Origin of the sequence: Nocardia africana NBRC 100379 (assembly GCF_001612635.1) — a bacterium.
GTDB classification, from domain to species: domain Bacteria; phylum Actinomycetota; class Actinomycetes; order Mycobacteriales; family Mycobacteriaceae; genus Nocardia; species Nocardia africana.
In genome coordinates, this window is the sequence record NZ_BDAV01000020.1 from 1 (window position 1) to 56,428 (window position 56,428).

Here is a 56,428-nt window from a genome sequence, read left to right on the forward strand (position 1 = left end):
TCGTCGTCGCGCTCGACAATCCGGGCGCCCTCTATCCCAACGACGACGAGGTCCATGCCGTGCATTTCGTGCGGCTCGACCGGCTCGCGGCCGACGATGTGCCGCACTGGGTCGACCGGCCGGACGGCTCCCGGCTGCTGCAGCTCAGGATCGGGGACTCGATGACCATCCACGCACCGACCGGCGCCATGTTGCTGCAATTCCGCGAGGTCGTGCTCGTCGGCCGCGAAACCCGGGTGGCGGATCTGCTGCAACCCGACTGGACGCACACGTAGGGCGGAGCGCCGCGTTCACGACACCGCGTGTGGCGTGGGCGCACGGTCCAGCCAGGCCGCGAACGCGTCGAAGGTGAACGGGCGGCCGAGGAAGTCCGCCACCGAGTCGGCGGCATCGCGGGAACCACCCGGCGCGATGATACTGTCGCGATACCGTTGCGCCACAACGGGATCGAACAGATCGCCGGCGTCGAACGCGGAGAACAGATCCTTCGCGATCACCAGACTCCACAGATAGGTGTAATACGCCGAGGTGTAGCCGGCCAGATGCCCGAACGACGCTTGGAAATGGGTCTGCGGCACCTCGGCTATCCCGCTGTGCCGCGTCACGGCATCGACGACCACCGGGTCGTGGTCGGCGGGCCGGTCCTGGTGCAGTAGATAGGACACCTCGGTGTAGCCGACCTGCGTGAGGACCGAGATGCCCTTGCCGAAATCCTTCGCCGCCCGCATACGCTCGACCAATTCGGCCGGGATGGGCGCGCCGGTCTCGTCGACGGCGAAGGTCGCGAGAATGGCGGCGTCCCAGGCCCATTCCTCGAGCATCTGCGACGGCGCCTCGACGAAGTCCCATTCCGTGGCGACGCCGGAGAAGCGCGCCCAGTCCTGGTGCCCGCCGACGACGTGGTGGATCAGGTGCCCGAATTCGTGGAACAGCGTGACGACGTGCTGATGTTCCATCAGTCCGCGCGAGAAGTTGCACACCAGCACGCCCTCGGGCAGGAGTTTTCCGGCGACGCCGCCGACGAGGTCGAATTGTGCGGCGTGCTTGTATTTGCCTTCGCGGGGATGCAGGTCCAGATAGATCCGTCCGCGTCGTTCACCGTCGGTGTAGACGTCGTAGACGGTGACGTCCTCGTGCCAGCGCGGTACGTCGACGGCTCGATACTCCAGCCCGAACAGGCGGCCGGTGACCTCGAGCAGACCGGCTCGCACGCGCGGGAAATCGAAGTAGCGGCGCACTTCCCGGGCATCGACGTCGTACTGTTCGCGGCGCACGAGTTCGGTGTAGTAGCCGACTTCGGAGCGGTCGATGGTCGTGGCTGTGGGCTCGTCCTCACGACGGCGCGCCAGCAGTGTCTCGAGGTCACGCCGGCCCGCGGCGTCGGCGGCACTCGCGATGCGCTCGATGAATTCGGCGATGGCGTGGCCGCTGCCGATCATCTTCACGTCGGCGTCGTAATCGGGCCAGCTGTCGAAGCCGAGCAGCGCGGCTTTCTCGGCACGAAGATCCAGGATCTCGTGCAGCACAGCGTCATTGGCCGGCCAGCCACGGCTTTCGAACTCCATGGTGAGGGCGCGGCGGGCGTCCGCGTCCCGGGCGTAGGTGCGAAACGGCAGATAGTCCGGATAGTCGGTGGTCACCGTGACGAGCCCGTCCGCCGCGGGCGGATGGGCGGTGACGAAGTCCGCGGGCAGTCCTTCGAGTTTGTCGGGTGAGACCCGGATCGATCGGACGTCTTCGCGGATGGCCCGGCCGAATTCCTGTTCGAGCAGGGTGAGCCGCTCGGAGATCTCCCGCAGCCGGTCTCGGGTTCCCTCGTCGCGGTCCACTCCGCTGCGCCGGAAATCGCGCAGGACGTGCTCGCGCATGCGCGCCGGCACCTCGTCCAGGTTCGACGGGTCGGTTGCGGCGACGATGTCGTACAGAGCGCGGTCGAGATCTCTGTCGGTCCTGGCTCGATCGACCTCTTGCACCAGTTCCTCGGCCAGCCCGCGCACCTCGGGGTCGGGGTGGACTTCGGCGAACAGGTGCGCGGCGGAATCGGCCCCGCGCAGCGCGATATCGGCGTCGTTCCACAGTCCGAGCACACCGGCGGTGTCGCCGGGCGTGGCGGCTTTCAGCTGCTCCATCGTGTCCGCCGCCGTCCTCAGCCGGCCGCGGACGTAATCGCCGAGCCAGTCCGGCCACTCGGCCGCGGGCAGTGCAAGCGGTTCACTACTCATGCTCCGACTCTAACCGCGGCCGTCGCGGCGGCCGGGATTCCTCGGCGAAGCGCGACGTGGGCGAACCGTATTCAGCGATTACGTGAAGTAGGAGGCATACTCGCCGAACGGAACCTGACCGGTGGGGCTGGCCTCGATGGCGTCGACCACGGGGCCCGGAATGGGAGCCCAGTAGGCGGGCATCGCGGCCGCCAGTGCGGGTTTCAAGATGTAGATCAGGGCGAAGTTGACGATCCACAGCGGCGGCGCCATCGACATGCCGACCACGGTGCTCACATTTCCCTTGGTATTCGTGACCAGCTGCGCCGCACCCGAAATCTGTTGCGCCACAAACCCGTATGCCGCTTGCACGGTATAGGCGGACCGGTACAGCGCGACCAGACTCCGAGTCGCACCGTTGTCCCGCAACCAGTTACCCACGTATCCGCCGGGCGCGATCAACGTATTCACCTGCCGGGTCGGCGCGTCCGCGTTGGCGGGGCTCTCCAGCATGCCGCTCGGATTCACATAGAGCCCGTAACTGGCCAGCGTCGAGGGCGTGCGTTGCCCGCCGACATCGGAATAGATCGGGCGGCCGGCCGTATTGGTGAGGATGTCGACGCACGCGGTGATCACAGTCGCCGCGTCACGGTTACCGCCGACTCCCCCACCGGTGCTCAGATCCTGATACTGCTGATCGGTCAACGCGTCGGCGCGGTCCAGCCCGATCTGCGCGGCGATCCGATCCGCCGCCGCCTCACCGAGCGGCTGATCGAGCTGATCCGGACTCGCCATCTGCGTCGGCGCCACCTGCTCGTATCCGGGCGCCCCGGAGAAGGGGACAGCGAACCCGGTGTCGACAGTATTTGCCACTGGTTCGCCAGCAGCCGTCTGAGCCGCCCCCAGTGAGACGACGCAGAGCCCGATCAGTACCGCCGCAACGCCGGTTCCGCGGCAGCTCGATCCGCGCCGACGAGCGAGACCTGCCATCCCGATGCGCTGCATACGTCAACCTCTCCGAATCATCGTTCGAGGTAACACACGATAGTTCACTAGTCAAACGCCACGCCCGACGCCGTGTCAAGGGCCCGGCGTCCCGTTACCTGCGCCCGTCTGGGACGACGCGACTCATCGGCGCCCAGCGAGAATGGCCGGCGTCATCATCCGAACGCTGTCAGATTGCCGAGGCCCACCCTTGGGCCGCACGTGCCCTTTCGGCGACGACGACCCCGAGCCCGGCTGTCGCGACGAGGTGCGTCCCTCCAGCGGTCTCGACGCCCAGTTCACCGATGGGCGGCCAGTACTGCGGCGAGACCCTCTCGCAGATCGTCGACGAAATACTCGGGAACTTCCAGCGACGGGAAATGTCCACCGGATTCGGGTGCATTCCATCGGACGATCTGCCGGTACCGCTGCTGCGCCCAGGGGCGTGGGCATTTCTCGATGTTGCGGGGATACATGGTGATCGCCGAGGGGACGTCGACGCGGAGGTCGGGGTCGAGCGAGTTGTGGCTTTCGTAGTAGATGCGGGCCGCGGATGCGCCGCTGCGGGTCAGCCAATAGAGGGTGACGTCGTCGAGAATGCGGTCTCTGGAGATCGTTTCGAACGGGCTGTCTTCGGTATCGCTCCACTCGGCGAACTTGTCGAGAAGCCAGGCGAGGAGCCCGACCGGTGAGTCGACGAGCGAATAGCCGATGGTCTGCGGCCGGGTCGCCTGCTGCTTCGCGTATGCGGCCCGGTGGCGCCAGAAATGACGGGTTTCCTCGGCCCACTCGCGTTCGGTCGCGGTCAGCCCGTCCGTTGTCACCCCGGGCGGCGCCTCCGCGAACAGCGAGTGGACGCCGAGAACATGCTCCCCGAACCTGCCGCCGAGAACCGTCGTGATAGTGCCTCCCCAGTCTCCGCCGTGCGCCAGGAACTTCCGGTAGCCGAGCCTGTCCATCAGTTCCACCCATGCGGCCGCGATCTTTTCGGTGCCCCACCCGGTGGTGGCCGGTTTGTCGCTGTAACCGAACCCCGGAAGCGACGGGATCACCACGTGGAACGCCGGCGCGGCCGCGTCTTCCGGATCCGCCAATTCGTCCACCACATCGATGAATTCGGCGATGCTGCCCGGCCAGCCGTGCGTCATGATCAAGGGAGTGGCGTCCGCGCGTGCGGATCGCCGGTGCAGGAAGTGGATTCCCAGGCCGTCGATCCTGGTGCGGTACTGGCCGATTCGATCGAGACGCGCTTCGAACGACCGCCAGTCGTACTCGGTGCGCCAGTAACTCACGACGTCGACGAGGTCGGCGAGAGGAACGCCCTGTGCCCATCGCCCGGGGCCGGGCGCCGCGCGAGAGACGGTCTCGGCTTCGGGGAGCCGCGCGGCGGCCAATCGCGCGCGCAGATCGTCGAGGTCGGCGTCGGTCGCGCGCGCTTCGAACACCTGCACGTCGAGGGGGCTGGGCGCGGAGATCGGATCGAGGTTGCCGAGTGCGGACATGAGACCTCCTGTCATCGCGGAACCGGCTGCACCCTGTCGTGAACCGGCTAAGACGGTTCTAACATGAGGGTAGGACAGCCCGCAACCAGCTAAGCTGGTTCCATGCCTGCTGGGTTTCCTGATTTCCGCCTCGGCGCCGTACTGGCGACCAGCTTCACGGGGACTCTGTCGGAGCGTCACGGCGATCCTGTGGAACGCATCCCCACACCGCAGCGACTCGTCGATTGGCTGGAGGTGAGCGGCCTGGCCGTAAACTCCTGCACCGCAGCCCAACTCGACCTCGCCCGGGAACTGCGAGAAGCCATTCACGCCGCCGCGACCGCGGCCGCGCTCGGCGACGCACTCCCCGCCTCTGCCGTCGAGACCATCAATGAGCGCAGCCTTCAGGGCCGGGCCGCGGCGATCCTGACCCCCGAGGGCAACCGCCGCTGGCGGCTCAGCGCGCCTTCCCGCGTAGAAGACGCCCTGGGCGTCATCGCCGCCGACGCGATCGACCTCATCTCGGGCGAACGAGACGGAAAACTGGCGCTGTGCGCATCACCGACCTGCCGCGCCGCCTTCTTCGACACCAGCCAGAGCCGCACCCGCAAATGGTGCGACATGAACACCTGCGGAAACCGCCAGAAAAAGGCGCGCTTCAACGCCACCCACCGCCGCCGCTAGCCTTGGAGCATGGACCTCGGGGAGCGGCTCCAATCTCTGCGGAAGCGACGTGGGCTCACGCAACGCGAATTCGCGGAACTGTCCGGTATCTCATTGTCCTATATCCGGAAGATCGAGCAGGGTGAGCGGAACGACGCTCGCATCGACACACTGCGGCGGTTCGCCGTCGCCCTCGGTTGTTCTCTCACAGCGCTTCTCGGCCCGACGCCCAGGATTGCAGAATCCGACGGCGACGCTGGGCTATGGGAACCGACGCGGCACGCGCTCGCGACGATGAGGGACTCGTCCGCGCAGGAGCCGATGTCTACCGGAGGCGTGGAAGCCGCACTCGCCGACGGGACGCGGCTGTATCACGACAACCGCTACGAGGCGCTGGCTCGCGTGCTGCCGCGACTGATCGAGGACGTCGAGGCGGCACCACCGTTGGTGCGATCGCGGGTGCTGCAACTCGCGGGTTCCGCGATGGTGCAGACCCGCCAACTGCCGGCCGCGCGTACGGCATTGGATCGGTCGCTGTCCGATGCCGAGTCGACCGGAAACGTCCTCGACGCCGCCTCGGCAGTCATCACGCTGTGCTGGTTGCTGATCGTCGAACGACAATTCGATGCCGTCCGCCGCCTCGCCACCGAATGGGCCGATCGCATCGAGCCGCGCCTCTCGGTCGCGACGACACGTGAAATATCCACGTGGGGTTGGCTTCTGCTGCGCGGCTCCGCCGCCGCCATCCGCGACAATCGCCCGGATGAGGCCGACGACATGATGCGCCTGGCCGCCGCAGGTGCGGTGGCGATCCGACACGAGAAGGCTCCCTACCACCAGTACTGGACGACATTCAATCCACCGACCGTTGCCATGAAGCGGGTCGAGAACGCGGTCGTCGCCGATCGGCCGGACCTCGCACTGCGCCTCGCCCGCGATATCGCTCCCGTCCCGCGGCCCACCTCGGACAACCGCAATCGCCATCTGCTCGATGTCGCCTCGGCGCACCTGGAGTTGCGCCATTACGACACGGCGTTCGAGGTTCTGACAACGCTGTCGCGCGAGGCCCGGCCCTGGCTCGTCGAGCAGAGAATGGCGCGTGACTTACTCGAGCGGATCATCGCGAAGCGACGGACTCTGACCGTGGAGATGCGCGAACTGTCCGGACTTCTGAAGCTGGAATGCTAAGCAGCGCAACGTCTTCGCAGTGTCACTTCCGGTGACCACCCCGGCAAAGTGCCATTGTCGACGCTCTCTGACGATGTGAAGCTCGATGCGGCCTCGCCGCCGGGTGAAAATGCCTCGGCGGTGGGTGCCTACCAGGGCCATTACCGGAGAGGGGAAGCAATTATGCGCGACTCGGACGCCGCAGACTCGGCCAGGCCGTTCGTCACCCCTTGGCGGACAACATGTTCACACCTCCGCACCGAGGACGAGCACCCGTCGGCCGACCTGCCCGAACGGATACCGGGAGCATGCACCCGCTTCCTTCTCGAACGGAACTACCAACTCCAACTGCCGCCCGCTGATCTGCTGTGCCGAGTCATCGCCGGCCTGCTCGGAAGCGAAGACAGGCCACCGATTCCCTGTCCTCCACCACTCGCATACGGGTACCTACGGCTCGATCTCGTCCCCGCAGACGATCTTCGCAGCAGCGAACTTCGCCTGAAAATGGCTGCGAAGATGCTCGGCTGCGAACTCGCCGCGATCTTCCGCGAGCCGACACCACAGACCACCGTCCCACCCGCTTACCTGGAGCTGGTTCGCGAATGCTGCCGCGCCGAGGCGCGCATCGTGATTACGGGCCGAGATCACCTGTCGAATCTCGAGCTCCCGCGCACGTCTTTGCTCGACGTCCTGGCCGGACGCGCCCATGTCCTCGTTCACGAAATATCGCTTTGACGCAGGGCATTGCGACTGCGAACGGCTTCACGGCTATCGGCATCCACCCGGCCGAATCTCACGACGGTGGACAGCTTCGGAGCATCACATCAATTCTGGAGGACGCGTTGAGCTCTTTTCGCCTGGACCGCATCGGCGGATCCGATACTGCGGTATCCGAGCAATCGCGGTCAGGCCGGTGAGAGCCTTGAATTTTCCGCACATCTTCGTGCCGGCTGACGGACACTTGGCCGAGATGCTCTGCAATGTCGAACTGTTGGGCCCGCTATCCGTCGGCCGGGCGCGACAACTCATCGACATCCATGGCGACCACGATTGTCTCGTCGGGCACACCGCTCGAGCACTCGGAGATGAGGATGACGAAACATCACGGTGAGGCGATTGATTCGACCCGAAGCACTCAACCGGCGAGGAGAGCCGGACGTGTGTCGTGTGATGGTCGGGCTGGATAGGCTGGCAACCGTGGTGAGGATTCGGCATCTGGTTCTGGCCGGCGTCGTGGCGGCGAGTATGACCGCGTGCGGCGAGTCGGCACCCGATTCGTCGACAACGTCATCGGCGCCGACGATTCGCACGGCCTGCGACGCCAGTGCGGCGAATGGATCCGTCTTCACCACGACAGTGCGCCCCGATATTCCCTTCGCGCTCCAGCTTCCGCAATTGAGGGCCTGGCAGGTGACGCCGACGGAAGGGAAGGATGTGATATTGCGCCGGTCCGATCGGCACCCGGGACGGATGAGCAGCGCGACCGTCACGCTCGGCGTCTCCCCTCCACGCAAAGCTTCCGGCCACACAGCCGTGATCAGTGCGATGGAAGGCACGTGGCGGCAGTGGCGATCCGAGACCGTCCAGGTGTGCGGCTGGGGCGGAACCCGGTCCACCGGAGTTTTGTCCGCGTCCCGTGCCGAGGAGGTCGACGAGTACCACGAGTTTCTCGGATTCGATTACCTCGCAGGCGACATGCTGTATCCGATTCGCATGTCGGTCGAGGCCACGGCCGCCGATCGGGACATGTACCGACCCGATATCGACACCTTCGTCGACGGACTGCAGATCGTGCCGATACCTCCGGCCGGTTGAGCAGCGTCGTTTCATGCGTGCCGAGTTCGTGAGAATTCGCCACACGAAACAGGTCGCCATCCCGACGGCGACGCCTCGGCGGGCCGGTTCACCCGGCCGGAGACCGGCTGGGTGAAGTACGCGCGGATGCGCTGCCCGGCCGCCGATACGGAGAATCAGTAGGCGAGGAAGAGGATTTCGTCGCGCGAGTAGTCGTGGCCGGGGTGATTCTCGGCCAGATGCTTCTGCGTCTTCTCGACGAGGTCGTCTTCGTCGGTGCCGACGATCTGTTCACCGCAGGGGCAGCCCAGTCTGGTCTTCAACGTCGTTCTCCATCGGTCGGGCTGGTCGTGTCGTTCACCGTCACCTTAGGCACATTCTGTGCCGCCCGTCACCCCGGGTCACCCGCCCGCTCCTCCTCCGCAACCGCCCATCCGGCGCCCACAGCGGCCGTGAGCTCGGCGTATACCTCGGCTATAACGTGTGACAATTCGCGCGTGGAGGAACCGTCGACCCAGCGGTCGAACGCGATCCCGAAGACGGTCACCGCGACCCGGGCACAGAGGGTCGCGACAGCCTCCGAGACGCCCGCGGTTCGCAGCGCGTCGGCGAGTTCGCCACCCACGACGGCCATTTTCCGGAGTTCGCGCTCCTGCAGTGCGGCGTTGGCCGCGATCACCGCCCGCCGCCGCAGCTGCCACTCCGGCAGATCGGGAATCTGCGCACCGGCCGCCTGGATCGCGGTGATCGCCGTCGCCATCGGGTCCGCATCGGTGGGCGCGGTGGCCACCGCTTCCGCGATCGCGCTGCTCAGCAGGTCCTGACCACCGAAGAGTACCTCCCGCTTGTCGGCGAAATGCCGGAAGAAGGTGCGTTCGGTGAGGCCCGCCCGCTCCGCGATCTCGGCCACTGTGGTCTCGTCGAACCCGCGCTCGGAGTACAGCTCGAGGGCCGCCTGGGCGAGGCGGCCGCGCGCATTGGGTTCCCATCGACTCATGATCCGATCCTAGGTGACGACAGTTGCTGACATTCGGTCGCCGGCGGCGGCGCCCGAACCGGTGACCATCCTCCGGATCCGGTCCTATAACGTGTTCTAATTCGAAGGGTCGGGAACGGAAGGGCCGAGGCGATGATGGCATTCTTTAGCCGCGACGAACGGGGATTCGTCGCGGGCGACTTCGCGGTGAGCAAATGGTCGCCCGATCACGTGGCCGGACCCGCGATCTGCGGTCTGCTGGCGCGGGAATTGGAAACGCACTGCCCGGGAGCCGGTTTCGTTCCCGCTCGGCTCACCGCCGACCTGTTCCGCCCGGTGCGGAACGAACCGATCACGGTGCACAGTGCGGTGGTGCGCTCCGGCGCCCGGGTGCGCGTCGCCGACGCGTGGATCACCCAGCAGGACGAGGTGCGCGTGCGGGCGTCGGTGATGTACCTGGCTGTCGCACAGCAACCTCCGGGCCGGATCTGGCAGGCCGACCAGGCCCTGCCGGTGCCCGACCGGCGACTGGACGCGCCGACCGGCCAGCCACCGCTGTTCAAATGCGGCGACGGCGACTGGTCCGGCGACTTCGCCGCCGCGCAGAACGGGGAACGCAAATCGGTCTGGCAGAATCTGCCGCCGCTGGTCGAGGACGAGGCGATCACGCCGTTCCAGCGCGCGGCGTTCCTGGCCGACACCACCAATCTGGTCTGCAACTGGGGCAGCGAGGGCGTCGGCTACATCAACAGCGACGTGACCCTCACCCTGACTCGGCTGCCGGCGGGGCGGGAGCTGGGATTGCATGCGCAGGACCATATTTCGGCCGACGGCATCGCGGTCGGCACCGCCACCCTCTACGACCGGGCCGGACGGATCGGCACCTGCGTCGTCACCGCGCTGGCCAACGCCGCCCGCCAGGTGGACATGGCCGAGACGCGGGTCTAGCGCCGCAAGACCGCGGACCGTCCGTCGCCACGGGTGGGAGCGCCCCCGCGACCGCACTTTTGGCCGAGCGTGTGCTGTCCCGTGAGGATGACCCGATGATCGTGTTGGTTCCCGCAGACGTTCTGCGCCCCGGCCACGCCGACGCCCACTTCGCCGCCGATGCCGAGGCCGCGCGGGCGAGCGGAATGGAGGTGGGCCTGGTCGATCACGACGCGTTGACCCGGACCGGAGCCCCCGACCCCAGGGCAGCGGTGCGGCGGGTGCGCGGCGAAGGACCCGCGATCTACCGGGGCTGGATGCTGCGCAGCGAACAGTACGCCGCCTTCGACGACGCACTGCGCGGCCGCGGCGTGACGTTGTGCACGAACGCTCGGCACTACCGGCGCGCCCACGAATTCCCCGGCTGGTACGACGTCTTCGCGCGGCTCACTCCCGAGTCGAGCTGGACCCGAGGAGTGGGACGCGACGAATTCGACCGCGCGCGAGCCGTTCTGGGGCCCGGACCCGCCGTCGTGCGCGACTACACCAAATCGATGAAGCACCACTGGCACGAGGCGATGTACATTCCGGACCTCGCCGACACGGACGCGGCCTGGCAAGTCGCACGGCGCCTGCGCGAGCTGCGCGGGCCCGACCTGACCGGTGGCTTCGTGCTGCGCCGCTTCGAGGACCTCGCCGCCGAGGAGGTGCGCACCTGGTGGGTCGACGGCAACTGCCGGCTGGTCGGCCCGCACCCCGACACCCCGGACCGGATGCCGGCACCCGGACCCGACCTCACCACGGTCGAACCGCTCGTCCGCGAGCTCGGATGCCCTTTCGTCACGGTCGATTTCGCGTTGCGCTCCGACGGTGTCTGGCGGGTCCTGGAAGTCGGTGACGGGCAGGTCAGCGATCGCCCCGCCACGCTCGCACCGCAGCGGCTCCTCACCGTGCTCGGGAGCCTCGGCGGCCCGGACGCGCCGCCCGAAGACAGAAGTCGGTGACGCGCTGCACGTCCCTCGCGGAGTCCGACGCTGTCGATCGTGGTGGCAGGCGCGGTCCGCTCGACCAACGCGGGCAGCTGGTCGGCCGTATACGGCGGCCTTGCGCGCCTCCACCGGCACAGGCAATTACCGCATTTTCGCAGTCGGCGCACAGGTGCACTCACTGCCAACTCGCATCGACTGCCTCCCCGCCGTCGCAAGGGCCCCGGACAGCCGCCGCGTGCCGAGATGCCGGGGCAGCCGCCCCGCGTCCCTGAACTCGCCCACGGCAGCCGGCACGTGCGCCGCCCGGGAGGCCAGGTCCGACACGGCGCACGGACGCGGATTCAGTCGCGATAGCGCTGCGCGACCGCCGCGAATTCGTCGAGGGCGCGCAGCGATTCCGATTCCGGCAGGGTCGGCAGTGCCAGCGTCACCCGCTGCACACCGGCCTCGGCATAAGCATCCAGCAGTGCGGGATCGGGCGCGACCGGCGTGATCGCGATCGGGATGTCGCTGTCGCCGACGGCGGCCAGTTGGGCCGGCACCTCGGAAGCGTCGGACACGCCGTTGGGCACCCAGCCGATTCCGAGGCGCACCGCACGCCGCGCCGCGGCCTCGCCGCCGCCGACGAAGATCGGCGGATGCGGACGCTGCACCGGCTTCGGCCAGGCGAAGATCGGATCGAAATCGACGAAACGACCGTGGTATTCGGCCAGATCCTGGGTCCAGATCGCCCGGATCGCGGCCAGCTGCTCGTCCAGCAGAGCGCCGCGCGTCCGCGGGTCGGTGCCGTGGTCGGCCATCTCCTCGCGATTCCAGCCGACGCCGACGCCGAAGACCACCCGCCCGCCGGAGAGATGGTCGAGGGTGGCGACCTCCTTGGCGGTGTGGATCGGATCGCGCTGGATCAGCAGGGTGACCCCGGTGCCGAGCACCAGGCGTTCGGTCACGACCGCCACCGCCGCGAGCGCCACGAACGGATCGAAGGTGCGGTAGTACACGCGCGGGAGCTCACCGCCGCCCGGATACGGCGTTTCCCGGCTCGCCGGAATGTGGGAATGTTCGGCGAGGAACAGCGATTCGAATCCGCGCTCCTCGAGCGCCGGTCCGAGAACCCGGGGACCGATGCCCTCATCGGTCAGGAAGGTGTTGACTCCGATCTTCATACGAGGCCGAACCTCGTCCTCGCGTCCGAGTATTCCCGCGGCCCGGCGGGTGTCTCGCCCGGGTGACGCGCACACCCTCGAATTACCCCTGCGCGCAGCGTGCATGCGAAACAATCGTGCATATCCGACGCGGCTCGGCTGGGCCGCGACCGCCGAGAGGAGCGTGACATGCAACCCGAGGCATCTCCCTACCCGGTCCACGTGCGCGGCGACCTGGATCCGGCGCTGTCGCGCTGGCAGTGGATCGTCAAATGGATTCTGGCGATCCCGCACTACATCGTGCTGTTCTTCCTGCATATCGCCTATGCGGTGGTGACGGTCATCGCGTTCTTCGCCATCCTGATCACCGGCCGATATCCGCGCGGCCTCTTCGATTTCAACGTCGGTGTGCTGCGCTGGACGTGGCGGGTGCGGTTCTACGCGCTCTCTGCGCTCGGCACCGATCGGTATCCCCCGTTCAGCCTGCGACCCGACGAGAATTACCCGGCCGACCTCGAGGTCGACTATCCCGAGCGGCTGCACCGGGGTCTGGTCCTGATCAAATGGTGGTTGCTGGCGATCCCGCAGTATCTGATCGTCTGGGCGTTCGTCGGCAGCTCGCGGTACTGGGGCGGAGACGACGAGGGAACCGCCGTCATCTGGATTCCGCTGCTCGGCATTCTGGTCTTCATCGCGGCGATCGCGCTGCTGTTCACCGGCCGGTATCCGAACGGTCTGTTCGCCTTCGTGCTCGGCATGAATCGGTGGACACTGCGGGTCCGGGCCTATGTTTCGCTGATGAGCGACGAGTACCCGCCGTTCCGGCTGGACCAGGGGCCGCGGGAGCCCGAAAATGCCCCGCGCCCACCGGAATCCGGCTACCCCGTCTGATCACTCTCCCGCAGGGTCCGGCCGCGGGCGCGGTGACCGTGAAGACTCGGTACCGAATTCCGACCCGTCCCGATCGCAGTGGGGAGTGAATGTGCTGGGAGACGAGCCCGTCTCGGACGCGTATGCGGCCAACGCCGAGTTCTGGATTCGCATCGTGCGTGAAGATCTCGCCCCTGTGCCGCATTCGTGGCGGCCGCGACGAGCCATCCGGCACACGATCCGGCCCGCGCGCGATTCCGGCATGCCGACGTGGCCGCGCCGCCGTTGCCCGACGACAGCGTCGATCTGGTGGTGGCCAACCGCCTTCCGCACGGATTGTCCGATCCCAGACGGCGATTCGTCGAATTCGCGCGCGTTCTGCGCCCGTCCGGGCGGCTGGTGATGATGACGATGCATCGCGGGGACTCGTTCCCCCGCCGCGTCGGTCCAAGCGCTGTACTCGCTGGAAACGACGATCGGAATGCTCACCACCGCCGGCTTCGCGATCACCGCCCTGCGCGAGCCCCGACCCACCGAGCAGCAACGGCGCGAAAACCCTTGGTGGGACGAGCATTTCACCCGCCCCCTGTTCCTGCTGCTGGAATGCGCGCTGCTATAGGCACAGCCAATCACGAACATCGAAGACAAGTATTGGACGCTATAACCCCAGTTCGTGCAGGCTGAAAGCAGTGGCCATCGCGTCGACTCTCCCGGAGGCCGGCCGACCTCGAACGGCCGCACACGACCGAGAGGAATGCGCCTTGTACAAACTCGCCCCCGCACTCGCGACACTGGCCGCCGTCGGATTGCTCGCTGCCTGTGGCGATCAGAACGGCACCGGCGCGAACCCGCCCGCTCCGGCGCCCTCGTCCGCGCCCGCCTCCGCGAGCGCCGGTTCACCCTCGGCGGTGCTGGCCTCCACCCCGTGGGAGACCACCTCGGCGCGCGATGCCCAGGGCCGCCCGGTCGCACGGACCGACAGCGCTGTCGCGAACTACGTCGGTTTCGCCTACTTCGACCCCGACGGCACCTTCACCATGTACAACCTCGACGACACCCCGAAGATGCACGGCGACTGGTCGATCTCACCCGACGGCCACACCCGCACCGTCGTCGCGAAAAATGCTGCGGGACAAGAACAATTCCGCCGCGTCGTCGATATCGTCACACTCGACGCCGCGACCTTCACCTACCGCGTTTACCCCGACCCCGCCGACCGCACCACCTACTACGACATCGTGCACACCCCGACGAACCACCCGGAACCGGGCGCCTGAACGAGCCCGCCGGCACTACTGCTCGTCCACGACGCGATGGTGCAGCGTCAGCAGAAGATGATCGAGGCGGGTCCGCGTCGGCGCGGGCACCGGGGGCATGCTGTCCAGATCACTGATCAGCTGCGCGGCCAATTCGTGCACTTTGACGTTGGTTTCCTGCGATCGCCACGCCAGCACCCGGAACGCTTGCTCCGCCGAGATCCGGTAGACGAACATCAGAATGCCCTTGGCCTGTTCGATCGCCGCCCGGCGCTCGATCACGGCGGGCAACTCCTCCTCGAGCAGCACCCGGCGCTCCCGGTCGACCGATTCGGTGAGGTCGACGTAGTAGCCCTGGGTGCCGAGCGCCCGGCCCGACGCGTCGAGCATCGGCTCCGACACCACCAGCACATCGCGGACCGTGCCGCCGGTGTCAACGATGCGGTGCCTGCTCGAGAACGGCGCGTGATCTTCGACCGAGGTGACGATGCTGGCTTCGACCCGGTCCCGGTCCTCGGGATGTTTGTGCGAGAGCAGCAGCTCGGTGGTCGGCTCGACCTGCCCCGGGGCGTAACCGTGCATGCGGGCCACCTCGTCCGACCACTCCCACCGTTGTTCGGCGAACCAGAATCGGAACCGGCCGACGCCTTGCGGGTCACCGGCGCCCACCACCCGTTCGACGCCGTCGTCCTGCCCGCTGGCGACCATGGTCGCAGCCTACTCCGCCCGCTCGCAGGCCTCCCACCTGCGCAGATGCCCCACCGACGGCACCGGTGGGGCGGCCGTGCCGAGCCGATGCGCGGTGGCATCCGATCCGTAGCCCAACCGATACCGGATCCTGTCCGGTTCTCGACCGATGGGACCGGACGGTCCGTAGGATCGGTCCGGTACGCGAACGGCGCGCATCCGCCCGCCCCCAGCGTGCGATTGTGCACCAGGCAGATGGGTTGCGCGCCAACCAGTTTCGAAACTCCGGCGCAGGCCGAGGCGAACGATAGCCGAATGCGAACATCCGTGCGCAGGCGCACCGATGAGCTTGCGTGATCGAGGTGCTCGCTCCATGTCGTCGCATACGACGGAAACGGAGTGGCCCGAATGACACATCCCGCACGAACCCACCGGACCGGAGGCGCCCGGTCGCGTAGCGACAGCTACGACAACATCGAACCGTGGTTCGACAAACTTGCCGACCTCGACGCCACCGACCCGCACCGGCGGGCACTGCGCGAACACATCATCGAATTGTGTTTGCCGCTGGCCGAGCACATCGCACGCCGCTACCTCAACCGCGGCGAGGCCTACGACGACCTGTTGCAGACCGCCCGCATGGGCCTGGTCCTCGCGGTCGACCGCTTCGACCCCGGACGGGGCGCGCCGTTCCTCGGCTTCGCCGTCCCCACGATCATGGGCGAGGTGCGCAAGCACTTCCGCGACCACACCTGGGCGGCCCGCGTACCGCGCCGCTACAAGGAACTGCGCCACCGGATCGTGAAGGCCGGCGATCCTCTCACTCAGCGCCTGGGCCGTGCGCCCAACGCCCGGGAGCTGGCCGCCGAACTGGATGTCGACATCATCGACATCACCCAGGCGCTCGTGGCCGCCAACGTCTACCAGTGCGATTCCCTCGACGCCGCGCGCACCGAACGCGACGACACGCCGTCCACGGCGGCCGTCGCGCTGGGTGTCGACGAGCCCTGCTACGAACTGCTCGAACAGGCCGCCGCGGTCCGGCCGCTCATCGCCGAGCTGCCGCAGCGCGACCGCGACATCCTCGTCCTCCGATTCTTCGAATCGAAAACACAATCGGAGATCGCCGAGCACTTCGGGGTATCCCAGATGCACGTGTCACGACTGCTGACCCGCATCCTGGACACGCTGCGCGACGGGGTGTGGCGCACACCCGAGGACGCGGTCACGCAGATGCAGCCCTAGCGCGGCGAATCGGCCGGTGCCGTCTGTGCGCCGCGCTTGTCGGAGGCGACGAACAACAACCCGCCGATCATCGCCATGTTCTTGTGGAACTGCACCTGTTGCGGCTTGCGCGCGGCGGGGTCGTCGATCGCCCAGAACGCATGTCCCGCAATGGTTGTCGGCACCATCGAGGCGACCAGCGCCAGTGCCGACAGGCGCGGTAGTCTGCCCAGCGCCAGCAGGACGCCGGCGGCCACCTGGACGCCCGCGTTGACCTGGACCAGCAGCTTGTCGTCCTCGGGCAGCGGTACGACCGTGCGCACCGCCGCGAGGGTCGGCGCCGCCGCCTCCGGCCGGGCGCCGGGCTCGCGCAACGCGTCCGCGCCGAGCACCGCGTAGGTGGAGCCCATCAGGACGCGCGCCGCCGCACGCATCGGGTCGAAGCGCATATCAACTCCATTCCGGAGGAAGCGTGGTAGTTACCGTCGTGACGGCGACTACCCCGCTTGCCGATCTCCATGCGGGCGTCGTGCCGGCGGGCGCGGTGCACGCTCCGGCGACCCGGCGCCGCCACGAATCAATGGTGCGCCGCCGCGGCGTGCGGTCGCCGATCGCTGACGGCCGTGGTCACCAGCAACCCGGCTGCCGCCAGACCCAGCACGGTGACGATCGCCCCCATCACCACATTGGTCCAGAGCACGCCCGTGGGGCGCTGACCCACGACCCAGGGGCTGATGATCTGCCAGACACCGATCGGGATCAGGACCCAGCTCAGTCCGTAGCCGTTCGTCGGCATCGCCGTGATCACCAGGCCGATGACCGCCACGGCGATACCGAGAATCAGGTTCTGGATGACCAATTTCGGCGCGACGGAGAAATCGTTGATCACCCACGGCGTGATGGCCGTGAACAGTCCCGCCAGCAGGATCAATCCGTCGATCGTCACAACCGACGCATCACCGGGGCCGCCGTGGCGAGCCGCCCGCCCGGTGGGCCGGTCCACTGCGGTGCTCTGTGGATAACCGACCATCTCCAGTCTCCTTCCCAGCGTCGTTCGGTGCCGTCCGATCGGCCGGCACTGTCGGGCTACCCGGTGTCGCCGCGATGAACCCGGGCGTGGAAGAGGGATCAGGAGGTGTGGTCCGGGCGATCCGTCCGGATGGCGGCGGAGGCGGCGGCGCGGGAACGGACGCCGAGCTTGGTGCGGGCGTTCGCGACGTGCCGGTGCACGGTATGCGGACTGAGGCTCAGCCGCTCGCCGATCTGCGCGTCGGTGAGCCCCTCGGCGACCAGGCGCAGAATTTCGCGTTCGCGCTCGGTCACCGCCTCGGGACCCGGCGGTGCCGGCCGAGACCGCACCGGATATCCCAGCCCGCGCAGGATCGCGTCGGCGACCGCGGTGGCATCACCGCGCCACGGGAAATGGTCCTCGCCGTAGAGTTCGACGAAGTTCGCGCGGCGCACGCGACGGGCGACGTCGAGGCCGAGGGCGAAGGGCACCGCGCGATCGTCCCTGCGATGCAGCACGGTGGTCGGAACGGCCACGGCCGCCAGGTACTCGGTGGCGTCGAGTTCGTATGTGGCGGCCAAGGATCGGGCGGCTTGTTCCGCGGTGGCGGACAGCCGCTGGAATCGGGCGAACCGTTCGCGTTCGGCGCTGTCCGCGCCGGGCACGAAGACATCGGCCAGCAATCGGGAACCCAGGCCCCAGTGCGCGGAAATCGCATCCACCAGCGCGCGGCGCGCACTGTCCGGTGCGATGTCCACGCCCCGGGCGAACGATCCGTAGAGGACCAGCCGATGCACCCGGCGAGGCAGCCGGGCCGCGAGTCCGGCGGCGACCGCGGAACCCGACGACGCGCCCAGCACGGCCACCCGCTCGAACCCGAGCGCGTCGACGATATCGGCGGTCACGGCGATTTCACCGTCCGGATCGACCGGCACCCCCGCCTCGGACATTCCTCGCCCCGGCTGGTCGTAGCGGATGACGGTGAACCGCGTCGCCAGCCGGGACACGAAGGCGCGGAACAGCGGATCCTTCCAGTTGAGAATCAGATGGCTGCACCACCACCCGCCGATCAGCAATGCGGGACCGCTGCCGACCACCGAACACGCGACCTCGCCGCCGACGGTCCGCACCCGGTGGATCACCTGATCCTCGGCGCGCACCATGCTGCCACCTCTCGTGCGGCGGCCGTCGAGGCCGGCGCATCATCCGGCATCGATTATGGCCCGAACGGGCCATGACGCGCAGGGCCGCCGCCCGCCACACTCGTTCACATGACCACCGCAACTCTCAGCCAACGCCTTTTCGCCAGCTGGTATCCGGGCTTCATGTCTCGCGTCGAACGTGCCGGACAGGCCGATCTGCGCCGCGCCCAGCTCTCCCACGCGTCCGGTCGCACCCTCGAAATCGGGGCCGGCGACGGACTGTCGGTCTCGCACTACCCCGACGGCCTGGCCGAACTCGTCCTGCTCGAACCGAATCCGGCCCTGCGCGCCCGGCTGACGGCCCGCGCCGGCACCGTCACCGGGCCCGTCACCGTCGTGGACGGCGACGCGCACCGGCTGGATTTCCCGGCGGCCAGTTTCGATACGGTCACCGCGTCGCTGGTGTTCTGCTCGGTGCGCGACCCGGCCCGGGCGCTGCGCGAAGTGCATCGCGTGCTGCGTCCCGGCGGCCGGTTCCTGTTCCACGAACACGTCCGCGGCACCGGCCTGCGCGCCGGCGTACAGGACGTCTTGACGCCGCTGCAACGACGCCTCGCGGACGGCTGCCACGCCAATCGCGACTTCGAAAGCCTGCTCGCGGCAGCGGATTTCGAAGTCGAGGACATCACCCACACCCGGATGCCGACAATGATGCCGACCATCGTGCCCCTGGTCGTCGGCACCGCGCGCCGACGGTGAAAACCTAGCCCTGCTCGTCGAATTCGAAATGCAGGGCCTCGACGCAGCGGTCGTATTTCGCGGCCAGATCCGCTTCGTTGTCGGCGCCGATGAAGATATCCGCCAGTTCGTAGCTGTAGCTGTCCTGCGCGGGCATATCCGACAGCCGGGTTCCCGCACGCGGGACCACTTCGATGGTGACGCCGGGAATGTCGTTCTGGATCCGCTCGATCTCCGCCGCCGTGGGAATTCTGGTCACGATGGCGTCGGAGAAGCGGCGGTAGTAGCACTTGGCGGCGATATCGTAGCGGCCCTGCCCCTTCGGCAGCCGCGGATCGAGGCCGAGTCCCAGCCGCACCATGCAGTGGTGATTCGGCACGCCGTCCACGGCGTAGAACATGTCGGCGTGCGACTGCGAATGGCGGGCGTTGATCTCCAGGACCGACACCCGTCCGGTATCGGGCTCGCAGAAGAATTCGATGCTGAAGGTCGAATTGTCCAGGCCCATCTGCGATATGACGCGCTCGGAGATATCGGTCATCCGCGCCACGATCTCGGGCGGCAACTGAGACGGATATTGATGCCGCAGGAAACAGGGCGTATCCGGATAGTTGATCGAATCCAGGGCGCCGTTCACGGTGACCTGCCCGCGATAGACGTATCCCTCGGTCGCTGCCTGCACACCGGTGAGCGTTTCCTCGGCCAGACAGGCCTGGCCGCCGATCGCGGCGATCTCCGGCGGAAGCTCGACCCGGTCGAGAACGAATTCGAACGGTTTGCCGACGCGGCCGACGCCCTCGCGGATCTGTTCGGTCGCCGCCTCGAACTCGGCGTCGTCGTGCACGTGGAAGGCCAGTTCCGAGGAGAAGGACTTGACGGGCTTGAGCCACACCGGATACGTCATCCCCTCGGGAAGCCTGGCCTCACCGTCGAGGTCGACGATCCCGAACTTCGGGATCTCGTCGATCACCTTGCTCTGCTCGATCCGGCTCCAGTATTTGTGCTCGCACTTGACCACTGCCTCGAGGTCGGCGCTGGGCAATCCGAACTGCTCGCACAACATCGGGACCAGGGCGGTCACCGGAAAATCCCAGTATCCGACGACCGCCGAGATCTCGCCGTCGAAGCCCTTCAGCGCTTCTTGTGCCTTGTGCAACAGGTCTTCGATCGGAATCTCGCCCTCCTGCGTTTCCTCGATTCCGAGCAGTTGGTGGAACCGGAACCGCTCGGCATCCGGAATCTGCTCGAGGGTGCGCAGATTTCCGTCGTCGAGACCGATGACGAAGACGTCGGCAGTGTTCACTACTTTCCTCATTTCGAAACGTCGTCCACGGGCGCGTGCGTCGATTCCCCGGCCCGCGGCGGGGGCGCCGGGCGTTGCACGATCCGCACCAGCTGGCGCATCGCGTGCCGCGCCTCGGGAACATCCGAGAGATGCCACGCGTGGAACATCCCGGGATATTCGAAGTAGGCGAGGTCGACATCCTCACGCACGCACCGTGCCCGGAAGCGGCGGGCATCGGCGAGCAGGATGTCGCGGGTGCCGATGAACAGGCTCAGGCGCCCGGGCGTCGCGGCGGGCGCGTTCAGCGGGCTGATCATCGGATCGCGACGGTCGAGGTCGCCCGCGTACAGGCGACCGGCCTCGGCCAGTCCCCCGACGCCGAGATAGGGATCGCACGGATCGAGGGCCCGGGCCATGGGATCGGTCATGGTGACGTCGAGCCACGGTGAGATCATCACGACCTCCTTGGGCGTGACCGCCTCCGACGCGCCGAGCTCGCGTGCCAGCACCAGCGCCAGCGCGGCACCGGCGGAATCACCCATGAGCACCTTGTTCTCCGATGCGGTGTGCGCGAAGACCTCGTCGTGCACGGCGCGCACCATGGCCACGGTGTCGTCACCGTGGTGGTCGGGGGCCAGCGGGTAGAGCGGCACGGTGACCGTGCATCCGGTCCGGTCGACCAGCCGGGCCAGGAACTTCCAGTGGTCGTGCTGGATCTGGTGCACGTAGGCGCCACCGTGCAGGTAGAGGACGTGGCGCGAGGTGCCGCCCTCGAGGGGCCGGATGGTGTACACCGGCCGGCCGCGCATGGTGCGGCGCGTCACCCAGTAGTGGGTGTGCAGTTCGGCCGGCGGGCGGTCGCGGTCGGGCCGCTGACTCTTCCGGATGCTCTCCCGCAGCGTGTGTGCGTCGGCGAAGGTCTTGTCCGCGTGAGTCATTCGCATTCCGGCGATCAGCATCCGGCTGCGCAGACTCGGTTTCGCGTGCCGCACCGGGGCTACCGGCTCCAGGTCAAACGTGGTCACGGGGGATCACCCTCTTCCAGTTGCGCGAGAACATTCGCTGTTCACCCTCGAATCCGTCGAGTTCGGCGTGGACGAGGAATTCGGCCGGGGTGCAGGTGACGCGGGTCCGGGTCTCGGTGCGGGCCCGCCAGTCGCCGCGGGCGAAACTCATCGACCACGACGTTTCCGCTGTGGCGGAACAGAATTCGTCCGCCTTCCAGCTGTAGCGTTCGTGGACGCGGCGGTCGACGTCGAGATCGTGCTCGTCGAAGTGGACCAGACCGGCGTCCTTGACGATGTCGAGCGCGGACCGATAGTCGATCAGATCGCGCGAGACCGTCCATTTCTGCTCCCCCGGCCTGATCTGCGTCGTGCGCATCGGCTCGGCGCCTTCCGGCTCGCCGAACGGGCGCACCGTGACATCGTCGGATTCGGCGACCGGACGGATCGGCAGAGTCAGCGCGCTGCCTTCGGTGTACACGGTGACGAGCGCGGGTTCCGGCGGCGGCCACGCCAGCGGCCAGTAGGACGTCGACAGCGACAACCGGATCCGATGACCGGGCGGAAAGGCCTGGGCCACGGCGTTGAGTTGCACGGTGACGCGGTAGCGCCGGCCCGGTTCCAGCGGCTCCGGTTCGTCGTGTCCGTCGCGGTGGGTCAGATTGAGCAGGCCGTAGGTGACCCGGGTCGCGCGGCCGTCCGGAGCGACATCCGACAGCCTGGCCGCGACCATCGCCACCGGTTTGTCGGCCGACACCTCCAGCGTCACGGTCGGCGTACCCAAGATCTCGCACCGCTCGGTCAGCTCGTCGGTGTCGAACACCAGCGAGCCACCGTCCTCTTCGCGCTGGTCGTAGGGCAGATCCGGGGGAGCGCTGTAGGACGCCCACTTCCCGGCGAACTGTCCCACCGACAGCGGCGACTCGACCGCGAGCGCCGCCGGGGACACCGGCTCGCCCGGGCGCGCGATCCGGTTGCGGCCCAGCGGGTGCGCCACGGACCGAACGTGCGGCGAGGGCCACACCGGCTCACCGACCCAGCGGCCGGGCCGCTGTTCGTACGAGGTGGACGGCGGCACGCTCTCCTGCATCCAGGTCCGCAGCATCGGGCCGTCCATCACGCCGTTGTCGATATCGCGCAGCCAGTGGTCCCACCAGCGCACCACCTCCTGCAGGTAGCCGATCGCGGGACCGGGTTCGCCGAGATGCGGATATTTGTGCGACCACGGGCCGATCAGGCCCTTGCGCGGCACTTCCAAATTCTCGAGCAACCGTGCGACGGCGTTCGAATAGCCGTCGGCCCAGCCGCTGGAGGCCAGCACCGGGATCTGGACGTCGGCGTAGTTCTCGCAGACCGAGGCTCGCCGCCAGTAGTCGTCGCGGCGCTGGTGCTCGAGCCAGTTCGCGGCCCAGAGGCTGCAGTTCTCGAGTCGTTCCAGCCACATCTTCCGCCACCGGTCGCCGACCAGCGCGGGATCGGGCGGCAGCGTGCTGTAGGCGAACATCGTCGCCGATTCGGCGATGTTGTCCGACAGCAGGGCGCCGCCCATGTAGTGCATGTCGTCGGAATAGCGATCGTCGGTGAACGAGGAGATCACGATCGCCTCGAGACCCGCGGGTTTGCGGGCCGCCACCTGCAGTGAGTTGAAGCCGCCCCAGGAGATGCCCATCATGCCGAGCCGGCCGTTGCACCACGGCTGCGCCGCCATCCAGGCCAGCACCGCTTCGGCGTCGAGATGCTCTCGCTCGAGGTATTCGTCGGCGAGCACGCCCTCGGATTCGCCGGTGCCGCGCAGGTCGACCCGGACACAGCCGTAGCCGTGGCCGGCGAGATACGGGTGGTGAATCGAATCCCGCACCGCGCTCAGATCCCGCTTCCGATACGGGATGTATTCGAGAATGCCGGGCACCGGGGCGTCGTCGGAGGCGATCGGCCGCCACACCTTGGCGGCCAGCCGCACCCCGTCCGGCATCGGAATCCACACCTGTTCGTCCACGGTGATCTGCTGCGGCATGGACGTCACCGTCCGCATCAGTCCTCCTTGATCCACATCGGCGGCCGGTTGCGGACGCGGCGTCTCGCCGCCCGCTGCCACCGCCCCCGTCGATTACGCACTTCCGGCGGCTACCCGCTCACGGCCGCGCTACACCGGCAGCGCACCCGTTCGTGCGATTCGCCACGAAACCACTTCTCGTGCAGCATCTTTCGATGCGAAGCGGGCACGCTGACGGCCACGACACACCAACGATGTGAGCTGGGCTACATCGCGTGCCGAGCTGTGGCCGGTGAGGCGGATGAGTCACAGTTTGAATCCTGAGGACCACGGCTATGACTGCGCCCGCCGGCAATGGTTGCGGACGGGCCCGGGTTCGCTGACGGTGCTCGTCGTGTACGTCCTCGGCGTGGTCGGGCTCGCCCTCATCCCGGCCTGACCGCGATCCGGAGGGCGCGACGGCAGGTTTCCCGGACTACCTAGGATCGAGGTGATCCACGTGCCGAGGATGCGAACAGACAAGGGGTGCCGGTGAGTTCAGCACGCGAGATGTGGGCGTTGTTCGAGCCGATCCACGCGGTGACCTATTTCGCCCCGGAATGCCGGGCCGAATTCGAGCGGGCGGGCCTGCGCGGCTTCTGGCGCGGCTATTTCGGTGGTCGATCGGCGCCCTTCGGGCCGGTCGGCCCCGGCGTGGTGACGGCGGCCTTCTTCGGCTTCTCCCCCGCCATGGTGGCCCGGGCGCTGCCGGGCGTGTGGGAACTGGCGACGCCACAGCAGGTACTCGCGGCCCGCTCCGCCGGTGCCCGCGCCGCCCTGATCCGGCTCGGCGGAACCGACGAAGAGTACGCCGAGGCGGCCGAGCTGGCCCGGCGGGCCGCGAGCGCTGTCGAGCTCGAAGGCAAACCCCTCGCCGCCGCCAATGCCGATCTGCCCTGGCCCGACGACCCGCTGTCGGTGCTGTGGCATGCCTGCACGGTGCTGCGCGAGCACCGAGGTGACGGCCACGTCGCGGCGCTGACCACCGCCGGACTGACCGGATGTCAGAGCCTGGCCTGGCGCGCCGCCACCGATTCCGGGCGCGACGTCCTGCAACCGGCGCGCGGCTGGGACGACGCGCACTGGGATCGCGCGATCGCGGGCCTGACCGAGCGCGGCTGGCTCGACTCCGGCGGACGTCCCACCGCGACCGGTCGTGCCGAATTCGACGAGATCGAAAGGCGCACCGACGATTTGGCCGCGCGGCCGTGGCGCAAGATCGGGTCCGCGCCGACCGAACGCCTCGCCGAACTGGTGCGCCCGCTGGCCCGCGCCGCGCACACCGCGATGCCCGACCGCACCCCCATCGGCACGCTGCCCCGCCCCTGAGCGGCACCGCTCGGGGATCGACCGGCCGGAAGGAAACCGCAACCGACTGGTGGCATTCCTGCACGCCGCGGCAACGCGGACCACTCGGTAGCGAGGAGGATTCGCGTTCATTCGGAAAAATTGACCAACGTCCCACGCATCGGAGCCTTCGGCACGATTCGGCGCGGCGAGCGAGCGCGCATAGTGGCCGTATGAGGACGCCCGCGGGTTTCGCCAGGACCGGGCAGGAGGTATTCGATGGTGTTTCGTGATCGCGTCGACGCGGGCAGCCAGCTCGCGGCACGTCTGATCGCCCTGCGTGATACCGATGTCGTCGTACTGGGTCTGCCGCGCGGCGGGGTACCGGTCGCCTTCGAGGTGGCACGGGCATTGCGCGCACCGCTGGACGTCCTGGTGATCCGCAAGCTGGGCGTCCCCTATCAGCCCGAACTCGCCTTCGGCGCGGTCGGCGAGGACGACACCCACGTACTCAACGCCCTGGTCGTGCGCCGCAGTGGGCTGTCCGAGGACGACATCGAGGCGGTGGAGAGGCACGAACGCGCGGAGCTGGCACGTCGCGTCGAGATGTACCGGCAGGGGCGCGACGGACCATCGCTGCGTGGCCGGACCGTGGTGCTGGTCGACGACGGCATCGCGACGGGGGCCACCGCTCGCGCCGCCTGCCGCCTGGCCCGTGCCCGGGGAGCCACCCGTATCATCCTCGCCACTCCCGTCGCCGCACGCGAGGCACTGGCGTCGCTGCGGCCGGAAGCCGACGACATCGTCTGCCTGAAAACGCCGCTGCTGTTCGACGCGGTCGGCCAGTGGTACCGGCATTTCGGTCAGACGAGCGACGCCGACGTGGTCGATCTGCTCGCCCGGGCGGCCGTCGCCGCCCGCGAACGCCCCGACGTGGCCGAATCCGGCGATCCGCCGCTGGTCGACGACGAGATCACCATCACCGTCGGGGAGGCCGAACTGAGTGGCCACCTGACGGTTCCGGAAGCCGCGACGGGCGTGGTCGTGTTCGCCCACGGCAGCGGCAGCAGCCGGCACAGTCCGCGCAACCGATTCGTCGCCACCTCCCTGCAGCGGGCCGGACTCGGGACACTGCTGTTCGATCTGCTCACTCCCGCCGAAGAGCTCGAGCGCGCCAATGTCTTCGCTATCGGGCTGCTGGCGAATCGGCTGGCAGGTGTCACACGGTGGCTGGCCGGGATGCACTACTCCGACGACCTCCCGATCGGGTACTTCGGCGCCAGCACCGGGGCCGCGGCCGCGCTGCGGGCGGCCGCCGATCCGGGACTCGGCATCGCCGCCGTCGTCTCCCGCGGCGGCCGGCCCGACCTCGCCGACCTCTTCCTGACCGCCGTGCGAGCGCCGACGCTGTTGATCGTGGGCGGAAACGATCCGGCGGTGATCGAACTGAACCGGTTCGCCCAGCAGGCGATGGCGTGCGAGACACGCCTCGAGATCGTGCCCGGCGCCACCCACCTGTTCGCCGAGCCCGGCACCCTGGAAGCCGTGGCCGAACTGGCCCGCGACTGGTTCCGCATCCACTTCCGCGAAGCTACGACCGAACGGGAGCGAGCATGACCGGGCGCCCGATCGCACCACCGCGGTAGGGCCCGCCGTCCACGCCATGACCGCGGCCACCGCGATCCAGGGCGCCGTCCCACCACTGCGGCAGCGCGGCTCACAGCACGGACGATGGGAACGCGCCCAGGACCGCCACTCCGCACCGGCGGTCAGCATCGCGGCAGCCGTGCCCCGGTGCCTGGTCGAAGCCCGCGGTCCGATCCTGGATCGAGGCCCGTCCGCCCCGGCAGATTCGAAAGCCCTTGATATTCGCCGCTTTCCGGCATTTCCTGCGTCGTCGGCACCGAGCGCGTCGACGCATCACGGGCCGCATGGTCCACATTCCGGTGACTTTGGTCCATCACGAATTCCCGGGTCATCGGCGACGCTGGTACCGATGGAGACCAACGACCCCTTCGCCGCGCTCGCCGAAACCCATTCGGCAGTGATCGTGCTGTACGGAGACCGGGCTTACAAGGTCAAGAAGCCGGTGCGGACCGACTTTCTCGACTTCTCCACCCGGGCCGCGCGCGAAGCCGCGTGCCGCCGCGAACTCGAGCTCAACAGGCGGTTCGCTCCCGATGTCTACCTCGGCCTCGGCCATCTGTCCGATCCGACGAAGGATGCCGACGAACCCGTGCTGCTGATGCGCCGGCTCCCCGATGCCACCCGGTTGTCGCGTCGACTCGACGACCCGGCCGTCGCCCGCGACATCCTCTCGGTGCTGGTACGCGACGTAGCGGCCTGGCACGACCGGGCACCGACCGGGACGGCGATCGATCGCGCGGCGACGGTGACGGCGGTCCGGGAGCGCTGGATGTCGTTGCTGTCGGGAATCACCCCTCCCGCAGTCGAACCGGCCGCAGTGGCGGAGCTGACCCATCTGGCGACGCGCTACCTCGACGGACGAAAGGCGTTGTTCGACAAGCGCATCGCCACCGGGCGCATCGTCGACGGTCACGGAGATCTGCGCGCCGACGACATCTTCGTCACCGACGACGGCGTGCGGGTCATCGACTGCCTCGACTTCGACGACGAACTCCGCCACGTCGACCGGCTCGACGACATCTGCTTTCTGGCCATGGATCTGGACCGTCTCGGATACCCGGACCTCGGCCGGGCGGTCCTGGAGGAGTACCGCGAGACGACCGGCGACCCGGCGCCGGACTCGCTGTCTCACCACTACATCGCCTACCGGGCGGCGGTGCGCGCGAAGGTCGACTGTGTGCGATACCGGCAGGGGGAACAGCGCGCAGCGGCGAGTGCGGTGCGGCACGTCGAGGTCGCCCTGCGGCACCTCACCGCCGGCGCGGTGCGCCTGGTGCTGGTCGGCGGCCTGCCCGGTACGGGCAAGTCGACGATCGCCCGCCGCCTGGCCGCGGCGACCGGCGCGATCCTGTTGTCCAGCGACCACATTCGCGCCGTCGCGCGCGCCGAGGGCGTGCTGGACGGCGCGACCGGCGAGTACGACCACGGCGCCTACACACCCGCTGCCCGCGATCACGTCTACGCGGTGATGTGCGCGGAGGCGCAGACTCTGCTCGCCTCCGGCCGATCGATCGTTCTGGACGCCAGCTGGATCGACGAGGCGCAACGACGCCGAGCATCCCGGCTCGCGACCGACACCTCCGCCGATCTCATCGAACTCTGTTGCAGCGCACCGGCTTCCGTGGCCGCCGCCCGCATCGCGGCGCGCAGCGGTTCCGAATCCGACGCCACCCCCGCCGTCGCGGCGGCCATGGCCGCCGATCGCGACCCGTGGCCCCGTGCGGTGGTCCTGGACACCACCGCGCCGGAGGACGAGACCGTCGACGCCGCGCTGCGCGGTTATCGGCACATGAGCGAACGGGAGCACTCGTGACCGTGGAGCCGACCGTCGACCTCACCGACGTCATCTACCGCCGCCTCACCCCCGGCGACTGCGATGCGGTCCGGGATCTGCACGCGACGCTCGATCAGCGCGACGGTTACTACCGGTTCTTCGGTGCGCGGCCGAAAGATCTCGAACATCTGGCCGCCGCCATCTCGATGAACGACCCGAAGCACTGCGCCTTCGGCGCCTTCCTCGGTGATCGGCTCATCGGTGTCGCGAACTATGTCGTGCTGCCCGACACCGACTGCGCCGAAGTGGCCATGGTGGTGGCCCACGAGGATCAGCAGGCGGGCATCGGCACCGCGCTGCTCACCCGGCTGGGCGAGGATGCACTCCGCCACGGTATCGGCCGGTTCGCTGCCGACGTCATGGCGACCAACTCGAAGATGATGCAGCTGCTCATGGAGATCGACCTGCCGATGTCCGCCCACCGCGAGGACGACATCGTCCATGTCGTCCTGCAACTCCGCAAGCCGTAGGAGGCCGGCTCCGATCAGCCGAGTTCGGCCACCGGCGCCGCGGCCCGCGTCTGCTCCTCGTACAGTTGCTCGATCCGCGAGCGCAACCCGGGAGCGGTGCCCGAGGTGGTCAGGGCAGCGGTCGCCGCGGCGATACCCAATCGGATCGCGTCGTCGAGGTCGTAGCCGCGCGTCAAGCCGACGGTGATACCTCCGACCATCGCGTCGCCCGCCCCGATCCCGCTGCGCACCGGCACCGGAATCGGCGCGAACCATTGCGCTCGCTCGGCCGTGACCGCCAATACCCCCTCGGCGCCGAGCGAGACGACGACGACCTCGGCGACCGAGGCGTGCACGAGTTCACGGGCAGCGGCGGTCTGTCCGTCGCGATCGGGCAGGGCACGCCCGACCAGCTGGGCGAGCTCCCGCACGCTCGGCTTGATCAAGAAGACTCCGCGCCGGATCGCCCGCAACGCGGCACCGGAGGTGTCGAGAATCATCGGAACACCCTGTGCCGCAGCCACATCGGCGAGAATCTGATAGTAATCCGACTCGACGCCGGGCGGCAGGCTGCCGCTGGCCACCACGTAATCCGCCCCGGCCGCGCAGTGCTCCACCGCCGCCAGGCAGCGGTGCTGTTCGGCCGGTGTCAGCCGCGGGCCCGGGAAGACGAATCGGTACTGCTCCCCGGCGTCCTCGGCGAACACGGCCAGATTCTCGCGGCTCGGTTCGGCGGTCGCCACGGCGTGGGAGGGGACACCCGCCGCGCGCACCAGTTGCTCGAGGAAGACACCGGTGTGCCCACCGGCGGGATAGATCGCGGTGACGGGCTCGCCGAGCGCCGCCACCGTGCGAGCTACGTTGATGCCGCCGCCACCCGGATCGAAACGCGGTGCGCCGCAGCGCATCTTGTCGGTCGGCAGGACCCGTTCGGTGCGGGCGGAACTATCGATCGCGGGGTTCAGCGTGAGCGTGACGATCGGCATACGGTCCATCTCACGGGATCGGTGGTCCCGCGAGTAGGGCATTCCGGTCGGCCCCGGTGGTGACCGAAGTCCCGTGTCCGGCGCGAGCGCTGCCCCTCCGGGTGCGCGGCCGGTTCAGGCGGTGGCGCGAGCGCGGGCCAGCAGCGTCTCGATCTCGTCGGTGACCGCCGCGGGGATCAGCTCGATATCGGGGGTGGTGTCGTAGTCGCCGGTGATCCCGAAGGTGAATTGACCGGCGTAGCTCAACATCGCGACCGTGGTGCGCAGCCGCATGGCCACCGGGATCCCGGGCCAGACCTGCTCGACCTCGCCGCCCGCGATGCTCAGCCGGTGGCGAGGTCCGGGGACGTTGGTCGCGAGCGCGCTGATGCCGCGTTGCGGGAAGCGGGTGGCCAGCCGGAACGCCCACGCCGCCACACCGGCGGGAAGCCGGCCGGCCAGCGTCAGCAGTGACGCCTCCGCCTCGGCCTCGCCCCGCGCGCGATGGCGGGCGATGCGCTCGTGCACCGTCTGCAGGCGATGGACCGGATCGGCGACATCGACCGGCAGGGCGGCGATGACGACCGAGACCCGGTTGCCCATCGCGTATTTCGCGTCGGCCGCGCGCATCGACACCGGTATCACGATTCGCACCGAATCCGCCTGCGGTTCTTCGCCGCGCGCGCACAGCAGGCGTCGATACGCTCCGGCGAGCGCGGCCACCGCGACGTCGTTGACCGTCGCGTCGAACGCGGCGCCGACCTCGTGCAGCTGCGACAGCGAGGTCCGCGCCACCGCATACCGGCGCCGGCGGCCCAGCGGGCCGTTGAGCGAGGACGTCGCGGTGGGGACCACGGTGTCGCGCAGCACCGGCACCAGCGTGCGTGCCGTGCGGACCGCGAAACGGGATGCGGTGTACGGCAATCGGATCACCGTCCGCGCCGTGGCCCGCAGGTTCACCGTGGTGTCCGGCGGCGGCACCGGCAGCTCGGACGGCGGCTCCGGCTCCTCGTCGCAGAGACTTTCGAACACCGTGATGCCGGCGATCCCGTCGACCATGCTGTGGTGCGCCTTGACGATCACCGCCCACCGGTCCCCGGCGAGATTGTCGACCACGACGACCTGCCAGAGCGGATGTTCGCGATCGAGGCGGCGGGCGAGCTCCTCCCCCACCAGTTCGCGTAACGCGTGCTCGTCGCGGGGGCCGGGCAGCGCCGTCCACCGGACGTGGCGCGACAACCGGAAGTCCGGGTCGTCCTCCCAGCTGGGCGCCGTGATATCCAGCGGTGTGCGCCGCATCCGCTGGCGCAAGCGCTCGTTCCGGCCCAGCGACCGGGTCACGGTCTCCTCGAATCGCTCCCGGCTCGGCACCGGCCCGGCGACGATCGCGATCGCGGCGATGGCGATGTTGACGTGGCGGTCGCTGTCTTCCAGCTCCATGAACCCCGTGTCCAGCGGTCCGAATTCGCTCATGGTGGTGGCCCGTTCCCGAAATATGCCGGCGTTCTGCCGAGCAGGTTCAGTCTCGCGCGCGTCGTCGCGGCACCGGCAGATGCGAAGGTAGCCGCCGCGAGTGACGAAAGGCGGCATCCGGCGGGCAATGCTGCTCTGGCGAAGAACCGGCCGCGGGCGCCGTCACGGGTGCGGATGGACGACCATGACCGGGCACCAGGCGTGCTGCACCAGGGCATGGGACGTGGAGCCGACCAGCGCGCCGAGCACAGCGCCTCGGCCGCGGCTCCCGACCACCAGCAGTTGCGCGGATTTCGACGACTCCAGCAGCACCGCGCCGGGATCGGCCAGCGACACCCGCCGCGTCACGGTGACCTCCGGATACTTCTCCTGCCAGCCCGCCAGCCGTTCGGCCAGCACGGCGCGTTCGCGCACCTCGACCTCGCGAGCCGAATACAGAATGTGCGGATCGTCGGCGAACTGCCCGTAGTAGACGTCATGGCATACGTGCACGGCGACGAGTTCGGCCTCGCGCTCGGCGGCTTCCTCGAAGGCCGCGCCGATGGCCGCCTCGCTGACCGGCCCGCCGTCGACGCCGACCACGACGGGACCTTCGGTGTGTACGCGGTCCTTGTCGTGCGGATCGGCCCGCACCACCAGCACCGGCCCGCTCGCGTGCGCGGCCACCGCCGACATCGTGGACCCGAAGTGGCCGGGCAGCCGGTGCGTGCCGTGGGCCGCGAGCACCACCGCGTAGGCCGACGCACTGGCGTTCACCAGCGCCCTGGCGGGGTCACGGTCGACGACCTCGGTCGAGATCCGCAGCCCCGGCAGCATCGCCCGGACCCGCTGCGCCGACCGTTCGACCAACGCCGCACCGCGTTCACGAGCTGCGGAAAGCACGGCGGCCGCAGGAGAATCGAGCGAACCGATACCGAGCCGCAGCCGGCTCAAGTCCAGCGCGTGCACGATGCGCAGCTCCCGTCCGCGCTGCGCGGCCATACCCGCGGCCCAGTCCACCGCGAGATCGGCGTGCCGGGAACCGTCGACACCGGCCACGACCGCGGCCGCGGCGGAATGGCGGATGTCGGAGGCGTGATCGGGGGTCATGGCGCCCTTCCTTCCGTGCGACGGCCCGCGAGATGCTCGGCCGTTGTTCTCACGGTAGAGACGACCGCCGATGCCGCGATGCGGCCGAAAGTCCTCATCTCCGCCGCGGGGCCCGCATCCGGCGCCGCGCCCGATGCGGGACCTTCGTCCAGGGATGTGAGCCGACGGTCCCTGGTGTGCGTTCCGGGCCCGAACCACGATCGATGCAGGAGGTTCTGCCATGTACGCTCGCGACATTCTCAGCCGTCCCGTGGTCACCGTCCAAACGGAAACCGCTCTGCCCCAGGCAATTTCGCTACTCACCGAGCGCGGCTTCGCAGCCCTGCCGGTCGTCGACGAGGACGGGCACGTCATCGGCATGCTGTCGGAATCGGACGCGCTCTCGGCGACGAGTCCGGACGCGACCGTCGGGGCGGCGATGACCACCCCCGCGGAGGTGATCGAGCCCGGGACCGACCTCGCGACCGTTGCCGCGCGCATGCTCACCAGGAGGTTGCGTTCGATGCCGGTGGTCGAAGCGGGCGTTCTGGTCGGCATCGTGGCACGCCGGGACCTGCTGCGCACCCTGATGCGCGACGACGCCGCGGTGGAAGCGAAGGTGCGTGCCCTGCTCGACGACTACGCCGGCAGCCGCCGCCAGTGGACGATCCGGGTCGACGGCGGGCACGCCGTGATCACCGGCGGATTCGCCGATGCGGCCGAGGAGCGGACGGTGACGGCATTGGCGCTCACCGTCGACGAGATCACCCACGCCGAAACGGTTCCGGGCCCGGGCCCCACCGCGGGTGCCGTCGGCGCTCCGACGGCACCACTGTCGGAGTGGCTGCATCGCAAGGCCGACGAGACCATCGGGTGACCCACGGAGCCGCCGACGTCCCGCCGTGCGCTATGGTACGAAAACCGGCCTCCGGCAACGCGATTCGCGGCTCACCTCCTTCGGGAGCCGCGAATCGGTCGTTATCCGATACTGCCGATCACCCCCGAATGATCATCCCCGACGAATCACCCACACCGTTGTGGCCGACTTCTGCCGATGCGGCGACCTCGTCGTCGCCGGTTCTCTCGACACTTCTATCGTGGTCTGCCGCCCGCTATCGGCGCAGTATCGGAGGCCATCGGCGGAAAGGCCCAATCGAATCGAGGTCCGGGACGTCCGGCCCGGGACCGACCTCCACATCCGACGACGAAGGTCCCTCCGAGCAGGGGACCTTCGACCGTCCGCGGCTGTTCAGCCGGGGACGTTGCGCGCCAGTTCGTCCAGCCAGGCCGCGGCGGGAGCGTCGCTGGGCGCGCGCCAGTCCCCGCGCGGCGACAGCGATCCGCCGGACCCGACCTTGGGCGCGTTCGGCAGGGTCGATCGTTTGAACTGGCTGGTCTGCACGAAGCGGCGCAGGAATTCGGCCAGCCAGTGCTTGATCGTGGCGAGATCGTATTCGTGGCGCTGATCCTCGGGGATCAGGTCGGGCCAGCCGCCGCGGGTGCGGTCACCCCAGGCGTGCTCGGCGAGGTAGGCGATGCGGCTGGGCCGGAATCCGAACCGCAGCAGGTGATAGAGGTGGAAGTCCTGCAATTCGTACGGGCCCACGGTGGCCTCCGAACTCTGCAGCGCCGCGCCGGGCACCAGCTCCGGTGAGATCTCGGTTTCGAGGACCGAGTGCAGCACCGCGCTCGCCTCCGGGCCGAGCTCACCGCGGTCGGCGGTCCAGGCGATCAGATATTTGATCAGCGTCTTGGGCACCGAGGCGTTCACGCTGTAGTGCGCCATATGGTCGCCGACGCCGAAAGTGCACCAGCCCAAGGCCAATTCGCTCAAATCGCCGGTCCCGACGACCATGCCGTGATGCATGTTCGCGAGGCGGAACAGATGCGAGGTGCGCTCCCCGGCCTGCACGTTCTCGTAGGTGATGTCGTAGACGGGCGCACCGTCGGCCGCCGGATGCCCCAGATCGCGCAGCATCTGCGTCGCCGAGGGCCGGATATCGATCTCACCGGCGGTCGCCCCGACCGCGCGCATCAGCCGGCGCGCGTTCTCGAGCGTCCGCGTGCTCGTGGCGAAGCCGGGCATGGTGTAGGCGAGCACATTCGACCGCGGCAGACCCAGCCGATCCATGGTCTGCGCCGCGACGATGAGCGCGAGAGTGGAATCGAGGCCGCCGGACACGCCGATCACCAGGTGCTGGGATCCGGTCGCGGCCAGCCGCGTGGCGAGCCCGGCGACCTGGATGTGATGGACCTCGGCACAGCGCCGGTTACGGCTGCCGGGATCGGCCGGGACGTAGGGAAAGCGCGGGATCTCGCGCCGCAGCGGTGGTGCGCCGGCCGGAATCGGCGCCTCGAATTCCAGGCGCCGGAACCGGGCGACGCGCTCGCGGTGATCGTGGGTGTTGTCGGTGAAGCTGTTGAGCCGCAACCGGTCCGCGGCCAGCCGCTGCAGATCGATATCGGCGGTGACCAGTTGCGGGTCGGCGGCGAAGCGTTCGCTTTCGGCCAGCAGGTTGCCGTTCTCACAGATCAGCGCCTGACCGTCCCACGCCATATCCGTGGTGGACTCGCCCTGTCCGGCCGCGGTGTACAGATAGGCCGCGATATTGCGCGCCGAGGTCGACACACACAGTTCCCTGCGATAGTCCGCCTTGCCGACGACGATATTGCTCGCCGACAGATTCGTCAGCACGGTGGCGCCCGCCAGCGCGGCGAAGACGTTGGGCGGCAACGGAACCCACGCGTCCTGGCAGATCTCCACCGCCAGCACGAAACCGGGCAGATTCACCGCCTCGAACAGCAACTCGGCGCCGAAGGGCACCCGCTGCCCGGCGACGACGGTGTGGTCGTCGACGGCGTCGCGGGCCGCGGAGAATTGCCGCTTCTCGTAGAACTCCTGGAAATTCGGCAGGTAGCTCTTCGGCACGACCCCCAGAACGCGGCCGCGGTCGATGATCAACGCGCAGTTGAACAGTCGCTCCCGCACCCGCAGCGGAGCCCCGACGACCAGCACGCTGTCGATGTCCGCGCTCTCGGCGACCACGCGGTCCACGGCCGCCCGCACCGCGTCGTCGAGCGCCTCCTGGTGGAACAGGTCCTCGGCGGTGTAGCCGGAGAGGCCGAGTTCCGGAAACAGCGTGAGCACCACGGAATCGGCGGCGGCCTGCCGCGCGAGCACCAGGGTCTGCTCGGCGTTGTATTCGGGATCGGCCACCCGCACCGACGGCACGGCGACACCGACGCGCACGAACCCGTGCCGGTACAACGATCGGAACGGTAACTCGCGCGCCACGGCAGCTCCCTGGATTCGACGGTCGCCTGCCGGCGCCGGACCGGCTAGCGATCGAGCGTCCGCATTCGACGGGTGTACTCCTCGTCGTCTATCTCACCACGGGCGAAACGTTCGGCGAGGATCTGCTGCGGGGACGGCCCGGGGCGGCCGCGGTCGGAGGAGACGGCGTCGGGCCGGGCGAGGTAGCGCAGCACGGCGACGATCGCCACCACCACCAGCATCCAGAAGATCACCATGCCCGCGAACATCAAGCCGTAACCCCAGCCGCCGGCGCCGTTTCCGTACCACATCATCATCGCGGTACTTCCTCACTTTCTCGCCGGTCACATCGGCATCTGCATCGGGCATATTCCCATCTGGTGCAGCCACATCATCACGGCGTGCAGTGCTTGCATCATCGGCGATTGCATATCCATCCCGAACCTCTCCTCCGCGCGGGTCTTCTCCGCGTCCGCGATCCAGCGTGATCGGCGCGACCGGCCGGTGACAGGGGCGAAAGACCTCACAGAGCGGCCGTCGGTCCCCACACCGGAGCTTCCGGCAGCGGTCCGGATGTGCTCGGCGTCCACGAGGGACATTGGTCCCGGGACGCCGGGAATCTCGCCCCTCCCCCACGGGCCGGCACCGGCACAGACTGGCGGTAGGCGGGCCGATCGCCGGGTCGACGCATCGGCGCGCCTCGGCGTGTGCCCCGGGCGGGCGCACGACGACCCGAAATGTTGCGTGGGCCGGTGTGATGACACCGGGAGCGAGGTGGCCGAATGTTGCACGAGACAATCCCTTTGGGCCGGGTGGCGGGTATCCGCATCGGCGCGCACTGGTCGGTGCTGGTCACCGTGGCGCTGTTCGTCTGGCTGCTCGGCGTGCAGCTGCGCGACAGCGGCAGTCCGGCCTTCACCTGGTCCGTCGCCGCACTCGCCGCGCTGACGCTGTTCGCCTCCCTGACCGCGCACGAGCTGGCCCATTCGATCGTCGCGCGACGCCACGGGGTGCGGGTCGAGCGCATCGTGCTGTGGCTGCTGGGCGGGGCGTCCGAACTCGGCGATGAACCGCCGGACGCGCGCAGCGATTTCCGGATCGCGATCGCCGGTCCGGCGACGAGTCTGGTGCTGGGCGGACTGTTCGCCGTCGTCGCGGGGGCCGTGGACAGCGGACGGCCCGGCAGCGCCGTCACCGCGGCGCTCGCCTGGCTCGCCGCCACGAATATCGTTCTGGGACTGTTCAATCTGCTTCCCGGCGCGCCGCTCGACGGTGGCCGGGTGGTGCGGGCTCTCGTCTGGTGGCGGACCGGCGACCGGCTGCGCGCCACCACCGTGGCCGCGCGCGGCGGCCGGTTGCTCGGCACCGTGCTCGTCGTGCTGGGCGCCGTCGACATCATCGTGTTCCGCCAGTTCGGCGGGCTGTGGCTGATGCTGCTGGGGTGGTTCCTGCAGACCGCCGCCAACAGCGAACTCGCCGTAGCGGGACTGCGGCATCGGCTGGGAGACACCACGGTGCGCGAGGTGATGACCGCGAATCCGATGGCGGTGCCGGGCGACTGGACGATCACGCAACTGCTGGCCTCCAACGCCCCGCACACCGGGCACAGCATATTTCCGGTCGTCGACGCGGCCGGCCATCCGATCGGTGTCGTCGCGTGGTCGGATCTCACCGCGACCGCCGTGCCGGCTCGCGATACGACGATGCTGCGTTCGGTCGCGCGCCCCTTACGGACAGCCGCGATCGCCGGCCGCGACGATCGGCTCGCCGACGTCGCCACCCGGGTCGTGCTCCGCCCCAAACTCGATGCGATCGCGGTGGTCGACCCGGCCGGACGGCTGACCGGGGTCGTCACCGCGACCGATCTCGCGACCGCCTGCGACCGCTCCGCGCTCGGCCTGCCCCTCGGCAACGCCGCCGGGACACCGGGATCCGCGCCCGCCTCCCATCCGCCGGTCACCACTCCTCACTCCCGGAGGACACAGCCATGACGGCAGCACCTGTCCTGCGTGATTCCTCGCAGCCGATCTTCCGCGACCGCCGCGAGGCCGGTCGTGTGCTGGCCGGACTCCTCGAGCACTATCGCGACCACCCCGGCGTCGTCGTCCTCGGCCTCGCCCGCGGCGGGATGCCGGTGGCCTGGGAGGTCGCCGCCGCCCTGCACGCGCGCCTGGACACACTCGTGGTCCGCAAACTCGGCGCGCCGGGACGTCCGGAGTTCGCCATCGGTGCCGTCGCACCCGACGGCCGGATCGTGGTCAACGACGACGCGGTCCGCGGACTGCACGTGACCGCCGAACAGATCCGATCCGTCGCGCGAGAAGAGGCGGCGGAGCTGGCACGGCGGGAACACACCTACCGCGGTGACCGGCCGCCGGCGCCGATCGCGGGCCGGACGGTGATCCTCGTCGACGACGGCCTGGCGACGGGGGCCACGATGTTCGCCGCGGTGGAAGCGATTCGCGCGGGTGAGCCCGGCCGCATCGTGGTCGCGGTCCCGGCCGCCCCCGAATCGACCTGCCGCGAGTTCGACGCGCTGGTGGACGAAATGGTCTGTGCCACCATGCCGTCGCCGTTCCTCGCGGTCGGTGAGTCGTTCTGGGATTTCACCCAGGTCGGTGACGAGGAGGTGCGGCAGCTGCTGACGACCCCGACAGCCGACGCGCCGCCCACCGCCACCGGCACCGATCCCGCCGCGGTGATCGATGCGGCCGCGATCGAAGCTCCGGAAGGCGTGCCGCCGCACGACGTGCTGGACGAGTTCATCGGTGATGCCCGGTTCGTCCTGATCGGTGAGAGCTCGCACGGCACCCACGAGTTCTATACCGCCCGCGCGGCCATCACGCGCTGGCTCATCTCGGAGAAGGGGTTCACCGCGGTCGCCGCCGAGGCGGACTGGCCCGACACCTACCTCGTCGACCGCTTCGTCCGCGGCATCGACGACTCCTCGCCCACCCTCGCGCTGCGCGGGTTCGAACGCTTCCCCACCTGGATGTGGCGCAATACCGTGGTCCGCGATTTCGTGGGCTGGTTGCGGCTGCACAACGACTACCAGCGCCGGGTCGGCGCGCCGCAGGCCGGGTTCTACGGGCTCGACCTCTACAGCATGCACCGTTCGATGCGGCATGTGATCGACTATCTGCGGCAGGTCGATCCCGCCGCCGCGCAGCGCGCCGAGCGTCGCTACGCCTGTTTCGATCGCACCAGCGACCACGACGGGCAGGCCTACGGGTTCGGCGCCGCATTCGGTGCGGGACACTCGTGTCAGGCCGAGGTGGTGCGCCAACTGGTCGACCTGCAGCGCAACGCCCCGGCGCATAGACAGGCCGGCGACGGCGAGGCCTCGTTCGACGCGTTGCGCAACGCGTGGACGGTCCGCAATGCCGAGGCCTACTACCGGGCGATGTTCGGCGATCGGGTCTCGTCGTGGAATCTGCGCGACGAACACATGGCCGACACCCTCGACGCGCTGGCCGCCCATCTGGGGCGCGACGGCACTCCCGCGCGAGTGGTGGTCTGGGCGCACAATTCCCATATCGGGGACGCCCGCGCGACGGAGATGGGAGCCGAGGGCCAGCTGTCACTGGGACAGCTCGTCCGCGAACGGCACGGAACGGACTGCCGCACAATCGGTTTCACCACGAGCCACGGCACGGTGACCGCGGCGGGCGAGTGGGAGGGCGAGGCCGAGTGCAAGGTCGTGCGCCCCGCACTGCGCAGCAGCGTCGAGGAGTTGTTGCACGACACCGGACGCGCCGGCTTCCTGATCCGCACCGATACCGCCGGCGCCGCCACCGAACTGCTGCGCGAACCCCGGCTCGAACGCGCCATCGGCGTGATCTATCAGCCGACCACCGAGCGGCACAGCCACTACTTCCACGCGCGGCCGGCCGACCGCTACGACGCGATCATCCACATCGACCGGACCACCGCCCTGCGGCCGCTGGAACCGCCGCACCGATGGACCGCCGCGAGCACACCGGACACCTTCCCCAGCGGGCTGTGATCCGCGATGGTGGGCGTTGCGCTCACCGGATCGAGGACCTTCGGCCATGTTCCCGGCCGGCGCGACGCGCGAGTCTGGGCATCGAGACACTTTCAGCAGATCGGAGCCGTGATGGGCGATTATGTGGCAAATCTGAACGATATTCGGCTCAGCGATGCCGGCCAGGTGGGCGGGAAGGGGGCCAATCTCGGTGAGATGGTCGCCGCCGAGCTCCCGGTGCCGCCGGGATTCGTGATCCTGCGATCGACCTACGAGACCGCCGTCGCCGACGGACCGCACGGGCCCGAGATCGACTCCCTGCACGCCGAGGCGCTGCGCAGCGCCGCCGCCACCGACGACGCGGGCCGCGGCGAGCTCGACCGATTGTGTGCGCGCATGCGCGAGCTGGTGCACGAGACCCGGATCGACGGGGCGATCGAGGAGGCGATCGTCGGCGCGTACCACCGCCTCGGCGACCGGGTCCGCGTCGCGGTCCGGTCCTCGGCGGTCGGCGAGGACAGCGCCGATGCCTCCTTCGCCGGAATGAACCTCTCGCGCACCAATGTTCGCGGCGACGCCGAACTTCTCGAGGCGGTCCGGCAATGCTGGGCCTCCCTGTTCACCCCGCGCGTGCTCACCTACCGCGCCCGCCGCGGCATGGACCGGCGGCCGGAGATGGCGGTGGTCGTGCAGGAGATGGTCACCGTCCGGTGCGCGGGCGTGGCGTTCACCGCCGACCCGACCACCGGCAGGCGGGACCGGATCGTCATCGACGCCGCACGCGGACAGGGTGAGGTGGTCGTCTCCGGCGCGGTCGAACCCGACACCTACGTGTTCGCCGCGGAGGGGCCGACTCTGACGGAATCACGCAGAGGCACACAACGTTTCGCGATCTTCGCCGGCGAGGACGGTGACCGCCGCGTCGACATCCCGGACGACGAATCGCATCGGCCGGTGCTGACCACCGACGAGGCCACCGCGGTCGCGCGCCTCGCGCTCGAGGTGCAGCAGCACTACGGCAGTCCGCAGGACGTCGAGTGGGCCTTCGACGACCGGCGGCTGTGGCTGGTGCAGTCGCGGCCGATCACCACACTGCCCGACGACACGCCCTCGGCCGCACCGGAACCGGCGCCTGCCGCCGTGTTGCTACAGGGCCTCCCGGCCGCTCCCGGCCGAGCCCGCGGCGCGGTGCGCATCCTGCACTCACCCGCCGAGGGATCGGCATTGCGCGACGGCGAGGTCCTGGTCGCGCCGATGACGAATCCGGACTGGCTGCCGACGATTTCGCGGGCGGCGGCCTTGGTCACCGACAGCGGCGGGATGACCTGTCACGCGGCGATCGTTGCCCGCGAGCTGGGCATCCCCTGCATCGTCGGCGCGCGGACCGCCACCACCTCCCTGCACGACGGGCAGCGCATCGTCGTGGACGCCAGGGCCGGCCGGATTCGCGCGGACAGTCCCGCCGAACAGGCCGGGGCGGGCGCGGCGGTCTCCGCGCCGGCCACCGCGCCGGCGGCGGTGTCGGTGACCGAGACCACCGGGACGAAAATCTATGTCAATCTCGCCCTGCCCGACATCGCCGAGCGCGTCGCGGATTCCGATGTCGACGGCGTCGGCCTGCTGCGCGCGGAAACCCTGTTGACGCGCGCGCTGGGCGGCCGCCATCCCCGCGCGGTGATCGCCGCCGGCGACGAGAACGGATTCGTCGCCGCCCTGGCCGAATCCCTGCGCCGCATCGCCGTGGCCTTCGCCCCGCGGCCGGTCGTCTACCGCGCAACCGATTTGCGCAGCAACGAATTCCGCACACTCACCGGCGGTGAGGGGTTCGAGCCGAACGAACGCAACCCGATGATCGGGTATCGCGGCTGCTACCGCTACATCCACGAACCGGACGTGTTCCGGCTCGAACTGGCGGCACTGGCCCGCGTGCGCGAATACACCCCGAATCTGCATCTGATGATTCCGTTCGTGCGCACCCGCTGGGAGCTGGCCGCCTGCCTGGAACTGGTGGACGCGTCGCCGCTGGGCCACGACCGGGGTATGCACCGGTGGATCATGGCGGAGGTGCCGTCGGTGGTGCACTGGCTGCCCGAGTACGTGCGGCTCGGGATCGACGGGGTGTCGATCGGGAGCAACGATCTCACCCAGCTGATCCTCGGTGTGGATCGCGATTCCGAGGAGTGCGCCGAACTGTTCGACGAATCGGATCCGGCTGTCCTGCATGCCATCCGGCGCATCGTGACCTCCGCGCGCGAGCTGGGCATCACGTCGTCGCTGTGCGGGCAGGCCCCGTCCACCCGGCCCGAGTTCGCCGAACATCTCGTCGCGGCGGGGATCACCTCGATTTCGGTCGCCCCGGACGCGGTCCGCAACGCCCGCCGCACGGTGGCCGCCGCCGAGCGCCGGCTACTGCTCGAGCGGTGCGTGCTCGGCGGCGAGGGCGGGCAGCCGTGATGCCCGCGCCGCGGACCATGGTCGCGGCACCTCGGGACCAACGGCCCCTCCGCCGCGCGCGGCCCGAACCTACCGTCGACGTATGAACACAGTGCCCTCACGCGACGTCGTCGAGACAGCGGTCCGGATGGCCGGCCGTGCGCCGTCGCTGCACAACAGCCAGCCGTGGCGGTGGACGTTCGACGGTGCGCAGCTGCGGCTGTTCAGCGTGCACGAGCGCATGCTGCCGACCACCGACAGCACCGGCCGACAGCTGGTGATCAGCTGCGGCATCGTGCTCGACCACCTGCGTGCGGCGATGGCCGCCCACGGGTGGCGCACGATGGTGGCTACCTTCCCGAATCCCAACGACCGCACCCACCTCGCCGATGTGCGCTTCGAGCCCTCGCCGTACATCACCGACGGTGACCGCGAACGCGCCGACGCCATGGCACGCCGGTACACCGACCGGCTCCCGTTCGACGAACCGGAGGGCTGGGAGCCGTTCGAGACCGTCCTGCGCACGCTGTTCGATCCCGAGGACACCATCGTCGACGTCCTGCCCGACGACAGTCGGCCCGAACTGGCCCGGGCGTCGGAGCTGACCGCCTCGGTGCGCCGCTACGATGCCGACTATCACGCCGAATTACATTGGTGGACAGGGCATGTGGTGGCCGACACCGGAGTCCCCCGCGAAGCGTTGGTGAGCGAGGAGGAACGCGGACGCGTCGACGTCGGGCGGAGGTTGCCCACCGTCACCGGCGAACCGCGCCGCACCGAGGTGCGCGCCGACCGCTCGAAGATCCTCGTGCTGTCGACCTACGGCGACAGCCCCGCCGAATGGCTGGCCTGCGGCCGCGTGCTGTCCACCGTTCTGCTCGAATGCACCCTGGCCGGCTACGCCACCTGTCCGCTCACCCATCTCACGGAGGTTCCACGCAGCCGCAATGTCGTCACGCGGCTGATCGACCGGAATGCGTTCCCCCAGGTGCTGATTCGCGTCGGGCGGGCTCCGGAGAACCAACCGCACCCGGAACCCACGCCGCGCCTGCCGCTGCACGAGATCCTGCGCGTCGCCGACGGCGCCGGCTGACCGATGGCCCCGGTGCGGCGCTACCGGGCGCGAAAACGTCGGGCGGAGTAGATCGCCGCACCGATCACCAGCACGACCACTCCCGAGACCACCGATGTGAGCGGGAGCGTGCAGGCCAGCACCGCGCAGCCGGCGGCGCCGACCACCGGAACCACCCGCGGCGGTCTGCCTTCCGCCGGGGTCAGCGTCCAGGCCGAGGCGTTCGCGACGGCGTAGTACCCGAGCACGGCGAAGGACGAGAACCCGATCGCGCCGCGGATATCGGCGGTCGCGGCGATCACCGCCACGACCGCACCGATCACCAGTTCGGCTCGATGCGGGACGGCGAAACGCGGATGCACCGCGGCCAGCCGTTGCGGCAGATGCCCATCCCGGGCCATGGCGAAGGTGGTGCGCGAAACCCCGAGGATCAATGCCAGCAGTGAGCCGAGCGCGGCCACGGCCGCCCCGGCGCGCACCACGGGCACCAGCTCGGGCCGGCCCGCCACGCGCACCGTATCGGCCAGCGGCGCTGTGGCCGAAGCCAATTCGTGCGGGCCGAGCACCAGCAGCGCCGCGACGGCGACGACCGCGTACACGACCAGGGTGACACCGAGCGCCAGCGGGATCGCCCGCGGAATGATGCGCGCGGGGTCGCGGACCTCGGCACCGAGGGTGGCGATGCGGGCGTAGCCGGCGAACGCGAAGAACAACAGTCCGGCGGCCTGCAGAATCCCCCGAACCGACGTGTCGGAGCCGATCGCCAGCCGGCCGGCGTCGGCGGCGGAGCCGGCGCAGGCCGCGACGACGACCGCGGCCAGCACGGCCAGCACCAGCGCGACGACGATCCGGGTCAGCAGCGCCGACTTCTGCACGCCCCGGTAGTTCACCGCGGTGAGCGCGACCACCGCCGCGACGGCCACCGCGTGCGCGTGATCGGGCCAGGCGTAGGCACCGGCCGTGAGGGCCATCGCCGCACACGAGGCGGTCTTGCCGACGACGAAGCCCCACCCGGCGAGATACCCCCAGAACTCCCCCAGGCGTTCCCGGCCGTAGACGTAGGTTCCGCCGGAGGCGGGATAGCGCGCGGCCAGCCGGGCCGAGGAGGTGGCGTTGCAGTAGGCGACGACGGCCGCGACCGCCAGGCCGATCAGCAATCCCGATCCGGCCGCCGCGGCGGCCGGGCCGAGCGCGGCGAAGATGCCAGCCCCGATCATCGAACCGAGCCCGATCACCACCGCGTCGCCGAGACCGAGCCGGCGGCTCAGATCGGCCGGCGCCTCGAGATTCATGCCCCGAAGATAACGGGTCGCGCCCGCGGACGAAGAGTCCTTGGTCCCGGGCAGCGGCCATCGAACGGAGGCTTCGGTCATCGAAAGGGAATCGGCGCGGGAGAACGGTCGGCACCGCGGCGCCGGGTGACTAGTCTCGGGGGCACAGGCACGGCCGGCGCACACCGAGCCCGGAAGCTTCGATTCGTCAGCGCGAACAGTGTGGTGGAGAGCCAGGAAGTACCAGTGGACGAGCGATCGGGGGGCCGGCTGGAGGCGGCGGTGGCCGCGATCGGCCGCCCGCGCCGCGCCGACGATTGGGGATACCAAGTCTGTGTGGCATGCCGCGACGTGCTGGTGGGGGTCGATTCGGCCGCGGTCGCACTGCATTCCGCCGGCGCGGTCGTCGAGGTGATCGGTTGCAGCGATGCGGTCGCCGAACAGATCGAGGACGTCCAGATGGTGCTCGGCGAAGGTCCCGGTTTCACGGCGTTCATCACCGGGCACACGGTGCGCGCGAGTGCGGGGACGCGAGATTTCGAGCGGTGGCCCATGTATGCGAACGAGGTGGCCCGGCTCGGTTTGTGCGCGGTCGTCGCATTACCTCTGCGGGTCGGCGGCATGCGGATCGGCGCCCTGGACCTGTATCGATGCGACCCCGGCTATGTGCCCGCGCGCGCCGAGATCGACGCGGCGTTGCTCGCCGATCTGATCAGTTACACCCTGCTGGAAGGTCTCGTGGCGCAGGAGCCGGGAGGGGTGCCGATCGCGACCACACATCGCGACGTGAATATGGCGACCGGAATGGTCGCCGCGCGGATGGGCATCGCGCTGGACGAGGCGTTTCTGCGCCTGCGGGCGTTCGCCTTCGCGACGAACAGTCCGCTGCTCGACGTGGCGCGCAGTGTCCTGGAACGACGCGTCGATCTCGACGGAGCGAGCGAATGACCGGTGACTCCCCACCCCCGCGACAGGATCGTAAGCTTACGCCTGTGACCGAGCAGAGCGCCGCGGTGCAACGGCTGGTCCGCCCGCTGGCGCGGATCACCGCCGACCTGGTCCGCGACGCCCGCTTCGCGGACACGCTGCCGATGGTCACCCGCCTGTGCTCCGACGTGCTGAACGCGGCCGCCACGGCGGTGGTCGTCGTAGACCCGCGCCGCGTCGTCCGGGTCCTCACGGCACCCGAGGAGCACCGGGATCTGGTCCGGCTGCTCGAAGATCACACCGGCGACGGCCCGTGGAGCCGCAGTATGTCGTCGATGCGGATGGTCGCCGTCGAGAACGTCGCCGACGACGACACGTGGCCGGCCCTGTGCCGGGATGCGCCGGCCGTCGGTTACCGGGCGATCTGCGCGGCGCCCATGATGTTGGGCACCCGGCCGGTCGGCAGTCTGGCGCTGTTCTACAGCGAGCCCACGGAATTCGGCGAGGACCACTGCGCGGTGGTGCAGACGGTGGCCGATCTGACGACTCTGTCCCTGTGCCAGGACAGCGACGAGGCCCGATCGGACATGCTGGCCGGGCGCGTTCTCGCCGCCTTCGACGACCGCGTGCGGTACGAGCACGCCGTCGGCATCGCGGCCGGACGGCTGGATATCGATACCGACCGTGCCGCCGCTCTGCTCCGAGCACACGCCCGCCGGCACGAGATGGCCCTGACGACGCTGTCGCGCAGCATCACGAACGGGACCTTCGATTGGTCCGTTCTGGACCCGTCGCTCCGAGACTTCTGATCGTCCGAGTGCGTGGTCGCCGAGCGGACGCCGTCAGGCCGCGGTGAGAGCGTCGATGGCGCCGCGGAGTTTCGCTGCGGCCTCGGTCGCGATCGGTTGCAGTTCGGCTTCGCCGGTGACCTGCACCATGACCTCGGGATCCATCGCTTCGACGATGACGGCGCCCGCGTCGTCGGGGTCACGTCGCACGATCACGTTGCAGGGCAACAACAATCCGATGCGGCGGTCGACGCCGACCGCGCGATGTGCCAGCGGCGGGTTGCACGCCCCGAGGATGAGATAGTCCTCCATGTCCTCGCCGAGTTTGGCCTTCAGGGTCGCGGCCATATCGATCTCGGTCAGCACTCCGAAACCCTGCTCGGCCAGTGCGGCCCGCGTCCGTTCCACGGCGTCGTCGAAGCGGTCGGTGTGCAGTGTGGTGGAAATCGCCAGATTCATGGTCGCCCACTTTCCTTTCGATGGTGGGGTCAGGTTCGTGAGACGGCGCAGCCGGCGGTGGCCGGCAGGCCCAGCCGCCGCAGCAGCAGGGTCGCCGGGCACCAGCCCGCCACGCCGTACAGCAGCAGATTCGCGCCGACGAGCCCGGTGAGAACGAGCCACCAGCCCGACCATGCCGCGGCCGCGACCACACTGATCAGCACGATGGTGCCGGCCAGCAGCGGTACGACGCGGGCGATGGACCAGCCTTGGTGGCGAGGTAGGTTCGGCATGCGTTCACTTCCGGATCGGTTGGGCGCCTTCGCGTTTCAGGCGAGGGCGAGAAACAGTTTCTCGAGTTCGGCTTCGCTCATCGGTTCGGCGCCGTCGGCGCTCTCGCCGGTGAGGCATTCGCGCAGGCCGGTCGCGACGATCTTGAATCCGGCCCGGTCCAGGGCCCGCGATACCGCCGCGAGCTGGGTGACGACGTCCTTGCAGTCGCGTCCCTGCTCGATCATGGCGATCACACCGCCCAGTTGCCCCTGGGCGCGGCGCAACCGGTTGAGTACCTGTGCGATCGTTTCCTCGTTGCCGACCATGGCTAGTCCGTCCTCTCGTCGCCTACCCCTCCAGCATACCCCTGGGGGTATGCTGGAGGGTTGTGGTGTCAGTCATGCGCGAAGCTGATCGACGGCAGTATCCGGCGCAACCATCGTGGTGATGCCCAGGCGCGATGCCCGGTCAGCCGCAACAGGACCGGCAGCAACACCAGTCGCACCGCGGCGGCGTCCAGCAGCACGGCCACACCGAGGATGATGCCCATCTCCTTCGGCGGCAGCGGATCGGCCAGCGAGAAGGTGAAGAACACCGCCACCATGACCGCCGCGGCGGCGAAGATCACCCGGCCCGAATGGGCCAGTCCGTCCACCAGGGCGTGACTCGGATCGCCGGAGCGCTCGTAGTGCTCCTTCGCCGTCGCCAGCAGGAATACCGTGTAGTCCATCGCGATGGCGAAGATCATCGCGAAGAAGAACACCGGGCCCCAGCCGTCGAGGAATCCCTGCGGGGTGAAACCGAGCAGTCCCGCGCCGTGCCCGTCCTGGAAGATCAGTTTCGCCACTCCGAACGCCGCCGCGGTCGACAGCAGACTCACCACCGTCCCCAGCGCCGCGATCAGCGGAGCCTGCAACGCCACCAGCAGCAGGGCGAAGCCGAGCACCAGGATGATTCCCACGATGATCGGGAAGTAGTGGTTCAGGGCGTGTTGCAGATCCAGATTCTCCGCGGGCGCACCGCCGACCAGCGCTCCGGCCGGTAGCCGGTCTCGCAGGTGATCGAGGATCGTGCTCATCCGCGCGTCGGACGGGTCGACGTTCGGCAGCGCCTGCATCATCGCCAGCCCGCTGCCGTCGCGGGCGAGTTGCGGCGGGGTGACCATCGCGATGCCCTCGACCGACGAGGCGGCATCGGCCACCGCGCCGGATTCCGTTGCGGGCGCGATGATCTGCAACATCCCGGGAGCACCTTCGCCCATCTGCGCCTGCACCAGTTCGTAACCCTGACGAACCGGCGCGTCCGAGGGCACGACCTGGATCGACGGCATCGCGACCTTCAATCCGGTCACCGGGATCGCCAGCGCGACCAGGACCAGCAGTGCGGCGATCGCGAACGGCCACGGACGGTCGTGCAGAATCCGGCCCCAAGCCGCGAACCGCGGTGAGCGGTGATGCTGGCGGCCGATCCGAGGCAGCGACCCGGCATTGATCCGGTTGCCCAGCGCTCCCAGCGCCGCGGGCAACAGGGTCAGCGTCGCCAGCAGCACGAACGCCACGGCGAACATGATCCCGACGGCCATCGTCCGCACCGCGGGAGCCGGCACGATCAGCACGGCGGACAAGCTCACCAGCACCGTGAGCCCGGACAGCACCACGGCCTTGCCCGCCGTGCTCATGGTCTCGGCGACCGCCGCGCGTGGATCGGAACTCGCCGCGAGCGCGCCGCGGAAACGGGCGACGATGAACAGGGCGTAGTCGATTCCCAGCGCCAGGGCGAACATCATCGCGAAGTTCATGGCCCACACCGAAATCGGCGTCACGTGGTTGAGCAGCACCAGCCCACCGGCCGAGGCGATCAAGCCGGCCAGGGTGAGCAGCAACGGCAGTCCGGCCGCCACCAGCGATCCGAAGGCGACCACCATGATGGCGAGGGTCACCGGCCAGGAGAACATCTCGGCCTTCAGCATCGCATCGTGATTGGCCTTGTTGAAGTCGCTCCACAGCGCCGACGCGCCGGTGGGATAGACCTCGATTCCGTTGCCGGACAACGCCGTCAGCGCCTCCTTGTGGGCATCGACCGCCTTCACCATGTCATCGGTCGAGGCCGCGGCGCCGGCGATGAGGATGCCGGTGTGCCCGTCGGGGCTGATCGACATCCCCGGCTGGGGCGCCACCACCTCGCCGAATCGGGAATCCCCGGCGAAGATCGCGGTCATCCGGCCGAGCACCGATTGCACGTCGGGACTCTCGACGGTCCGGGTGTCGGAGTGCACCACGACCTGCACCGCCGCCGACGAATTGCCGCCGAAGTGCTGTTGCGCCAGCTCGCGCACCCGCACCGAATCCGACCCGTTCGCCTGCCAGCCGGCGCCCGCGAGGGAATTGAACACGCTCGGCGCCGCGGCGCCGAGCGCCACCAGCACCAGCAGCCACACCCCGAACACGATCCGGGTGTGGCCGGCCATGGCGGCCCCCAGTCTGCCCAGCATCCCGCCGGGGCCCCGCGTGGTGGCCGCCGGCGGTGACACAACCTGCGATTCGGTCATCACGCCTCCCTTCGATACCCCAGGGGGTATATTTCGTATAGCGGCCAACATACCCCAGGGGGTATACAGGACGCAAAGGTGCGCTCGACCACACGCGGGTACACCGGCCATGGATGCGAAAGGAGACGACATGACGGATATAGCCCTGTACGTGGACCCGGTCTGCCCGTTCAGCTGGGTGACCGCCCGCTGGCTGCAGACGGCGGCCGCGGACGCCGGTGCTCGCGTCACCCTGCGGCAGATGAGTCTCGCCGTCCTCAACGAGGGGCACGAGGTAGACGCCGATCACCGCCCGATGCTCGAGCGATCCCGGCGGATCGGGCGGGTCTTCGCTGCCGCGACGCGACTGTACGGCGTCGAGGGGTTCACCCGGCTGTATCGCGAGTTCGGCACCGTGGCGCACACGCGCCGGGAATCGATCACCGACGAGACGATGCGAACCCTGCTCACCCGCGCCGGCATGGACCCCACCCTGGCCGCCGACGCGGAGGACATGACTCTGGACGAGTCCGTCGCCGACGCGCATCGACATAGCCAGCAGGCGCTCGGAGCCCGGAACGGGAGCCCCATCGTCGTGATCGACGGCCGCGGATTCTCCGGGCCGGTCCTGACGAAGATTCCCGACCCACAGCAGGGGAAGCAACTGTTCGAGGCGTTGGTCACACTGGCCTCCACTCCGGCGTTCGCGGCGGTGCAGAGTCCGTACTCCGGGCCGCCGGACACCACCGAACCCGCCGCCGGCGCCTGACAGCGCGGACGAACACGAGGCGGGCCGGTGACCTTCGGCCCTGTCCCGAGCGCCGGTGATGCGGTGGTATCGACGCGAAGGAGCGTGACCATGAACTTCGCGAGCACCGCGCCGGACGCTCGGGACGGCACCGCACGCCGCACCGAATCCGACGACCAGGGCCCCCGGTACGACCTGCCCATTGTCGACATCCGGCTCGGTGACCGAGTCCCCAGCATGTTCGGCGAGTACGCGCGGCGGCGCATCGGCGACGCCGCGCGCAATGCACCGTCACCGGTGGCGTCGATCCGAGTCCGCCTGGCCGACCACCGCGAGTCGGCGCTGGCGAATCCGTTCGTGGCACAGGCGGACATCGTCGCCGCGCGCCCGTTGCGAGTGCAGGTGACGGGTGCGACGGCGCGCGTCGCGGTGGATCTGCTGCAGACGCGGACACGCGCTCGGCTGCGCATGCCGATCGGCGGTGCAGCGGCACCGCGGCAGCGATGTGAACCACCGGCCGCCACACTGCTCTACCTCCGCCCGGTCGCGCAACGGAAGATCGTGCGCACCAAGTGTTTTCATCTGCTCGACCGCACCGCGGCGGAGGCCGCGGCCGATATGGCGCTGATGGATTACGACTTCTGGCTGTTCATCGAATCCGGCGCGAATACCGAGAGCGTGCTCGCGCGTACCACCAGCGGTCACTATCGGTTGACCCGGCTCGACGAGCGCGCGGTGCCCGCCGACGCGGCGAATCTGCCGCTCACCGTCGACGAGGCCCCGGCCCCCGTTCTGGACCGTGCGGAGGCCCTGACCCGGCTGCAGCTGAGCGGTTCACCGTTCCTCTTCTACCGTGATCGCGAACTCGACCGCGGCTGCGTGTTTTATCACCGCTACGACGGTCACTACGGATTCATCACCTCGCGGCGATGATCCGCGAAGGCCTCGCAGTGGTGGACCTTCGCCCCTACCGGCACCGCCCGCGCGGTGGTGGCATGGACAGACCGGATGCTCAGCTCCCGAGAGGTACCGCATCGTGATACCGCCCGACCGCACCGACGACGGCGCACCCGCCTCCACGGTCGCCCTCGACCGTGCCGAGGCGATGCGGCTGCTGGCCGGAATCGCTTACGGCCGAGTTGTTTTCACCCGCGACGCATTGCCGGCCATTCGCCCGGTCAACCATTTCGTCGAAGCCGACGGGCGCGTCGTGGTACGGACCCGGCTCACGTCCCGGCTCACCTCGGCGATCCGCGCGGATGCCGGCGTGGTCGTCGCCTACGAAGCCGACGAGATCGACCCCGGCACCCACACCGGCTGGTCGGTCGTGGTGACCGGTCTGGCGCGCCCGGTCGCCGATCCGCACCGCGTCGCGCGATACGAGCGACTGCTGCGCCCGTGGATCGCGGCGACCATGGATACGGTCGTCGAGATCGAACCCACCATCGTGACCGGTATCCGTCTCGTCGGCGCACCGGATATCCCCGGACCGCCGGCGCCACCGACCCTCTCGCCGAAAGCCGACAACCATGACCTATCACGATGATCCGTTCGCGCCCGCTCTGAACACCGCCCACACGTGGTTGCGAACCGTCGCCGACCGGCTGGCCACCGAGGACCGCACCTTCGCGTTGCGTGCGCTGCGCGCCTGGCTGCATACCGTGCGTGACCGCCTCGACGTTCCCGTGGCCGCGCATTTCAGCGCTCAACTGCCCGAATTGCTGCGCGGCATCTTCTACGAGGGCTGGGTGCCCGCCCATGTGCCGGTGCACCACGACGTCACCTCCTTCGTCGAGGCCTTCGCCCGGGAGGCGGGCGTGTCCGCCGACGAGGCGGTGGCGTTGATCGGCGCGGTGACGATCGCGCTGTCCGATGTGTTCTCCCCGGGACACCTCGACCACGTCCTCGCGGTGGTGCCGGAGCCGCTGCGCGCGGTGATGCTCGGCAGCGAACTCAACGGGACGGCCGCGACGGTCCCCGGCGACGCGTAGGTCCAGCAACCAGGAAAGGGACTTTCGTCCATGCCGAGGCACCGATCCGGACGATTATGGTGAGTACATTCATCGCTACTCCGATTGGACGCACTCGCCATGATCAAGGTGTTCCTGGTCGACGACCACGAAATCGTCCGTCGCGGGCTGAGCGATCTGCTCGACGGCGACCCGGAGTTGTCGGTCGTCGGCGAGGCGGGTTCGGTATCCCAGGCCCTCGCTCGCATCCCCGCGCTGCGCCCCGATGTCGCGGTGCTCGATGTCCGCCTGCCCGACGGAAACGGCATAGAACTGTGCCGGGAGCTGCTGTCCAAGGTCGACGGCCTGCGCTGCCTGATCCTCACCTCCTTCACCGACGAGCACGCGATGCTCGACGCGATTCTGGCCGGTGCCAGCGGTTATGTGGTCAAGGACATCAAAGGCATGGAGCTGGCCCGTGCCGTGAAGGACGTCGGCGCCGGTAAATCACTGCTGGACAACCGCGCCGCCGCCGCACTGATGGAGCAGTTGCGCCACGGCACCGAGCCCGACGGTCCGCTGGCGACGCTGACCGAGCAGGAACGCAAACTGCTCGATCTGCTCGGCGAGGGCCTCACCAATCGCGAGATCGCCGACCGCATGTTCCTCGCAGAGAAGACCGTCAAGAACTACGTCTCGCGGCTGCTGGCCAAACTCGGCATGCAGCGCCGCACCCAGGCGGCCGTCTACGCCACCAAACTGCATTCGAGGACTCCGGCGGAGTAGCCCGGCGCGCCGGTGACCATCGGCCCCACTTGCCGGGATCAACGCCCGTATTCGGATCGCCTCGTGGTTGTGAGACTGAACACCATGACCACGGCAAAGCACTCGACAATCGTCGACACGCCCGACGACCGGACGGTCGCGGCAGTGGTCGAGCTGGCGCAGCGAGCACCCTCGGTCCACAACACTCAACCCTGGCGCTGGACATTCGACCGGCATCGGCTGCTCCTGTACTCCGATCCCGATCGCGTCCTGCCCGGCGCCGATCCGCACGGCCGCGAGCAGGTGATCAGCTGCGGCACGGTGCTACACCACGCCCGGACGGCGCTCGCCGCCCGCGACTGGCATACCGATATCCTGCGGATGCCCGATCCGCAGCGGCCGGACCTCATGGCGATCCTGGACTTCCGTCCCTGGTCCGATCCACCGAACGGAATCCCGCACCGCGCGGCGGCCATCACCCACCGATACACCGACCGGCTGCCGATGGACGCGCCGAGGCACTGGGAGCACATGGCGCCGAGGCTGCGCGGTCTCGTCACCCCGCACGGGCTCGATTTCCACGAATTCGCCGACGACATCCGTGCCCGGGTGGCCGCGATCTCGCGCGCCGCCTCGGAGGCTCGCCGCGACGACTGGATGTATCAGGACGAATTACATTGGTGGGCAGGAAATTTCGAGGCATCCGAGGGTGTTCCGGCCAGCGGTCTGATCTCCGACGCCGAACTCGCGCGAGTCGATGTGGCCCGAGCGTTCCCCGCGGGCCCGCATTCGGAGCGCCGGCCCGGTCGTCTCGATCACGCCCGGCTCGTCGCGATCAGCTCTCCGGAGGATTCGCGAGAGTACTGGCTCCGAGCCGGCGAGGCGCTGTCGGCGGTGCTGCTCGAATGCACCGCCGCCGGATTGGGAACCTGCCCGGTCACCCACATCACGGAGGTGCCGGCGGGTCGCCGGGCCCTCGCCGCGCTGCTGCCCCATCAGGATTTCCCACAGGTCCTGGTCCGCATCGGCAACTCGCCGACGGACGAACCGAGCCCGCCCTCGACCCCGCGCCGCCCCGTCGACGAGGTTCTGACGATCACCGGCCGGTGACGCCACTCCGGCTGGAACCGGCGCCGGCTTCACGCTCCGATCCCGGGTGCAGGAAACGATCCATCCGGACGGCGGCGTACCCGAACACCGAGAGTCCGCTGACCACCAGCAGATCGGTGAAGCTCAGCGCCTCGGTCTCCAGCAACCGCTGCAAGAGCGGCACATACACCGCGGCGACCTGCAGCGCGAACGAGACCGCGATCGCCACCGGCAACAGCGGATTGGCCGTCGACCACGGGCGCGTGCGCGACCCCAGCGCCACACCGAGCTGGGTCACCCCCAAGGTGAAGAACGCCATCGTCTGCCAGGGCCGATCGGTGTGGTGGGCCCACACCGCCACCGCGAGCGTGACCACCGTGAGCACGAACGCGATGCGCGGAATCCGCTGCCACAGGCCCGCGCCGAGAATGCTCTGCGCGGGCGGGCGCGGCGCGCGCCGCATGATCGCCGGGTCGGCCGGTTCACCGCCGAGGGCGACCCCGGTGAGGCCGTGGGTGAGCAGATTGACCCACAGGATCTGGGCCGCCAGCAGCGGCAGCGCGAGTCCGAACAGCGGGCCGAACAGCATGACCGCGATTTCCGTCGCCCCACCGGAGAGGCCGTAGATCAGGAACCGCCGGATATTGGCGTAGACGCGACGGCCCTCTTCGACGGCGACCACCAGCGTGTCCAGGTTGTCGTCGGCCAAGACCAGGTCCGCGGCCTGCCGCGCCACCTCGGTCCCGCGCCCGCCCATCGCCACGCCGATATCGGCGCGCCGCAGCGCCGGCCCGTCGTTGACCCCGTCCCCCGTCATCGCGACGATCTGGCCGCCGGCCTGCAGCGTGGTGATGATGTCGAGTTTGCGGTCGGGTGTCGCCCGCGCGAACACCGCGGCGCTGCCCAGTTCGGCGTCGCTCGCGCCCCGCGCGTCGACGGCGGCCTCGCCCCGCGCCAGAATGCCCAGGCCGGTGGCGACGGCTGCGGCGGTGCCGGGATGATCGCCGGTGATCAGGATGGGACGGATCCCGGCGCGGCGACAGGCCGCCACCGTCGCGGCGGCCTCCTCCCGCGGCGGATCCAGAATCGCGACCAGGCCGAGCAGGTGCAGGTCGTGCTCGGGATCCTCGCCGGGGGCATCCGGAGAATCCGCCGCGGCGACCGCCAGCACTCGATACCCCTGACCGGCGAACGCGGCCGCATGGTCGAGCGCCTCGGCACGCAGCGCCGGGCCGGCATCGACCAGTGCCTCGCGCACAACGGCTTCCGGTGCGCCCTTGCACACGGTGCGGTAGGTCCCGTCCGGTAGGCGGTGCACGGTCGTCATGCGCTTGCGATCGCTGTCGAACGGCAGTTCCGAGACGCGCGGCGATCGACTTCGCAACTCCCGCTCATCGATGCCGGCATCGGTTGCGGCACAGAGCAATGCGGCTTCGGTCGGGTCGCCCAGCACCGCTGTCTCGTCCGTCCCGGAGGTGGGTGCGACGAACTGCGCGTCGTTGCACAACACACCGGCCGCCAGCAGTTCGACCACCGCCGGATCGTCCCGTGACAACCGCGGCGCCACCGTCCAGATATCTCCGACGACCATCCGGCCCTCGGTGAGCGTTCCCGTCTTGTCGGTCGCCAGTACGGTGACCGAACCCAGCGTCTCGACCGCGGGCAGCGTCCGGACCAGAGCGCGGTGGGCCGCCATGCGGCGCGCGCCCAGCGCCAGTCCGAGGGTGACCACCGCCGGCAGCGATTCCGGAACCGCCGCCACGGCGAGACTGATCGCGGTCACCAGCATCAGTTCCAGCGGTTGATGACGAACCATTCCCAGCGCGAACACCACCACGCACAGCACGACCGTGACCGCCGCCAGCAGGCGCCCGATGTCGACCAGACGCCGTTGCAGCGGTGTCGGACCGGTCCGGCGGTCCAGCAGTCCGGCGATGCGGCCGGTGGCGCTGGCGGCACCGATCGCGGTGACCACCGCGGTGCCCCGGCCCTTGACGACGACGGTGCCGGCCGACAGGTCGTGGTCTCCGTCCACGGATTTGTCGACCGGCAGCGATTCCCCGGTCAACGCCGACTCGTCGACCATCAAGGCGGCGGCCTCGACGACCGTCGCGTCCGCGGCGACGATGTCCCCCTCCCCGAGCACGACGACATCGCCCACCACCACCTCGGCCGCCGGTATCCGCCGTTGCTCGCGATCACGGATCACCCGTGCCGTCGGCGCGGTCAGTTGCTCCAGCGCCGAGATGGCTTGCTGGGCACGGATCTCCTGGCCGACGCCGACCGCGGTGTTGACCACGATGACCAGCGCGATGACCGCCGTATCGGTCCAGTCCCCGGTCGCCACCGTGAGGGCCACGGCGACCAGCAGCACCAGGATCAGCGGGTCCCGCAACTGCCGCAGTACCCGTCGCCACCACGGCGCCGGCGGCCGCCGCGGCACGGTGTTGGCGCCGTCGCGAGCCCGCCGCCGAGCCGCTTCGGCCGACGACAGGCCCTCCGGCAGTGTCCGCGTCACGTAGGAACCGGTCATCGTGCGACACCTTTCCGGCCGGATCTGTCGTAGGAGGTCGGCATAGTTCGACGGTCCACCTC

General features: G+C 69.2%; 54 protein-coding genes and 3 pseudogenes. 33 read left to right on the forward strand and 24 right to left on the reverse strand.

What is annotated here, in order from left to right:
- The coding region (locus tag NA3_RS37840; RefSeq protein WP_501193624.1) for an NUDIX hydrolase at positions 1 to 275 on the forward strand (275 nt) is incomplete at its 5' end.
- Positions 276 to 290: 15 nt separating this feature from the next.
- Here the strand turns inward: NA3_RS37840 and NA3_RS30150 are convergent.
- From NA3_RS30150 to NA3_RS30160, 3 genes are all read right to left on the reverse strand, one after another.
- Positions 291 to 2,222 carry a M3 family metallopeptidase gene (locus NA3_RS30150; protein WP_062967431.1) on the reverse strand — a complete coding sequence of 644 codons (1,932 nt, stop codon included), beginning with the start codon at positions 2,220 to 2,222 and terminating at the stop codon, positions 291 to 293.
- A 78-nt stretch (positions 2,223 to 2,300) separates the two neighbouring features.
- On the reverse strand, positions 2,301 to 3,206 hold the full coding sequence (locus tag NA3_RS30155; RefSeq protein WP_062967433.1) for a hypothetical protein: 906 nt from the start codon (positions 3,204 to 3,206) through the stop codon (positions 2,301 to 2,303).
- A gap of 278 nt (positions 3,207 to 3,484) precedes the next feature.
- Positions 3,485 to 4,687: an epoxide hydrolase family protein gene (locus NA3_RS30160; RefSeq protein ID WP_062967435.1), complete on the reverse strand. Its 1,203-nt coding sequence runs from the start codon at positions 4,685 to 4,687 to the stop codon at positions 3,485 to 3,487.
- A gap of 102 nt (positions 4,688 to 4,789) precedes the next feature.
- On the opposite strand from NA3_RS30160, the gene NA3_RS30165 reads away from it, so the two are divergent.
- From NA3_RS30165 to NA3_RS30180, 5 genes and pseudogenes are all read left to right on the forward strand, one after another.
- On the forward strand, positions 4,790 to 5,350 hold the full coding sequence (locus tag NA3_RS30165; protein WP_062967437.1) for a CGNR zinc finger domain-containing protein: 561 nt from the start codon (positions 4,790 to 4,792) through the stop codon (positions 5,348 to 5,350).
- Between the two features lie 9 nt (positions 5,351 to 5,359).
- Positions 5,360 to 5,539, forward strand: a pseudogene (locus NA3_RS39355) (helix-turn-helix domain-containing protein); the annotation flags it as partial.
- A gap of 111 nt (positions 5,540 to 5,650) precedes the next feature.
- Complete coding sequence (locus NA3_RS30170) at positions 5,651 to 6,517, forward strand: hypothetical protein (RefSeq protein ID WP_227995510.1); 867 nt, start codon at positions 5,651 to 5,653, stop codon at positions 6,515 to 6,517.
- Between the two features lie 75 nt (positions 6,518 to 6,592).
- The gene (locus NA3_RS37195; protein ID WP_128145291.1) at positions 6,593 to 7,231 is read left to right on the forward strand and encodes a hypothetical protein; all 639 of its coding nucleotides are present in this window, start codon (positions 6,593 to 6,595) and stop codon (positions 7,229 to 7,231) included.
- A gap of 462 nt (positions 7,232 to 7,693) precedes the next feature.
- Positions 7,694 to 8,311 (forward strand): hypothetical protein, encoded by a 618-nt coding sequence (locus NA3_RS30180; RefSeq protein WP_128145292.1) that lies wholly within the window; start codon positions 7,694 to 7,696, stop codon positions 8,309 to 8,311.
- Between the two features lie 155 nt (positions 8,312 to 8,466).
- On the opposite strand, the gene NA3_RS35590 is transcribed toward NA3_RS30180, so the two are convergent.
- Together NA3_RS35590 and NA3_RS30185 are read right to left on the reverse strand one after the other, a co-directional pair.
- The gene (locus tag NA3_RS35590) at positions 8,467 to 8,613 is read right to left on the reverse strand and encodes a DUF1059 domain-containing protein (RefSeq protein ID WP_063820473.1); all 147 of its coding nucleotides are present in this window, start codon (positions 8,611 to 8,613) and stop codon (positions 8,467 to 8,469) included.
- Positions 8,614 to 8,681: 68 nt separating this feature from the next.
- Complete coding sequence (locus NA3_RS30185) at positions 8,682 to 9,287, reverse strand: TetR family transcriptional regulator (protein ID WP_062967444.1); 606 nt, start codon at positions 9,285 to 9,287, stop codon at positions 8,682 to 8,684.
- 135 nt (positions 9,288 to 9,422) lie between these two features.
- On the opposite strand from NA3_RS30185, the pseudogene NA3_RS39525 reads away from it, so the two are divergent.
- The 3 genes and pseudogenes from NA3_RS39525 to NA3_RS30195 form a co-directional block, all read left to right on the forward strand.
- A pseudogene (locus NA3_RS39525) lies at positions 9,423 to 9,710 on the forward strand (acyl-CoA thioesterase domain-containing protein); the annotation flags it as partial.
- Between the two features lie 219 nt (positions 9,711 to 9,929).
- The gene (locus NA3_RS39530) at positions 9,930 to 10,214 is read left to right on the forward strand and encodes a thioesterase family protein (protein WP_373995287.1); all 285 of its coding nucleotides are present in this window, start codon (positions 9,930 to 9,932) and stop codon (positions 10,212 to 10,214) included.
- A gap of 95 nt (positions 10,215 to 10,309) precedes the next feature.
- A complete protein-coding gene (locus NA3_RS30195) occupies positions 10,310 to 11,197 on the forward strand; it encodes an ATP-grasp domain-containing protein (protein WP_062967645.1) in 888 nt (295 codons plus the stop codon).
- Positions 11,198 to 11,523: 326 nt separating this feature from the next.
- Here the strand turns inward: NA3_RS30195 and NA3_RS30200 are convergent, their stop codons facing one another.
- Positions 11,524 to 12,345, reverse strand: a complete 822-nt coding sequence (locus tag NA3_RS30200) for an LLM class F420-dependent oxidoreductase (RefSeq protein ID WP_062967447.1) — start codon at positions 12,343 to 12,345, stop codon at positions 11,524 to 11,526.
- A gap of 168 nt (positions 12,346 to 12,513) precedes the next feature.
- On the opposite strand from NA3_RS30200, the gene NA3_RS30205 reads away from it, so the two are divergent.
- The 4 genes and pseudogenes from NA3_RS30205 (at position 12,514) to NA3_RS30215 (ending at position 14,471) form a co-directional block, all read left to right on the forward strand.
- Complete coding sequence (locus NA3_RS30205) at positions 12,514 to 13,215, forward strand: DUF4389 domain-containing protein (protein WP_062967449.1); 702 nt, start codon at positions 12,514 to 12,516, stop codon at positions 13,213 to 13,215.
- Between the two features lie 186 nt (positions 13,216 to 13,401).
- Positions 13,402 to 13,569 (forward strand): annotated as a pseudogene (locus NA3_RS39360) (methyltransferase domain-containing protein); the annotation flags it as partial.
- Between the two features lie 106 nt (positions 13,570 to 13,675).
- A complete protein-coding gene (locus NA3_RS38875) occupies positions 13,676 to 13,813 on the forward strand; it encodes a hypothetical protein (protein WP_227995509.1) in 138 nt (45 codons plus the stop codon).
- 142 nt (positions 13,814 to 13,955) lie between these two features.
- Complete coding sequence (locus NA3_RS30215; protein WP_062967453.1) at positions 13,956 to 14,471, forward strand: DUF4822 domain-containing protein; 516 nt, start codon at positions 13,956 to 13,958, stop codon at positions 14,469 to 14,471.
- A gap of 15 nt (positions 14,472 to 14,486) precedes the next feature.
- On the opposite strand, the gene NA3_RS30220 is transcribed toward NA3_RS30215, so the two are convergent.
- Positions 14,487 to 15,158, reverse strand: a complete 672-nt coding sequence (locus NA3_RS30220) for a PAS and ANTAR domain-containing protein (protein WP_062967455.1) — start codon at positions 15,156 to 15,158, stop codon at positions 14,487 to 14,489.
- Positions 15,159 to 15,545: 387 nt separating this feature from the next.
- Here NA3_RS30220 and NA3_RS30230 point away from each other — a divergent pair, with 387 nt between their 5' ends.
- Complete coding sequence (locus tag NA3_RS30230) at positions 15,546 to 16,382, forward strand: RNA polymerase sigma factor SigF (RefSeq protein WP_062967459.1); 837 nt, start codon at positions 15,546 to 15,548, stop codon at positions 16,380 to 16,382.
- On the opposite strand, the gene NA3_RS30235 is transcribed toward NA3_RS30230, so the two are convergent.
- The 3 genes from NA3_RS30235 to NA3_RS30245 form a co-directional block, all read right to left on the reverse strand.
- Positions 16,379 to 16,810 carry a DoxX family protein gene (locus tag NA3_RS30235; protein ID WP_062967461.1) on the reverse strand — a complete coding sequence of 144 codons (432 nt, stop codon included), beginning with the start codon at positions 16,808 to 16,810 and terminating at the stop codon, positions 16,379 to 16,381. The genes NA3_RS30230 and NA3_RS30235 overlap by 4 nt on opposite strands.
- Positions 16,811 to 16,938: 128 nt before the next feature.
- Entirely contained in the window at positions 16,939 to 17,391 is a 453-nt protein-coding gene (locus tag NA3_RS30240; protein WP_062967463.1) for an SPW repeat protein, read from the reverse strand.
- Between the two features lie 98 nt (positions 17,392 to 17,489).
- Positions 17,490 to 18,533: an alpha/beta fold hydrolase gene (locus NA3_RS30245; protein WP_062967465.1), complete on the reverse strand. Its 1,044-nt coding sequence runs from the start codon at positions 18,531 to 18,533 to the stop codon at positions 17,490 to 17,492.
- A gap of 108 nt (positions 18,534 to 18,641) precedes the next feature.
- On the opposite strand from NA3_RS30245, the gene NA3_RS30250 reads away from it, so the two are divergent.
- Positions 18,642 to 19,271, forward strand: a complete 630-nt coding sequence (locus NA3_RS30250) for a class I SAM-dependent methyltransferase (protein WP_062967467.1) — start codon at positions 18,642 to 18,644, stop codon at positions 19,269 to 19,271.
- 4 nt (positions 19,272 to 19,275) lie between these two features.
- Here the strand turns inward: NA3_RS30250 and NA3_RS30255 are convergent, their stop codons facing one another.
- The 3 genes from NA3_RS30255 to NA3_RS30265 are packed head-to-tail and all read right to left on the reverse strand — an operon-like array spanning position 19,276 to position 23,571.
- Positions 19,276 to 20,553 carry an ATP-grasp domain-containing protein gene (locus NA3_RS30255; RefSeq protein WP_218021917.1) on the reverse strand — a complete coding sequence of 426 codons (1,278 nt, stop codon included), beginning with the start codon at positions 20,551 to 20,553 and terminating at the stop codon, positions 19,276 to 19,278.
- A gap of 8 nt (positions 20,554 to 20,561) precedes the next feature.
- Entirely contained in the window at positions 20,562 to 21,560 is a 999-nt protein-coding gene (locus NA3_RS30260; RefSeq protein ID WP_218021918.1) for an alpha/beta hydrolase fold domain-containing protein, read from the reverse strand.
- Positions 21,547 to 23,571: a CocE/NonD family hydrolase gene (locus NA3_RS30265; RefSeq protein ID WP_062967647.1), complete on the reverse strand. Its 2,025-nt coding sequence runs from the start codon at positions 23,569 to 23,571 to the stop codon at positions 21,547 to 21,549. The genes NA3_RS30260 and NA3_RS30265 overlap by 14 nt, the downstream gene beginning before the upstream one ends.
- A 262-nt stretch (positions 23,572 to 23,833) precedes the next feature.
- On the opposite strand from NA3_RS30265, the gene NA3_RS30270 reads away from it, so the two are divergent.
- The 5 genes from NA3_RS30270 (at position 23,834) to NA3_RS30290 (ending at position 28,809) form a co-directional block, all read left to right on the forward strand.
- Positions 23,834 to 23,971 carry a hypothetical protein gene (locus NA3_RS30270; RefSeq protein ID WP_157126607.1) on the forward strand — a complete coding sequence of 46 codons (138 nt, stop codon included), beginning with the start codon at positions 23,834 to 23,836 and terminating at the stop codon, positions 23,969 to 23,971.
- 92 nt (positions 23,972 to 24,063) lie between these two features.
- The gene (locus NA3_RS30275; RefSeq protein ID WP_227995170.1) at positions 24,064 to 24,900 is read left to right on the forward strand and encodes an SCO6745 family protein; all 837 of its coding nucleotides are present in this window, start codon (positions 24,064 to 24,066) and stop codon (positions 24,898 to 24,900) included.
- A gap of 237 nt (positions 24,901 to 25,137) precedes the next feature.
- Positions 25,138 to 26,475 carry a phosphoribosyltransferase family protein gene (locus NA3_RS30280; RefSeq protein WP_062967475.1) on the forward strand — a complete coding sequence of 446 codons (1,338 nt, stop codon included), beginning with the start codon at positions 25,138 to 25,140 and terminating at the stop codon, positions 26,473 to 26,475.
- A gap of 379 nt (positions 26,476 to 26,854) precedes the next feature.
- The gene (locus tag NA3_RS30285; protein ID WP_062967477.1) at positions 26,855 to 28,318 is read left to right on the forward strand and encodes a bifunctional aminoglycoside phosphotransferase/ATP-binding protein; all 1,464 of its coding nucleotides are present in this window, start codon (positions 26,855 to 26,857) and stop codon (positions 28,316 to 28,318) included.
- Positions 28,315 to 28,809: a GNAT family N-acetyltransferase gene (locus NA3_RS30290; RefSeq protein WP_062967479.1), complete on the forward strand. Its 495-nt coding sequence runs from the start codon at positions 28,315 to 28,317 to the stop codon at positions 28,807 to 28,809. The genes NA3_RS30285 and NA3_RS30290 overlap by 4 nt, the downstream gene beginning before the upstream one ends.
- A gap of 14 nt (positions 28,810 to 28,823) precedes the next feature.
- On the opposite strand, the gene NA3_RS30295 is transcribed toward NA3_RS30290, so the two are convergent.
- The 3 genes from NA3_RS30295 to NA3_RS30305 form a co-directional block, all read right to left on the reverse strand.
- On the reverse strand, positions 28,824 to 29,774 hold the full coding sequence (locus NA3_RS30295) for a 1-phosphofructokinase family hexose kinase (RefSeq protein ID WP_062967649.1): 951 nt from the start codon (positions 29,772 to 29,774) through the stop codon (positions 28,824 to 28,826).
- 114 nt (positions 29,775 to 29,888) lie between these two features.
- Entirely contained in the window at positions 29,889 to 31,226 is a 1,338-nt protein-coding gene (locus NA3_RS30300; protein WP_062967481.1) for a wax ester/triacylglycerol synthase family O-acyltransferase, read from the reverse strand.
- Positions 31,227 to 31,388: 162 nt separating this feature from the next.
- Positions 31,389 to 32,315, reverse strand: a complete 927-nt coding sequence (locus NA3_RS30305; protein WP_062967483.1) for a universal stress protein — start codon at positions 32,313 to 32,315, stop codon at positions 31,389 to 31,391.
- 220 nt (positions 32,316 to 32,535) lie between these two features.
- On the opposite strand from NA3_RS30305, the gene NA3_RS30310 reads away from it, so the two are divergent.
- A complete protein-coding gene (locus tag NA3_RS30310) occupies positions 32,536 to 33,171 on the forward strand; it encodes a CBS domain-containing protein (protein ID WP_063917822.1) in 636 nt (211 codons plus the stop codon).
- A gap of 372 nt (positions 33,172 to 33,543) precedes the next feature.
- Here NA3_RS30310 and NA3_RS30315 read toward each other — a convergent pair whose 3' ends face one another.
- A complete protein-coding gene (locus NA3_RS30315) occupies positions 33,544 to 35,589 on the reverse strand; it encodes an NAD(+) synthase (RefSeq protein ID WP_062967485.1) in 2,046 nt (681 codons plus the stop codon).
- Between the two features lie 44 nt (positions 35,590 to 35,633).
- Positions 35,634 to 35,885, reverse strand: coding sequence for an SHOCT domain-containing protein (locus NA3_RS30320; protein ID WP_062967487.1), 252 nt, complete (start codon positions 35,883 to 35,885; stop codon positions 35,634 to 35,636).
- Positions 35,886 to 36,350: 465 nt separating this feature from the next.
- On the opposite strand from NA3_RS30320, the gene NA3_RS30330 reads away from it, so the two are divergent.
- From NA3_RS30330 to NA3_RS30345, 4 genes are all read left to right on the forward strand, one after another.
- Positions 36,351 to 37,559 (forward strand): site-2 protease family protein, encoded by a 1,209-nt coding sequence (locus NA3_RS30330; RefSeq protein WP_062967492.1) that lies wholly within the window; start codon positions 36,351 to 36,353, stop codon positions 37,557 to 37,559.
- Positions 37,556 to 39,574 carry an erythromycin esterase family protein gene (locus tag NA3_RS30335; RefSeq protein WP_084491998.1) on the forward strand — a complete coding sequence of 673 codons (2,019 nt, stop codon included), beginning with the start codon at positions 37,556 to 37,558 and terminating at the stop codon, positions 39,572 to 39,574. The genes NA3_RS30330 and NA3_RS30335 overlap by 4 nt, the downstream gene beginning before the upstream one ends.
- 111 nt (positions 39,575 to 39,685) lie before the next feature.
- Complete coding sequence (gene ppsA, locus NA3_RS30340; protein ID WP_062967494.1) at positions 39,686 to 42,007, forward strand: phosphoenolpyruvate synthase; 2,322 nt, start codon at positions 39,686 to 39,688, stop codon at positions 42,005 to 42,007.
- Positions 42,008 to 42,089: 82 nt separating this feature from the next.
- The gene (locus tag NA3_RS30345) at positions 42,090 to 43,079 is read left to right on the forward strand and encodes an Acg family FMN-binding oxidoreductase (protein WP_062967496.1); all 990 of its coding nucleotides are present in this window, start codon (positions 42,090 to 42,092) and stop codon (positions 43,077 to 43,079) included.
- A 20-nt stretch (positions 43,080 to 43,099) separates the two neighbouring features.
- Here NA3_RS30345 and NA3_RS30350 read toward each other — a convergent pair whose 3' ends face one another.
- Positions 43,100 to 44,350, reverse strand: coding sequence for an APC family permease (locus NA3_RS30350; protein WP_062967653.1), 1,251 nt, complete (start codon positions 44,348 to 44,350; stop codon positions 43,100 to 43,102).
- Between the two features lie 225 nt (positions 44,351 to 44,575).
- On the opposite strand from NA3_RS30350, the gene NA3_RS37200 reads away from it, so the two are divergent.
- Together NA3_RS37200 and NA3_RS37205 are read left to right on the forward strand one after the other, a co-directional pair.
- Entirely contained in the window at positions 44,576 to 45,277 is a 702-nt protein-coding gene (locus NA3_RS37200) for a GAF and ANTAR domain-containing protein (protein WP_128145295.1), read from the forward strand.
- 44 nt (positions 45,278 to 45,321) lie between these two features.
- Complete coding sequence (locus NA3_RS37205) at positions 45,322 to 46,065, forward strand: GAF domain-containing protein (protein WP_062967500.1); 744 nt, start codon at positions 45,322 to 45,324, stop codon at positions 46,063 to 46,065.
- A gap of 33 nt (positions 46,066 to 46,098) precedes the next feature.
- Here the strand turns inward: NA3_RS37205 and NA3_RS30365 are convergent, their stop codons facing one another.
- From NA3_RS30365 to NA3_RS30380, 4 genes are all read right to left on the reverse strand, one after another.
- Positions 46,099 to 46,503 carry a DUF302 domain-containing protein gene (locus NA3_RS30365; RefSeq protein WP_062967502.1) on the reverse strand — a complete coding sequence of 135 codons (405 nt, stop codon included), beginning with the start codon at positions 46,501 to 46,503 and terminating at the stop codon, positions 46,099 to 46,101.
- Between the two features lie 29 nt (positions 46,504 to 46,532).
- Complete coding sequence (locus tag NA3_RS30370; RefSeq protein WP_062967504.1) at positions 46,533 to 46,775, reverse strand: YgaP family membrane protein; 243 nt, start codon at positions 46,773 to 46,775, stop codon at positions 46,533 to 46,535.
- 36 nt (positions 46,776 to 46,811) lie between these two features.
- Complete coding sequence (locus NA3_RS30375) at positions 46,812 to 47,081, reverse strand: metal-sensitive transcriptional regulator (RefSeq protein ID WP_030516394.1); 270 nt, start codon at positions 47,079 to 47,081, stop codon at positions 46,812 to 46,814.
- Positions 47,082 to 47,149: 68 nt separating this feature from the next.
- Positions 47,150 to 49,303: an MMPL family transporter gene (locus NA3_RS30380; protein ID WP_062967506.1), complete on the reverse strand. Its 2,154-nt coding sequence runs from the start codon at positions 49,301 to 49,303 to the stop codon at positions 47,150 to 47,152.
- 130 nt (positions 49,304 to 49,433) lie between these two features.
- Between NA3_RS30380 and NA3_RS30385 the strand changes: the two genes are divergently transcribed.
- The 6 genes from NA3_RS30385 to NA3_RS30410 all read left to right on the forward strand — a co-directional run bounded on the left by NA3_RS30385 (position 49,434) and on the right by NA3_RS30410 (position 53,854).
- Entirely contained in the window at positions 49,434 to 50,051 is a 618-nt protein-coding gene (locus NA3_RS30385) for a mycothiol-dependent nitroreductase Rv2466c family protein (RefSeq protein WP_062967655.1), read from the forward strand.
- A gap of 90 nt (positions 50,052 to 50,141) precedes the next feature.
- Positions 50,142 to 50,963: a sigma 54 modulation/S30EA ribosomal C-terminal domain-containing protein gene (locus NA3_RS30390; RefSeq protein WP_062967508.1), complete on the forward strand. Its 822-nt coding sequence runs from the start codon at positions 50,142 to 50,144 to the stop codon at positions 50,961 to 50,963.
- A gap of 103 nt (positions 50,964 to 51,066) precedes the next feature.
- Positions 51,067 to 51,576: a pyridoxamine 5'-phosphate oxidase family protein gene (locus NA3_RS30395; protein ID WP_267887411.1), complete on the forward strand. Its 510-nt coding sequence runs from the start codon at positions 51,067 to 51,069 to the stop codon at positions 51,574 to 51,576.
- The gene (locus NA3_RS30400; RefSeq protein ID WP_062967510.1) at positions 51,560 to 52,021 is read left to right on the forward strand and encodes a DUF2267 domain-containing protein; all 462 of its coding nucleotides are present in this window, start codon (positions 51,560 to 51,562) and stop codon (positions 52,019 to 52,021) included. The genes NA3_RS30395 and NA3_RS30400 overlap by 17 nt, the downstream gene beginning before the upstream one ends.
- Positions 52,022 to 52,120: 99 nt before the next feature.
- Positions 52,121 to 52,765, forward strand: coding sequence for a response regulator (locus NA3_RS30405; protein WP_030516389.1), 645 nt, complete (start codon positions 52,121 to 52,123; stop codon positions 52,763 to 52,765).
- An 84-nt stretch (positions 52,766 to 52,849) separates the two neighbouring features.
- Positions 52,850 to 53,854, forward strand: coding sequence for an Acg family FMN-binding oxidoreductase (locus tag NA3_RS30410; protein WP_062967512.1), 1,005 nt, complete (start codon positions 52,850 to 52,852; stop codon positions 53,852 to 53,854).
- Here NA3_RS30410 and NA3_RS30415 read toward each other — a convergent pair.
- Positions 53,841 to 56,366 carry a cation-translocating P-type ATPase gene (locus tag NA3_RS30415; RefSeq protein ID WP_062967514.1) on the reverse strand — a complete coding sequence of 842 codons (2,526 nt, stop codon included), beginning with the start codon at positions 56,364 to 56,366 and terminating at the stop codon, positions 53,841 to 53,843. The genes NA3_RS30410 and NA3_RS30415 overlap by 14 nt on opposite strands.
- Positions 56,367 to 56,428: the final 62 nt, after the last annotated feature.

Excerpts from the sequence above, each read along its gene's own strand:
- NA3_RS30335 (WP_084491998.1), top strand. The coding sequence starts at position 37,556 with ATGACGGCAGCACCTGTCCTGCGTGATTCCTCGCAGCCGATCTTCCGC.
- NA3_RS30240 (WP_062967463.1), bottom strand. The coding sequence starts at position 17,391 with ATGGTCGGTTATCCACAGAGCACCGCAGTGGACCGGCCCACCGGGCGG.
- NA3_RS30385 (WP_062967655.1), top strand. The coding sequence starts at position 49,434 with ATGACGGATATAGCCCTGTACGTGGACCCGGTCTGCCCGTTCAGCTGG.
- NA3_RS30245 (WP_062967465.1), bottom strand. The coding sequence starts at position 18,533 with ATGGTGCGCGCCGAGGATCAGGTGATCCACCGGGTGCGGACCGTCGGC.
- NA3_RS30380 (WP_062967506.1), bottom strand. The coding sequence starts at position 49,303 with ATGACCGAATCGCAGGTTGTGTCACCGCCGGCGGCCACCACGCGGGGC.
- NA3_RS30300 (WP_062967481.1), bottom strand. The coding sequence starts at position 31,226 with ATGAGCGAATTCGGACCGCTGGACACGGGGTTCATGGAGCTGGAAGAC.
- NA3_RS30365 (WP_062967502.1), bottom strand. The coding sequence starts at position 46,503 with ATGAATCTGGCGATTTCCACCACACTGCACACCGACCGCTTCGACGAC.
- NA3_RS30410 (WP_062967512.1), top strand. The coding sequence starts at position 52,850 with ATGACCACGGCAAAGCACTCGACAATCGTCGACACGCCCGACGACCGG.
- NA3_RS30305 (WP_062967483.1), bottom strand. The coding sequence starts at position 32,315 with ATGACCCCCGATCACGCCTCCGACATCCGCCATTCCGCCGCGGCCGCG.
- NA3_RS30205 (WP_062967449.1), top strand. The coding sequence starts at position 12,514 with ATGCAACCCGAGGCATCTCCCTACCCGGTCCACGTGCGCGGCGACCTG.
- NA3_RS30200 (WP_062967447.1), bottom strand. The coding sequence starts at position 12,345 with ATGAAGATCGGAGTCAACACCTTCCTGACCGATGAGGGCATCGGTCCC.
- NA3_RS30160 (WP_062967435.1), bottom strand. The coding sequence starts at position 4,687 with ATGTCCGCACTCGGCAACCTCGATCCGATCTCCGCGCCCAGCCCCCTC.
- NA3_RS30265 (WP_062967647.1), bottom strand. The coding sequence starts at position 23,571 with ATGCGGACGGTGACGTCCATGCCGCAGCAGATCACCGTGGACGAACAG.
- NA3_RS30230 (WP_062967459.1), top strand. The coding sequence starts at position 15,546 with ATGACACATCCCGCACGAACCCACCGGACCGGAGGCGCCCGGTCGCGT.
- NA3_RS30350 (WP_062967653.1), bottom strand. The coding sequence starts at position 44,350 with ATGAATCTCGAGGCGCCGGCCGATCTGAGCCGCCGGCTCGGTCTCGGC.
- NA3_RS30250 (WP_062967467.1), top strand. The coding sequence starts at position 18,642 with ATGACCACCGCAACTCTCAGCCAACGCCTTTTCGCCAGCTGGTATCCG.
- NA3_RS30185 (WP_062967444.1), bottom strand. The coding sequence starts at position 9,287 with ATGAGTCGATGGGAACCCAATGCGCGCGGCCGCCTCGCCCAGGCGGCC.
- NA3_RS30390 (WP_062967508.1), top strand. The coding sequence starts at position 50,142 with ATGAACTTCGCGAGCACCGCGCCGGACGCTCGGGACGGCACCGCACGC.
- NA3_RS30280 (WP_062967475.1), top strand. The coding sequence starts at position 25,138 with ATGGTGTTTCGTGATCGCGTCGACGCGGGCAGCCAGCTCGCGGCACGT.
- NA3_RS30155 (WP_062967433.1), bottom strand. The coding sequence starts at position 3,206 with ATGCAGCGCATCGGGATGGCAGGTCTCGCTCGTCGGCGCGGATCGAGC.
- NA3_RS30165 (WP_062967437.1), top strand. The coding sequence starts at position 4,790 with ATGCCTGCTGGGTTTCCTGATTTCCGCCTCGGCGCCGTACTGGCGACC.
- NA3_RS30370 (WP_062967504.1), bottom strand. The coding sequence starts at position 46,775 with ATGCCGAACCTACCTCGCCACCAAGGCTGGTCCATCGCCCGCGTCGTA.
- NA3_RS30375 (WP_030516394.1), bottom strand. The coding sequence starts at position 47,081 with ATGGTCGGCAACGAGGAAACGATCGCACAGGTACTCAACCGGTTGCGC.
- NA3_RS30235 (WP_062967461.1), bottom strand. The coding sequence starts at position 16,810 with ATGCGCTTCGACCCGATGCGTGCGGCGGCGCGCGTCCTGATGGGCTCC.
- NA3_RS30220 (WP_062967455.1), bottom strand. The coding sequence starts at position 15,158 with ATGGTCGCCAGCGGGCAGGACGACGGCGTCGAACGGGTGGTGGGCGCC.
- NA3_RS30150 (WP_062967431.1), bottom strand. The coding sequence starts at position 2,222 with ATGAGTAGTGAACCGCTTGCACTGCCCGCGGCCGAGTGGCCGGACTGG.
- NA3_RS30415 (WP_062967514.1), bottom strand. The coding sequence starts at position 56,366 with ATGACCGGTTCCTACGTGACGCGGACACTGCCGGAGGGCCTGTCGTCG.
- NA3_RS30285 (WP_062967477.1), top strand. The coding sequence starts at position 26,855 with ATGGAGACCAACGACCCCTTCGCCGCGCTCGCCGAAACCCATTCGGCA.
- NA3_RS30295 (WP_062967649.1), bottom strand. The coding sequence starts at position 29,774 with ATGCCGATCGTCACGCTCACGCTGAACCCCGCGATCGATAGTTCCGCC.
- NA3_RS30330 (WP_062967492.1), top strand. The coding sequence starts at position 36,351 with ATGTTGCACGAGACAATCCCTTTGGGCCGGGTGGCGGGTATCCGCATC.
- NA3_RS30345 (WP_062967496.1), top strand. The coding sequence starts at position 42,090 with ATGAACACAGTGCCCTCACGCGACGTCGTCGAGACAGCGGTCCGGATG.
- NA3_RS30270 (WP_157126607.1), top strand. The coding sequence starts at position 23,834 with ATGAGTCACAGTTTGAATCCTGAGGACCACGGCTATGACTGCGCCCGC.
- ppsA (WP_062967494.1), top strand. The coding sequence starts at position 39,686 with ATGGGCGATTATGTGGCAAATCTGAACGATATTCGGCTCAGCGATGCC.
- NA3_RS30170 (WP_227995510.1), top strand. The coding sequence starts at position 5,651 with ATGTCTACCGGAGGCGTGGAAGCCGCACTCGCCGACGGGACGCGGCTG.
- NA3_RS30400 (WP_062967510.1), top strand. The coding sequence starts at position 51,560 with ATGACCTATCACGATGATCCGTTCGCGCCCGCTCTGAACACCGCCCAC.
- NA3_RS30405 (WP_030516389.1), top strand. The coding sequence starts at position 52,121 with ATGATCAAGGTGTTCCTGGTCGACGACCACGAAATCGTCCGTCGCGGG.
- NA3_RS30320 (WP_062967487.1), bottom strand. The coding sequence starts at position 35,885 with ATGATGATGTGGTACGGAAACGGCGCCGGCGGCTGGGGTTACGGCTTG.
- NA3_RS30195 (WP_062967645.1), top strand. The coding sequence starts at position 10,310 with ATGATCGTGTTGGTTCCCGCAGACGTTCTGCGCCCCGGCCACGCCGAC.
- NA3_RS38875 (WP_227995509.1), top strand. The coding sequence starts at position 13,676 with ATGCTCACCACCGCCGGCTTCGCGATCACCGCCCTGCGCGAGCCCCGA.
- NA3_RS30310 (WP_063917822.1), top strand. The coding sequence starts at position 32,536 with ATGTACGCTCGCGACATTCTCAGCCGTCCCGTGGTCACCGTCCAAACG.